This window comes from Phocaeicola fibrisolvens, from assembly GCF_025567125.1.
Classification (GTDB): Bacteria; Bacteroidota; Bacteroidia; order Bacteroidales; family Bacteroidaceae; genus Phocaeicola; species Phocaeicola fibrisolvens.
On the sequence record NZ_JAOQJI010000007.1, the window covers coordinates 57,672 to 115,342 of the forward strand.

The following is a 57,671-nucleotide window of genomic DNA, read 5'->3' on the forward strand; positions in this document are numbered from 1 at the left end:
GCGGCTATCTCACTGTAGAAGCCGGTGGAAGGACCGGGGATGGGCTCTGCCAGGTCGAACAGACCGGTGTCTTCCGTCTGACAGAAATAAGGTGTGTTATGCAGTTCCTGGAGTACAACCAGTTGCGCACCGGCCTGTGCCACGGAGGCAATGTTGCGGTGCAGCTTTTCGAGGTTCTGTTTGAGGTCGGCGGTACAGGACTGCTGTACGAGGCCGACGCGGATGGTTCGTTTCATGATTCTATGTCGTTTTTAACGGATTCGGGATATTGCATGGTGACGCAGTGGAGGGAGCCGTGCTGCTGGATGAGGGCCCGGCAGTCCACGCCCACGATTTCACGTCCGGGGAAGGCTTCGGCCAGCACCTGTGCGGCACGGGCATCGTTTGCCGGCTGGGCGTAGGTAGGGTAGAGCACGGCCTCGTTCATAATCAGGAAGTTGGCGTAGGTGGCCGGGAGCCGCTGTCCGTCTTCGTCGTAGATGGCTTCGGGCATCGGCAACGGCAGCAGGCGGTACGGGTCTCCTTCGAGGGTGCGGAAGGTCTTGAGCTGGTCTTCCATGGAACGGAGGGCGCCGTAGTGCTCGTCGTCCTTGTCCAGACACTGCACGTAGGTGATGGTATGGTCGGGGCAGAGGCGGGCCAGGGTGTCCACGTGGCTGTCGGTGTCGTCGCCGGCCAGGTAGCCGTAGTCGAGCCAGAGCACCTGCCGCAGGTTGAAGCGGTCTATCAGGTAGGCTTCGATGTCCTTTCGTGAGCGCGTGTCGTTGCGGTTGGGAGCCAGCAGGCAAGGCGAGGTGGTGAGCAGGGTGCCCTTTCCGTCGCTTTCGATGGAGCCCCCTTCGAGCACGAAGTCACGGCAGTTGATGTAGTCGCCGTTGAGCACGCCGCTCTTGAACACGCGGCTGTTGATGAGGTTGTCCTTGCAGGCGGCGAACTTCATGCCCCAGCCGTTGAAGCAGAAGTCGAGCAGCAGCGGGTCGGTGTGCCGTTCCAGCAGGGTGATGAAGCCGTGGTCGCGGGCCCAGGTGTCGTTGGTGGGACATTCCACGAAGGTAATCCGGTCGCGGTAGGGAAAGTCGGCCAGGGCTTTCGGAAATTCCGGTGCCACGAGCAGCAGCGGCTGGCGTTTGGCGATTTCAGTGGCCAGGCAGACAAAGCAGTCTTCCACTTCGTCGAGCATGTAGGCCCAGTCGGTGTCGGCATGGGGCCAGGTGAGCTGTATGTAGCTCTGCGGGTGCCATTCGGCAGGAAGGTAATACGTCTTTTCCATATTCTAATGTAATTGTTTTTCGTTGGAGGTTCTTTTCTTCTGTGCAGCCGGAAGGTCGGCGTCTTTCTGGACATATTTGTCGTTGTCGTCCTTCTCTTGCTTGCTGCTGCGCGCTTTCCGGCGGCGGAGGAACCAGTCGACCAGCTCTTTCCAGTTCATGAAGTCCTTCTTGTACATGATGCCGATACCCTGTGTGGTCAGGGTCGACTTGGTGAAGTAGCGGTCGTTGGTCTGGTTGTAGCCACGCAGGCGGAACTCCCCGTTCTTGGTGAGCAGCCAGATGGCCTCGAAGTCGCCCACGAAGTTGGTGTTGCGCAAGGTGTTCTCGCGGTATCCGAAGTTGCCGTTGATGATGAGCCGGTTGTTCAGCAGGCGGCCCGACAGGATGGCTTCGGCTTCCACGTCGCTCCAGCCTTTCTCACCCGTGGTGAGGTTGGTGCCCACGTTCCAGTTCTGGTTGTTGATGACCTGCGAGAGCATGTTGTTCAGCTGTCCGGACAGGGTGCTGAAGGCCAGCGAGCTGGTGGCATCGGTCTGCCCGGTGTTGTTGGCATAGTCGTAGGTGTAGAACTTGCCCACGCCCAGCAGGTAGATAATCTGGGTGTTCATCTGTTCCTCGGTGCTGGTGAGGCTGCGCACCAGTTCCCGGTCTTCGTCGCTCACGGTAGGCAGTTCCAGTCCGAAGCTGAGGTTCGGCGAGGTGAGGTTGCCTGTCAGGTTCAGCAGACAGTTCACCCGCACATTGCCGCGGGAAGAAGACGCATCGGCAATCAGGTCGTTGAGCGAGGCGGAGTTGACCGTATAGACGGCCTGCACGTTCAGGTTCGCTGCCCGCGGGTCGCCGTTGAACGACACCGTGCCGCCGGGCTGGAGGGTGAAATCCTTGCGGATGACGTTCTGCATGCTCATCTTGTAGATTCCCTCGGTGATGTGATAGTTGCCGAACATCTGGAACTCGCCCTGGTTGAAGAAATTGATGCGCAGGTTGCCGGTTCCGTAAGCCGATATGTAGTCGCCGGCCGTGGGGTCCATGATGATTTTCATGTTGGCCCGTTCGGCAGGTTCTATCTGCAGGTTGATATGGATGGCCGTCGGCGTGTCGTCTTCCTCTTCGTCCTCCAGGCGGTTGAGCGGGTGGTAGACCTCGGCCTTGACGGCAGCCTGCTGGCGGCGCGGGGTACGGTCGACGAAGGTCACGAAACCGGAGTTGGTGGCTTCGGCGGCAGTGCCCAGCACGTAGACAAAGGCCGTCTGGTTGTCGGCCCGTACTTCTCCGTCGACGTTCAGCTGCCCGTCGCCTCCCCGGAGCAGGACATCGCCCGTGGCATAGATGCGTCCGTAGAAGGGGAAGTCGGGAGTCTCGTGGTCGGTGTCGTACACCTTCATGCGGTCGGTCTGGAAGCGGAAACGGTAGCTCAGGTCCTTCAGCTTGGTGTGCCGCAGTTCCCCGTCGGCCTGTCCGGTATGTCCTTCAGGGTCCTGGAGGCGGACATTGGGGAAGCGGAACAAGCCGGACGAGATGTGTACGGAGTCGGCCGAGGCGATGAACGTCGTGTTCAGGATGTTGACCTTCGTGCGCATCTGTGCCCTGACTTCGCCTTCCAGGTCGAGCTGGGCGAAGGGGCCGAAGAGGTGCACGTCGCCGTAGGCTTTTCCGTTGACGTTGCTGAAAATATTTTCCACGAAGGGTTGCAGGAAGGCCAGGGGAGTACCTCCGGCCTTGATGTGGAGGTCGAGTCCTTTGAGCTTGGGCGATACGTAGCCCGTGACGCCCGTGGTGCAGTCCGCATCGCGCCGGATGTCCGCGTTCAGGCGGACACCCCCCAGTTCCTTGTCCCACGAGGCAAGGATGTCGGCACGGCCCAGCACCGCCTGGTTCAGCGAGAAGTCTTTCACGTCGAGCCGGGCCTCCATGACCGGGTCTTTGAGCAAGTGGAGCAGGCGGGCCTTTCCGCTGATGCCCCCGTCGAAGCGCACGGCATGAAACTGGATCATGTCCATGATGTAGAGCAGGTTGATGTTCTTCAGGTCTACCAGGCACGAGTCCGTGTCGGCCTTTCCCAGCCGCCCGTGGATTTTCAGGTGCTGGTCGCGGTGCTCGAACAGGAAGTTGTGTATCTCGATGCTGTCTTTGGCAATGTCTACGCTGGCCGGGTGGATGTGCCAGGTGGTATCGTTCAGGATAATCTGGCTGGGCTGGATGTCCACGCGGGTGTGCAGTCCTTTGTGGCGGGGGTCCTGACTGAAGGAAGCCACCGCATCAATCTTGCCGCTGTAGGTGAGCTGGGTGTTGTTGCCCCAGTAGAGCGTGCTGTGCAGCTTGTCGTCCTTGGCCCGGGTGAGGAGCGAGAGGTTGAACATGGCTCCCTTCTTCATCAGGGTACTGGCGCGCACCTGGAACTGGAGTTCCTCGGGATGCGTCTCACACAGCAGGGCCCCCGACTCATAGTGCTTGCCGTTGTAGCTGAACTGCGGGAGGTAGCCGTTGATGCGCATCTGCGAGAGGCTGTCGTTGAACTGGCCATTGAGGACGGCCGGCATCTGCAGGTCGAAAGGTACGTGGAGCACCTTCGACAGGAAGTCGCTGTTTTCCATGCGGAACTGGAAGCGGAACTGGTTGTTCGGTTCGGCGCCCTTCCGGCTTTTTGCTTCCGGGAACAGCGAAGGCAGGTGCTTGCGGATGACTTTCTCGATGCTTTTCAGCAAGGTGTGGTAGGCATATCTCCCCTGGATGCTCCCGTTCAGGAAAGGAGAGGTGATGCGTATTTCTTTCTCGGGCGAGTGTGCCTGCGGTTGCGTGGCGTTGATTTGCAGGTGAGGCAGGAAATAGTTGCCGGCCTCGTCGGGGGTGCGCACCTGCAGGCTGTCGAGGTGGATGCTTCCCCGCATGTCGTCGATGGAATGTCCGGAGAAGTCCGCCGTCAGGTTGAGCGAGAGGTCAGTATCTTCGTATTTTTTGGTAAGGTGCAGGGAGTACGGACGGAAGTCGCGCACTTTCACGCGCAGGTTGAAGTCGGGTACCGCCTGGCTGGTGACAAAGCTCCCGTCCATGGTGATTTTCCCGTTGTGGTCGTCGAGCGAGAGGTGTCCGTTGAACCCGCCCGGCTTGAAGTCGCCGTTCAGCGCGATGTGCTGATACTGGTAATGGTTGTACTCAAGAGACGAAATCTCTCCCTTGATGTGCGATTCCAGCTGGTTGTTGCGGTATTGCAGTCCCTTCAGCTCCAGGTCGAACGAGGTCTTCCCGAGTTCCTCCTTGGCCAGCAGTTTCCCCAGCTCGAACTCTTGGGTCGAGATGCGTCCCGAGTAGCTTTTCTGCAAGGTCAGCGTGTCGGTGTGCATGGTCACGTTGGCGTTGAGCTGTCCCGGACGGCTCTTGACGGTACCGTGGGCGGTGATGCGTGAGGGATAGCCCGACACGTCGCCCTGGAACTGGATGAATCCGAGGCGCTGGATGAGGTCGGGCAGGTTCGTTTCTGCCCCTTTCAGGTTGTGGAACAGCCAGGGAAGGGCTTTCTCGCTGACATCGGCCTGGGTGATTTCGCCGAAGAAATAAGGTGACTTGACAGACTGATTGGCGTCCATCATCCCCTGTGCGCGCAGAATCAGCTCCTTCTGGGGACTGGCCAGGTAGAAGTGGGTGCAGCGGAACTGCCGTCCCTTGCCGCGGAACGTCGCGTCGATGTGGATGGAGTCCTGGAAGTGCGTCAGTGCCGGGACGAAATACGACAGGTCGGCCGGTGTGACAGAGGCCCGCAGGTTGCCCATGTAGTTCACCGGATTCTCCGGCGACGTCAGCAGGTGCGGGTCCTTGAGATTGCCCGTAGCCGACAGCGTGTCGATGCACACGAAGGTAGACGGCAGGTGGAGAGTCAGCTCCTGCAGGTAGATGCCCTGCGGATTGGCCGTCACCTTGAGGGCAAACTTCTTCAGGCGGAAGCCGCTCTGTTCGTTGAAGCTCATGCGCCGGATTTGGGCGTTGAGCGAGTCTTTCTGCAAGGCCTTCAAGGAGAGGGTGGCCGAAAGCTCACTGATGCCGATGTGGCTGGAGTTGAATTTCCGGGGGGTGACCGCTTCCGAGAGGACATCGTAGTGCACCTGTCCGCGGCGAATCAGTACGGAGTTGATGCGCAGGTCGAGGGGGCTTTCCTGCTTCGTGCTGTCTTTGGAAGCAAAGGCGTCGATGAGAAACTGGCAGTTCAGCGGGGCATCCGGAGTGGGACGGCTCAGACGGGCGTCCAGACCGAACAGCTGGATGCTGCTGATGCGAATCTGCTTGCGGAAAAGCGAGGGAATGTCTATCTTGACGGAGAAACGCGAGATGCCCAGCAGGTCTTTTCCCTGCCGGTCCTTGATGCGCACGTTCTGGATGACCACGCGGTTCAACAAGCCCAGGTCGACGTTGCCGATGCGGACCTCGGCCTGCACCAGCCGGGAAAGCTCACGGGCCGCATACGTACTGACACGATGCTGCACCGCCGGAAGGCTGAACAGGGCAATCAGGCCGAAATAAAGAATCAGTGCGGAAATGACCGTGAGGCGTATGGCTTGTTTTATGCGCGTGAATCTACTCATCTATTTTTTCTGCAATTAGTAAACAAAAGTACAAATAACCGACGAAGAAAGTGGACATCGGAAAGGGTTATTAGCAGTTTTTAAGTTTTGCAGAAAGCTTTGTTTGTCTGTTTTTGCGGTAATAAAATTCTATTTTTATTCATTTTTACATTGAAAATGCAAATAAAAATAGAATTTATGCGGATATTTGAAAAAATATTCGGAAATTTGTGCCGTTTTTAGGAAACCATAGATTATTGAACATAGATTGACGAAATGACACAGAAACTGAAAATTCCTTCTCCGCTGGCTTCGTTGTTGCCGGTGCTGGTCCTGGTGGTCCTGCTTTTTTTTACCATTCGCCTGCTGGGAGCCGATGCGCTGGGCGGGGGCAGTCAGATTTGCCTGCTGCTGACGACGGCCTTGTGTGCCGCCATGGGCATGGGGCGTTACGGGGTGGCCTGGAGAGATATTGAGCATGCCATTGTGAACAACATTGCAGGGGTGAGTTCCGCCCTGATTATTCTACTGATTATCGGTGCGCTGTCGGCAGCCTGGATGCTGGGTGGCGTAGTACCTACGCTGATATATTACGGTGTACAGATTATCCATCCGAAATTTTTCCTGGTGTCGTGCTGTGCGATTTGTGCCGTGGTATCGGTCATGACCGGCAGCTCGTGGACCACGATAGCCACCATCGGCATTGCCCTGATGGGCATCGGCAAGGCACAGGGATTCGACGAGGGCTGGATTGCCGGAGCCATCGTGTCGGGAGCGTACTTCGGCGACAAGGTGTCTCCACTTTCGGACACGACCATCCTGGCTTCGTCGGTGACGGACACCCCGCTGTTCACGCACATCCGTTACATGATGTACACCACGGTGCCCTCCATCGTGATTGCCCTGGCGATTTTTACGGTGGCCGGTTTTTCGCACGAGGCCACGGACAGTTCGCAGATGGCGGTGTTTACCACCGGACTGGCCGAGCGTTTCCACATCACCTTCTGGGTCTTGCTGGTGCCGGTAGTGACGGGTATCCTGATTGCCCGGAAGGTGTCGTCCATCATCACGCTGTTTGTGTCGACGGCACTGGCTGTGGTTTGCATGCTGGTGTTTCAGACCGACGTGCTGCGGGAGGTGGCCGGCGAGGGAGTGTCTGGTGCCGAAGCGTTGTATAAAGGAGTGCTGCTGGCTTTGTCGGGCGGCACGTCTGTGCAGGCCTCCAGTCCGGAACTGACGGAACTGATTGCCACCCGCGGCATGGGCGGCATGATGGACACGGTGTGGCTGATTCTCTGTGCCATGTGCCTGGGCGGGGCGATGACGGCCTGCGGCATGCTGGGCAGCATTACGCGGATGTTCGTACACCTGACCCATAAGCTAGCGGGAACGGTGACGGCTACGGTGGCCTCCGGCCTGTTTCTGAACCTGGCCACGGCCGACCAGTATATTTCGATTATCCTCACCGGAAACATGTTTAAGGATATTTACCAGAAGAACGGATACGAGTCGCGTCTGCTGAGCCGTACGACGGAAGATGCCGTGACGGTGACCAGTCCGCTGATTCCCTGGAACACGTGCGGCATGACGCAGGCCACCATCTTGAGCGTGCCTACGCTGGTGTACCTGCCGTACTGCTTCTTCAACCTGCTCAGTCCGCTGATGAGCATCTTCGTGGCGTGCATCGGCTACAAGATTGTGCGTCCGGCCAAGCACAAGGAATGAACTCATTAAAACCATAAAATATAATGAACCAGAAACACGTAACATTGGCTGCCTGCCTGATGGCTTTCGGGCTGACATTGCAGGCACAGAATGGAGGCATCTCTCCGGAAATGCTGAAGGAAATTCAGCGCAGTTATCAGAATACAGCTGCCGACAAGGCGATTCGCAATGCCTTGGGCGGTACCAGCATCAAGCAACTGGCCCTGAACCAGGAAAACCAGCAGGCGGTGGACGCCGATTTCTCCATCAAGGTGGAGTCGAAGGGAATCACCGACCAGCAGTCGTCGGGCCGCTGCTGGCTGTTTACGGGACTGAACGTGATGCGGGCCAAGGCCATTGCCAAATACGACCTGCCGGGACTGGAGTTCTCGCAGGTATACTGTTTCTTCTGGGACCAGCTGGAGAAGTCCAACCTCTTCCTGCAGGGGGTGATTGAAACGGCGGGCAAGCCGATGAGCGACCAGACAGTGGAATGGCTGTTCAAGCATCCGCTGAGCGACGGAGGTACCTTTACGGGGGTGGCCGACATCGTGACGAAGTACGGACTGGTGCCCAAGGAGGCCATGCCGGAAACGTACAGCAGTGAGCATACGTCGTATATGTCGTCATTGATTGGACTGAAACTGAAGGAGTTCGGGCTGGAACTGAGAGACCTGTCGGCCAAAGGTGAAAAGACGGCAGTCATTGAGAAACGGAAGGAAGAGATGCTGGGTACGGTCTACCGGATGCTGGCACTGACCCTGGGCGTGCCGCCGACTTCGTTCGACTACGTGCGCAAGGACAGCAAGGGCAAGGTGGTGGAAACAGAGCATCACACACCGATGTCGTTCCTGGAGAAGTATGGCGACAAGAACCTGCTGACTAACTACGTGATGGTGATGAACGACCCGTCGCGCGAATACTATAAGTGCTACGAGATTGCCTACGACCGTCACTGCTACGACGGGAAGAACTGGACGTACGTGAACCTGCCGGTGGAGGAAATCAAGGAGATGGCCATCGCCTCACTGAAGGACAGCACCCGGATGTATTTCTCCAGCGACGTGACCCAGATGGACAGTAACCGCGGACTGCTGGACGTGCACAATTATGATTTCGATTCGCTGATGGGCACCACTTTCGGCATGGACAAGAAGCAGCGTATCCAGACTTTCGCCAGCATGTCGGCTCATGCCATGACGCTGATGGCTGTCGACCTCGACGAGCACGGAAAGCCGAAAAAATGGATGGTGGAAAACAGCTGGGGCCCTTCTGCCGGCTATCAGGGACACCTGATCATGACCGACGAATGGTTCAATGAATACATGTTCCGCCTGGTACTGGAAACTAAATACGTGCCGAAGAAAGTGCTCGACATTTTCAAGCAGAAGCCGATACAGCTTCCGGCATGGGATCCGATGTTTGCGGAAGAAAAATAAGCGAAGCGGGGGAAATAACCGTCCCCTGGCTTGTTTTATTGCGGAAAAAATCTTTTCTTTGTGAAAAGAGTCATTTTGACGGGGCGAGGAGATACCGGGTATCTTCGCGCCCTTTAACCTTAAATAAGTTTGCTATGAACGAGATACGACCAGTTTCCCGAGCATTGTGCAGTATGCTGTTCCTGGGATGTTTGTGGGGCGGTTTCCCTCTTTGCGTACAGGGACAGAACGGAGAAGACCTGCCGCCTGATTCCATTTATACCATTGGTTATGCCCGTGGAAGTCTGAAAAACATTTCCGGCTCGGTGGAGCAGATTACGGAGAAACAGATGAACCGGGAGCTGATTACCAACCCGCTGGAAGCCATTCAGGGACGAGTGCCCGGCCTTACCATCCTGAAGAGCAACAACGGGATGGCGGCGCTGGAGTCGGTGCGTCTGCGGGGAACGACTTCGCTGACCAGCGGCAATGACCCGCTGATTATCGTGGACGGGGTGTTGGGCGACCTGACGATGCTGGCTTCGGTCTATCCTGCCGACATCGAGACCTTTACCATCCTGAAGGATGCGTCGGAGACGGCGCAGTACGGTTCGCGTGGGGCTTCGGGCGTCATCAACATCGTCACCAAGAAGGGACTGGCGGGGAAGACGCGCGTCAACTACAACGGCAGCTTCGGAATCTCGCATGCCTACCGCAGACTGGATATGCTGTCGGGGGCGGAGTATCGCCGGCTGGCGGCGGAACACGGGTGGAGCATCCTCGACAAGGGGTATGATACGAACTTCCAGAAGGCCATCGAACAGACGGGTTTGCAGCAGAACCACAATATCGCATTTTATGGGGGAGGAGAAGCTTCCAATTACAGGGTGTCGCTGGGCTTCCAGAACCGGGAGGGAGTGATCCAGCACGAAGGCATGAAACTGTTTACGGCCAACATGAATATGTCGCAGAAGATGCTCGACGGACTGATTGACTGCGAGCTGGGGCTGTTCGGCTCCATGCGGCGCGACCGCACGTTGTTCGACCTGCAGAAGACATTCTATTCGGCGGCGGCTTTCAATCCTACCTTCCCTGATTTTCCCAACCCGGAGACAGGAGGATGGGACCAGATTACGACGGCCAGCCAGATTACGAATCCGCTGGCCTGGATGGACGTGGACAACCGGGAGGAGACTTCTTATTTCAGTGCCCATGCCCGCCTGACGTTCCATCTATGGAAGGATTTGAAGATGGTGCTGTTCGGCTCTTATACGTACAGCACGACGGAGAATGCACAGTTTCTGCCGACCACGGTGTGGGGCAACGGACAGGCTTACCGGGGCAACCGCAGGGCGGAGTCCATGCTGGGGAATGCCATGCTGACGTACCAGAAGAAGCTGGGAGCGCATTTCCTGGATGTGCTGGCCCTGGGGGAAGTGGAGAAAGACCGCTTTCAGGGATTTTATACGACCACGACCAATTTCTCATCGAATACGATGGGCTATCACAGCTTGCAGGCGGGGGCCCTGCGTCCCTGGGAGGGGACAGGCTCTTATTACGAAGAGCCGCATCTGGTGTCTTTCCTGGGACGGGTGAACTATACGTACGACGACCGCTATGTGCTGACGGCCAACTTGCGGACGGATGCTTCTTCCAAGTTCGGACGGAACCACAAATGGGGCGTGTTCCCGGCCGTGTCGGTGGCCTGGAACGTGACACAGGAGAAGTTCATGCGGCCGTATCGCTGGATAGACAACCTGAAGCTGAGGATGGGCTACGGACTGGCGGGCAACCAGGGAGGTATTGATTCGTACACCACCCTGTCACTGGTCCGGCCGAACGGGGTGACACCGGTGGGCAACTCGCCGATTGTGACGTATGAAAGCCTGAAGAATGTCAACCCGAACCTGAAATGGGAGGTGAAGTCGACCTTCAATGCGGGGGTGGACATGGGGTTCTACGGCAACCGCGTGCTGCTTTCGGTGAACTATTATCTTTCCAAAACCCGGGATATGCTGTATCAGTATGACGTGAGTGTGCCTCCCTTTGCCTACAACAAACTGCTGGCCAACCTGGGCTCCATGTGGAACAGCGGTACGGAGCTTTCCATCGGTCTGACTCCGCTGCGTACCAAGGATATGGAGCTGAATATCAACGCCAATGTGACGTTCCAGCGCAACAAGCTCCTGTCGCTGAGCGGAATCTATGAAGGGGAACAGGTCAGTGCAGCACAGTATACGGCATTGGCAGGACTCAACGGGGCCGGTCTGCACGGTGGGTACAACCAGATTGTGTATCAGATTGTGGGACAACCGCTGGGAGTTTTCTATTTGCCGCATTGCGAGGGACTTGTGCCGGACGGAAAGGGGGGATACACCTATCAGATTGCCGACCTGAACGGGGGAGGCGTGAACCTGGAGGACGGGGAAGACCGTTATGTGGCCGGACAGGCTACCCCCAAGACGCTGCTGGGTTCGAACATCAGTTTCCGGTACAAGCGTTTCGATGTGTCGCTGCAGATAAACGGGGCATTCGGGCACAAGATTTACAACGGAACGTCTCTGACGTATATGAACATGAACAGTCTGCCTGACTACAATGTGTTGGCGGAGGCTCCGGCACGGAACATACGCGACCTCACGGCTACGGACTACTGGCTGGAAAGCGGCAATTACGTGAACTTTGATTACCTCACCGTGGGATGGAACATTCCGCTCCGGAAAACGCGTTACCTGCACGGGGCCCGACTGGCGCTGACCGTCAACAACCTGGGAACCATTTCCGGATATTCGGGACTGACTCCGCTCATCAATTCCACGCTCGTGGACGAGACTTTCGGGGTGGACGACAAACGGACTTACCCGCTTTCAAGAACCTATATCATCAGTTTAAGTCTTAACTTCTAAACCGCTTGTTATGAAAAGAATATATGTTTTTATATCTGCCGCTTTCAGCCTCCTTGCCGGTGCTTCCTGCAGTGCTTATCTCGATGAAAGTCCCAAGGACCGGCTGGACGAGGAAACGGCCTATTCCACGCTGTCGGACGTGCAGCGCAACGGGGTGCTTTCGCTGTACAACTACGTGGGAGGCTATGTCGACAGTCAGGGACTGCAAGGCACCGGGCGGGGCATATACGACCTGAATACCTTCACCACCGACGAGGCGATGATGCCTACCCGCGGAGGCGACTGGTATGACGGGGGATTCTGGCAGGGTTTGTACCTGCATCGCTGGGGAGTGAACAACGAGGCCATTTATGCCACTTGGGAATACCTGTACCGCACGGTGATTCTGTGCAACGGCTCGCTGGAGAAAATCCAGGCTTTTTCGGCGGCGCATCCCACGGAAGAGGTGGCTCCTTTGGTGGCCGAAGTGCGGGCCTTGCGGGCGATGTTTTATTATTATATCATGGACCTTTTCGGCAGTGTGCCTCTCATTGAGAAGAGCAGTCCGGCACTTGAAGAGATTGTTCAGGAAAAACGGTCTAAGGTGTTCTATTTCATCGTGAAAGAACTGATGGATTCCGAACCTTTCCTGAGCTTGGAACGGAGCAATCAGCCGGGAGTCTATTATGGAAGGGTGACCCGTCCGGTGGTCTGGTTCCTGTTGGCCAAGCTGGCCCTGAATGCCGAAGTCTATGCCGACGACGACTGGACCGACGGAAGCCGTCCGGACGGGAAATCGCTCTTTTTCGAAGTGGACGGACAGTCGTTGAATGCCTGGCAGACGGTGTGCCGTTATGGGGAGAAACTGGCGGCTGCCGGATACAGCCTGGAAGAAGACTATACGGCCAATTTTGCGGTCTTCAACGAGTCTTCGAAAGAGAATATCTTTGTGATTCCCATGGACAAGACACTGTATGCCAACCAGTTTATCTACCTGTTCCGCTCGCGCCACTACAACCATGCCAAAGCTTACGGACTGGGAGGGGAAAACGGAGCGTCGGCCACAAAGGAAGTGCTGGAAGCTTTCGGCTACGACACGCCGCAGGTGGATGCCCGATTTGACTATTGCTATTTTGCCGGTCCGGTGAACGACCTGGAAGGCCGTCAGGTGATGCTCGACGACGGAGTGACCCCGCTGGTGTATGAGCCGTGGAAGGTAGCCCTCGACGTATCGGGACAGCCCTGGGAAAAGACCGCCGGAGCCCGGATGAAGAAATACGAGGTCGACCCGACGGCCCTCAAAGACGGGAAACTGCTGGACAATGACATCGTGCTCTTCCGCTATGCCGACATGCTGCTCATGCAGAGCGAGGCCAAGGTGCGCAACGGAGAGAACGGCGATGCCGAGCTGAACCGGGTGAGAAGCCGGGTGGGGATGCCTCCGCAGACAGCCACCCTCGACTGTCTGCTGGAAGAACGCATGAGGGAGCTGGCCTGGGAAGGATGGAGGCGGCAAGACCTCATCCGCTTCGGCCGTTTTACCCGTGCCTACAGCGACCGTCCGCAGCTTCCCGGGGAAGAAAACGGGTATACGACGGTATTTCCCATCCCCGAAAAGGTGGTCGGCATGAATCCCAATTTATATCAGCATAAGGGATATTAAGGAAATTTTTGCTTTCTCCAGGTGACAGAATCGCTGTTTTGTCATGTAGATTTTACATTTGCCCGCGATATAAAGAAATATTTCTCTAATTCGATGGGCAAATGTTCTTTTTTCACTTCTTTTTTCTTTAATTTTGCACGCAAAATAGAAAACCATTTTTTATAACCTAACATGGCAAATTTAATTAAATTGCGTAAAGGCTTAGACATAAACCTGAAAGGCAAGGCTGCTGCACAAGTGGTGGCTGTAAAGGAGCCGGGATTCTATTCACTGTGTCCCGATGATTTTACAGGCGTGACTCCGAAGGTAGTCGTGAAGGAACAGGAATATGTCATGGCCGGAGGACCCTTGTTTGTAGACAAGAATCATCCTGAAGTGAAATTTGTTTCGCCGGTAAGTGGCGTAGTAACAAGCGTGGAACGTGGAGCAAGACGTAAGGTGATGAGCATTACCGTACAGGCTGCTGCGGAACAGGACTTCGAAGAATTCGGCAAGAAGAGCGTAGCTTCTCTCGACGGGGCTGCCGTAAAGGACGTGTTGCTGAATGCCGGTCTGTTCGCCTTTGTCCGTCAGCGTCCGTATGACGTAGTGGCCGATCCGACTGTAGCACCTCGTGCTATCTTCGTTTCTGCATTCGACACGAACCCGCTGGCTCCAGAATTTGAACTGGCGCTTTCTGGCGAAGAAGCGAATTTCCAGACTGGACTGGATGCGTTGGCTAAGATGGCCAAGACATACCTGAGTATCAGTGTGAACCAGAAGTCACCTGCTTTGACGCAGGCAAAGAATGTGGAAGTCAATGTGTTTGACGGACCTCATCCGGCAGGTAACGTCGGCGTGCAGATTAACCACATTGCTCCGGTAAACAAGGGTGAAACAGTATGGACTATTGATCCGCAGGCTGTCATCTTTATTGGCCGGCTGTTCAATACGGGACGTGTAGACTTTACCCGTACTGTGGCAGTGACTGGTTCGGAAGTGTTGAAACCTGCTTACGTGAAGCTGAAAGTAGGTGCCCTGCTGACAGGTGTATTTGCCAACAATGTAACTACGGACAAGGCTTTGCGTTATATCAGCGGTAACGTATTGACCGGAAAGCAGATTACTGCCAACGGTTATCTGGGAGCCTTCCACAGCCAGTTGACCGTGATTCCGGAAGGAAGCGACGTACACGAAATGCTGGGTTGGATCATGCCGCGTCTGAACGATTTCAGTACCAGCCATTCTTATTTCAGCTGGATGATGGGCAAGAAGAAAGAATATGTGTTGGATGCACGTGTGAAGGGTGGTGAACGCCACATGATCATGTCGAACGAATACGACCACGTACTTCCGATGGATATCCTGCCGGAATACCTGATCAAGGCCATCATTGCGGGCGACATCGACCGTATGGAAGCACTAGGTATTTACGAGGTAGCTCCGGAAGACTTTGCCTTGTGTGAATTTGTCTGCTCTTCAAAGATGGAACTGCAGCGTATTGTTCGCGACGGACTCGACATGCTCCGCCGTGAAATGTGTTAATGCTAACTAAAACGATTATTAATAAATGAACGCGTTAAGAAATTATCTCGATAAGATAAAGCCTAACTTTGAAGAGGGAGGCAAATTTCATGCTTTTCGTTCTGTGTTCGACGGGTTTGAAACATTCCTGTTTGTTCCGAACACTACTTCGAAGACAGGTACGCACATCCACGATGCGATAGACAGCAAACGTATCATGTCGTTCGTGGTGATTGCGCTGATACCGGCCCTGCTGTTCGGTATGTATAATGTGGGTTACCAGCATTTCCATGCTACGAATGTAGAAGGTAGCTTCATCGAAATGTTCGGTTACGGTTTCCTGGCTGTACTGCCGAAAATCATTGTATCCTACGTGGTAGGTCTGGGTATCGAATTTGTGGTAGCCCAGTGGAAGAAGGAAGAAATTCAGGAAGGTTTCCTGGTTTCCGGTATGTTGATTCCGATGATTGTGCCGGTTGAGTGTCCGTTGTGGATGCTGGCCGTGGCTACTGCTTTCTCTGTAATCTTTGCCAAGGAAGTGTTCGGTGGTACAGGTATGAATATCTTCAATCCGGCGTTGATTACTCGTGCCTTCCTGTTCTTTGCTTATCCGACCAAGATGTCCGGTGATACGGTATGGGTGTCCGGTGACAGCATTTTCGGTTTGGGCAAGACTGTGGACGGGTTGACAGCCGCTACTCCGTTAGGTGTGGCAAAGGTTGCCGAGTGCCCTGCTTTCTCGTGGGATATGGTGACCGGTCTGATTCCGGGCTCTATCGGCGAGACGAGCGTAATTGCCATTGCTATCGGTGCCGTTATCCTGTTATGGTCGGGCGTGGCAAGCTGGAGAACGATGCTGTCAGTATTCGTTGGTGGTGCCGTGATGGGTTGGGTGTTCAACCAATGGGGACCGGATACCGCAGTGGCTCACATGCCTTGGTATGAACATCTGTGCCTGGGTGGTTTTTGTTTTGGTGCCGTGTTCATGGCGACCGACCCTGTCACTTCTTCACGTACGGAGAACGGTAAATACGTTTATGGATTCCTGATCGGTGCCATGGCCATCATCATCCGTGTGCTCAATCCGGGTTATCCCGAAGGCATGATGCTGGCTATCCTGCTGATGAATATCTTTGCACCGCTGATTGACTATGTGGTAGTGCAGAACAATATTTCGCGTCGTGCAAAACGTGCTATGTCTAACAAATAAAAACCGAAAATACAATGAATACCAATAGTAACTCTTATACTATCATTTATGCTTCGGTAATGGTTGTTATCGTAGCATTCTTGCTGGCTTTCGTCAACTCTTCTTTGCGCGACCTGCAAGGAAAAAATGTAGAGTTGGATACGAAAAAACAGATTCTTTCGGCTTTGGGTATCCGTGAAGTGGAAGATGCGGAAGCCAAATTTGCCGAAGTGGTGAAAGAAGACATGCTGGTGGCTGAAGACGGTTCGCTGAAGCCATACGAAGGCAGCTTCGTTACCGGATATGAGAAAGCATATAAGGAAAAGGGAGAAGCCCATCTTTTCGTCTGCGAGATAGACGGACAGAAGAAGTATGTTATACCCGTTTATGGTACGGGATTGTGGGGTGCCATCTGGGGCTATGTAGCCTTGAACGAGGATAAGAACACCGTGTATGGCACTTATTTCTCACATGCATCAGAAACTCCGGGCCTGGGTGCGGAAATCGCTACCGAACATTTCCAGAATGAGTTCAAGGACAAGAACGTGCTGGACGGAGATGCCATCGGACTGGATGTCGTAAAGAACGGGAAGATTGACAAGCCTGAGTTCCAGGTGGACGGTATTTCCGGAGGTACGATTACTTCAGTGGCCGTAGGACAGATGCTGAAGAACTGCATGGGAAACTATACCAAGTTTTTAACCGCTAAAGAATAATAGGAGGGGAAATATAATATGGGAAATTTATTTTCAGCCAAGAATAGAGAAGTGTTCTCCACCCCGATTAGCATGAACAATCCGGTCACCGTACAGGTGTTGGGTATTTGTTCGGCACTTGCCGTTACTTCCAAACTGGAACCGGCCATCGTGATGGGACTTTCGGTAACCATTATCACCGCATTCTCGAATGTGGTCATCTCATTAATCCGCAAGACAATTCCGAACCGTATCCGTATTATCGTACAGTTGGTGGTCGTTGCTGCGTTAGTGACTATCGTAAGCGAACTGCTGAAGGCTTTTGCCTACGACGTAAGTGTCCAGCTTTCAGTATATGTAGGTCTGATTATCACCAACTGTATCCTGATGGGACGTCTGGAAGCGTTTGCGATGGCAAACGGCCCGTGGGAATCTTGTCTTGACGGTCTGGGCAACGGACTGGGCTATGCCAAGATTCTGGTCATCGTGGCTTTCATCCGTGAGCTTCTGGGCTCAGGTACGTTGCTGGGTTTCAATGTCCTGAACCATGCAGCTATCCAGGAGTTCGGCTATGTGAACAACGGCTTGATGCTGATGCCGCCGATGGCGTTGATTATCGTGGCTTGCCTGATATGGTACCAGCGTGCGAAGCATCCTGAATTACAAGATAAGGAATAACAAGTAAAGGAAAGACATTATGGAACATTTTTTCAGTTTATTGGTCCGCTCCATCTTTGTGGACAATATGATATTCGCGTTCTTCCTGGGTATGTGTTCATACCTGGCGGTATCGAAGAATGTGAAAACAGCTGTCGGTCTGGGCATTGCTGTAACTTTCGTGCTGGTGGTGACTTTGCCGGTCAACTATTTGCTCCAGACGAAGGTACTGGCTGCCGACGGTATTTTGGGCATTGACCTCAGCTTCTTGAGCTTCATCCTCTTCATTGCCGTTATCGCGGCCATTACACAGTTGGTGGAAATGATTGTGGAGCGTTTCAGCCCTTCGCTGTATGCTTCGCTGGGTATCTTCCTGCCGTTGATTGCCGTGAACTGCGCCATCATGGGTGCCTCTCTGTTCATGCAGCAGCGCATCAACCTGACTCCTTCCGACCCGAAGTTCATCGGTGGCATCGGTGATGCTGTCTCTTACGCACTGGGTTCAGGTATCGGCTGGATGCTGGCCATCGTCGGTCTGGCTGCCATCCGTGAGAAAATGGCTTACTCTGACGTACCTGCTCCGCTGAGAGGACTGGGTATCACTTTCATCACTGTAGGTCTGATGGCAATGGCATTTATGTGTTTCTCTGGTTTGAACATCTAATAGGAAAGGAATAAGACAATGGATATGAATTTTATTTTAGCGAGCATTGGAGTATTCCTGGTGACTATTCTGGTGCTGGTAGTCATCCTGCTGGTAGCGAAGAATTTCCTTGTGGCTTCCGGCAACGTGAAACTGACTATCAACGGCGACAAGGAAATGGAAGTAGAATCCGGCTCTACGTTGCTGAACACATTGGCCGTTAACGGCGTATTCTTGCCTTCAGCTTGTGGTGGTAAGGGTTCTTGCGGACAGTGCAAGTGTCAGGTGATTGAAGGAGGCGGCGAAATCCTGCCTTCTGAAGTGAGCCACTTCAGCCGCAAGCAGCAGAAAGACCACTGGCGTCTGGGTTGCCAGGTGAAGGTGAAAGGTGACCTGTCTATCAAGGTGCCTGAATCTGTAATGGGTGTAAAGGAATACGAATGTACGGTTATCTCCAACAAGAACGTGGCTACTTTCATCAAGGAATTCAAGGTGCAGTTGCCTAAGGGTGCCCACATGGACTTCATCCCGGGTTCTTACGCACAGATCAAGATTCCTAAATATGAAATGGACTACAACAAGGATATCGATAAAGACCTTATCGGTAAGGAATACCTGCCTGCATGGGAAAAGTTCGGTTTGTTTAACCTGAAGTGTAAAAACGAAGAAGAAACCATCCGTGCTTACTCTATGGCCAACTATCCGGCTGAAGGCGACGTATTCATGCTGACCGTACGTATCGCTACTCCGCCGTTCAAACCCGACCGCAGCGGTTTCATGGATGTGATGCCGGGTATCGCTTCTTCTTACATCTTTACCCTGAAACCGGGTGACAAGGTGCTGATGAGTGGTCCTTACGGAGACTTCCATCCGATTTTCAACTCAAAGAAGGAAATGATCTGGGTCGGTGGTGGCGCCGGTATGGCTCCGCTGCGTGCACAGATTATGCACATGACTCGTACGTTGAACACAAGAGACCGCGAACTGCACTACTTCTACGGTGCCCGTGCGTTGAACGAAGTGTTCTACCTGCAAGACTTCCTGCAGCTGGAAAAAGACTTCTCGAACTTCCACTTCCACTTGGCACTCGACCGTCCGGATCCGGCAGCCGATGCAGCGGGCGTGAAGTACACTCCGGGATTTGTTCATCAGGTAATGTACAACACTTACCTGAAAGACCACGAAGCTCCGGAAGACATCGAATACTACATGTGTGGTCCTGGTCCGATGTCAAAAGCTGTGGTTAACATGCTGGATAGCCTGGGCGTTGAAAGCTCTTCTATCATGTATGATAACTTCGGTGGATAATCAAGAAATTATAAGTCTTGAAATAAAGAAAAGCCTCTGCACAGCGCAGGGGCTTTTTTTATGCCATAAAGACTCTTCGTCGGTTGTCGCGTGAGCATACGGACAGGAGGGGCTGGCAGAAGTTCGCATTTGGATAAAGAATACTTACTTGTTGTTACTTTGTGGAGCCTAACCTGTCGAACAGTCTGCAAGTAGTAATGAATATGGAAAGAAATGAGGCGATATATTACAAAATAATGAAGATTTTGTTCATTTTGATATCTGTTTCTTGATGTACGTCAATAAATGATAGGGGAAAGGCAACTTTTCTTCTGCTTTGTTTTTATGTTGTTCAACATATACTTATCTTTGCATCGGTAAAAAGAAATAGCTCGAGCTAAACTAGAGAATTATTTAGGTAACAAAGTTTTTAGGTAAAAGATTTTAAAGGTATGAAAAGATTAGGATTAACATTGGTAGCCGCATTGGCTTTTTCAGTTTCTATGTTTGCAGAAGGTGTGCAGGGCAACAGCAATGCAGAAAAGTGGAACGGTTCAATCAACAAGTCTAAACTGACTAAGTATCTGAATCTGTCATCTACCCAGCACGAGAAAGTAGCTGATATTTGCGACTATTTTGAGCAGGAAATGACCCGTGCCAACTCCTCAAAGACTGACAACAAGGAAAAAGTTCGCAAGGCTGTATACGGCAACCTGAAGCTGATGAAACAGACACTGGACGAAAAGCAGTACTCAAACTACGTACGTCTGATGGCCATGACACTGCGCAACAAAGGTATCGACTTGAACGAAGCAAAATAAATAAAAGATATTTTTGACCTTTTCTGAGAACCCCGGAGACTTGCAAGAGTCCTCGGGGTTTTTTGTGTCTTCAGAAGAAACATACAAAACGTCGAAGCGCTTTTTAGGGGAGCAATTTCTCTGTTTGGGAATCCCAATCCTACTCCTCGTGATAATCATTCAGGCGGTCGTTCCAGAGATACTTCCGGGTTTCGCTGACGATGACGCCCGAGAGCAGAAGCAGGGAGATAAGGTTCGGAATGGCCATGAGGGCATTGACCACATCGGCGAAGTTCCACACGAGGGACAGGTTGACTACGGAACCCACATACACCATCACAATCCACAGCAGACGGTAGGCCCGCATGATTTTCCGGCCTCCCAGGTACTCTACGGCCTTCTGCGAATAATACGTCCAGCCCAGGATGGTACTGAAGGCAAAGGTCACGATGCCGAACGACAGGATGGGAGTGCCGACGTAGGGAATTTTCGCGAAGGCCATCTTGGTCAGGGCCGCGTCGCTCGTGTAGTCGATGTCCGGATAGGCCAGGATGCTGCTCACCAGTACCAGTCCGGTCAGGGCGCAGATAACCACTGTGTCCCAGAAGGTACCTGTGGAAGAAACCAGTGCCTGGCGCACCGGGTTGCGTGTCTGGGCTGCTGCCGCTACGATGGGAGCCGACCCCAGTCCCGATTCATTGGAGAAAAGTCCGCGCGCGATGCCGTAGCGGGCCGCCATCATCACCGTGGTGCCCACAAAACCGCTGCCCGCCGCACGGGCCGAAAAAGCCGATTCCAGAATGAGGCGGATGGAAGCCCCCAAGTAGGCATGGTTCACCATCAGGATGTAGATGCAGCCTCCCACATAGAGCAAGGCCATGAGCGGGACGAGTCCCATGCACACTCTGGCGATGCTTTTGACGCCACCGATGACCACGAGGGCCGTCAGGACGCTCATTGCTATACCTGTCAGGTGAGGTGATACCCCGTAGGATTCATGGAGTAATAAGGAAATGGAATTGGCCTGCACCGTGTTGCCGATGCCGAAAGCCGCCAGTGCGGTGAAGATACAGAACAGGATGCCCAGCCATTTCATGCCCAGTCCGCGTTCCAGGGCGTACATCGGACCGCCAATCATCTCGCCCGACGCATTTTTCACCCGGTATTTTACGGCCAGCAGTCCCTCTGCATATTTGGTCGACATGCCGAACACCCCTGTGAGCCAGCACCAGAACACGGCACCCGGTCCGCCCAGGGCCACAGCCGTCGCCACACCGATGATGTTGCCCGTGCCGATGGTCGCTGCCAGGGAAGTGGCCAACGCCCCGAACTGGCTCACGTCGCCGCCGGCCTCCCGGTCCTTGCTGACGGAGAGGCGCAGGGCCTTGAGAATATGCAGTTGGGGAAATCGCAGCCGGACGGTCAGGTAAAGGTGCGTGCCCAGCAGCAAGACAATCATGGGCCATCCCCATAAGAACGAACTAATCTCCTGTACAATCTTCGTAATCTGTTCCATTTTCTGTTTGTTTTGATTATTTGCGCAAAAGTGTGAATAATAAATCAAAACTCATAAAAATGTGTCAGAAATAACGAAATATCAGTTTTTCTCTTTCAAAAGGTCTTCCAACTTGAGCAGTTCGTCGCGGTATTGTGCCGCTTCGATGAAGTCCAGCTTCTTGGCCGCTTCCTGCATGAGCTTGCGGGTGCGGTCGATGCTCTTCTGCAACTGTTCCTTCGACATGTACTGTACCACCGGGTCGGCTGCCGCATGCAGCTGGGCTTCCGTCTCGGTGTATGCCTTCGGAGCTTTCGGCTTGCTGTCGGCCGTTGCGGCAGAAGAAGACCGTTCGATGTCGAGCAGGGCATTGTTGCGCGAGCGCGTAATCTGTTTCGGCGTGATGCCGTGTGCCTCGTTGTAGGCCAGCTGTTTTTCCCGTCGGCGGTTGGTCTCGTCGATGGTCTGCCGCATGCTGTCCGTGATGTGGTCGGCATACATGATGACCTTTCCGTTCACGTTGCGGGCGGCACGTCCGGCTGTCTGAGTGAGCGAGCGGTGCGACCGGAGGAAGCCCTCCTTGTCGGCATCCAGGATGGCCACCAGCGACACTTCCGGCAGGTCGAGTCCCTCACGCAGCAGGTTTACCCCCACCAGCACGTCGTAGATGCCCTGCCGCAGGTCGTCCATAATCTTGATACGTTCCAGCGTATCCACGTCGCTGTGGATGTAGGCGCAGCGCACGTCGTGGTTGAGCAGGTATTCCGTCAGCTCCTCGGCCATGCGTTTGGTCAGGGTGGTGACGAGCACGCGCTCTTCCTTTTCCACCCGTTGCTGGATTTCCTCCATCAGGTCGTCTATCTGGTTCAGGCTGGGGCGTACCTCGATGACCGGGTCGAGCAGTCCCGTGGGGCGGATGACCTGTTCCACCACGATGCCCTCACTCTGTTGCAGCTCGTATTCGGCCGGAGTCGCACTTACGTAAATCACCTGCTTGGCCATCTGCTGGAACTCCTCAAACGTAAGCGGGCGGTTGTCCATGGCAGCCGGGAGCTGGAAACCGTATTCCACCAGGTTCGTCTTGCGGGCCCGGTCGCCGCCGTACATGGCCCGGATTTGGGGCACGCTGACGTGGCTTTCGTCGATGACAATCAGGAAATCCTCCGGGAAAAAGTCGAGCAGGCAGTAGGGGCGGGTACCCGGTTCGCGTCCGTCGAAGTAGCGCGAATAGTTCTCGATGCCCGAGCAGTGTCCCAGTTCGCGCAGCATCTCCATGTCGTACGTCACCCGTTCATACAGGCGCTTGGCCTCGTAGGGCTTTCCGATTTCTTCAAAGTAGGCCACCTGCTTCGTCAGGTCATCCTCAATCTGGTGGATGGCCCGGAGCGTGCTTTCCTTGGTCGTCATGAAGAGGTTGGCCGGATAAATCTTGTATTCGTCGAACGTGCCGAGGCGATGTCCCGAAATGGGGTCGATTTCCTCGATGCCGTCTATCTCGTCGTCCCAGAACATCACCCGGAGCACACTGTCGGTATAGGCCAGGGAGATGTCCACCGTATCCCCCTTCACGCGGAAGTTGCCACGGTTCAGTTCGATGTCGTTGCGCACGTACAGGCTGTCCACCAGCCGGCGCAGGAACACGTTGCGGTCCAGCAGTTTCCCCTTCTTGATGTCAATGACGTTGTTGTAGAAGTCCGCCGGGTTTCCCATACCGTAGATGCACGACACGGACGACACCACAATGACATCCTTCCGTCCCGAGAGCAGGGCCGAGGTGGCCGCCAACCGCAGCTTGTCGATTTCCTCGTTGATGGCCAAGTCCTTTTCTATATAGGTGTCGGTCGAAGGGATGTATGCCTCCGGCTGGTAATAGTCGTAGTAAGACACGTAGTATTCCACGGCGTTGTGCGGGAAGAAGTTCTTGAACTCCCCGTAGAGCTGTGCGGCCAGCGTCTTGTTGTGGCTCAGGATGAGGGTCGGCTTGTTCACGTTCTTGATGACATTGGCAATGGTGAAAGTCTTTCCGGAGCCGGTGACCCCCAGCAAAGTCTGTGCGGGTACGTGTTGCATGACGCCTTCGGTCAGCTGGGCGATGGCTTCCGGCTGGTCGCCGGTGGGCTGATAGTCGGATATGAGTTCGAAATTCATGAAATCAGGAAATTGGTGAATTGAAAATTGGTGTAAAATTACATATTATTTTACACAACACTTTGCACATCCTGAAAAATTACATTAAAAAACGTCTTGGAGTTGCATTATTCGCTGGAAAAGAGTAATTTTGCGCAACTATCTTGATAAATATGAAGAAATATATTGCAATGGCCCTCCTTTCCGCGGGAATCTTGTCTTCCTGTGGAGAGTATAACAAGGTGCTGAAATGCACTGACTACGAATACAAATACGAAGCGGCAAAAACCTATTTTGCCAAGGGACAGAATTCGCGTGCGGCTACCATTCTGGAGGAGTTGATTCCCATCCTGAAGGGTACGGCCAATGGTGAAGAGTCGTTGTACATGCTGGCAATGACTTACTACAACCAGGGGGACTATGTGACGGCTTCGCATTATTTCAATACCTATTATACGACTTATCCGCGGGGTACCTATACTGAACTGGCCCGTTTCTTCAGTGGAAAGGCACTTTATCTGGATACACCGGAACCGCGTCTGGACCAAAGCAGTACCTACAAGGCCATTCAGGAACTGCAGATGTTCATGGAATATTTCCCGACCAGTTCGCGGAAAGAAATTGCGCAGAACATGATTTTCGAATTGCAGGACAAGCTGGTAGAGAAGGAATATCTTTCGGCAAAACTCTACTACGACCTGGGTTCCTATTCCGGAAACTCGGTGTACAGCAGTACGGGTAACAACTACCTGGCTTCCATCGTGACGGCACAGAACGTGCTGAAGGAATATCCCTACACGCGGTTGCGGGAAGACCTGTATATCCTGATTCTCCGGGCCAAGTATCACATGGCCAAGGAGAGTGTGCTCGAAAAGCGGGAAGACCGTATGCGCGAGACCGTGGACGAATACTACGCCTTCAAGAACGAATTTCCGGAAAGCAAGTACATGAAAGAGGTGGAAGGTATTTTTGCCGACGTGAGCAAGTACATTTCTACCGGTGAAGATGAATAATAAACGTGTATAATTATAAATAAGGACTTATGGATTACAAAAAAACAAACGCTCCTACAACTACCGTTACTCGTAATTTGATGGAACTCTGTGAGGACACAGGCAATATCTATGAAACCGTAGCTATCATCGGCAAACGTGCCAACCAGATTGCTGCAGAGATGAAGAATGACCTTTCCAAGAAATTACAGGAGTTTGCTTCCTATAACGATAACCTGGAAGAGGTGTTTGAAAACAGAGAACAGATTGAGATTTCTCGCTATTACGAAAAGCTCCCGAAACCGACACTGATCGCTACACAGGAGTACATCGAAGGAAAGGTTTATTATAGAAACCCTGCAAAGGAAAAGGAAAAATTGCAGTAATCCTTATTGTAAAGAATTTAGGAATGCATACGTGCATTCGGGCTTGTCATTCTGAGTGCAGCCGGCAAGAACCGTGCCCCTCAGAATGACATTTGCGTTTGAAAACCTTTTATTGACAATTGATATGATACAGAGAATACAGACCGTTTATTTGCTGGTCGTAGCCATCCTGATGGTGGTGATGATGTCTGCTTCCGTGGGAAGCTTTTATACCGACAAGAACATTTGCGAAATGACGAACTTGAGCTATACGCTTCCTGACGGCAACGTGAACTATACACCGTGGGCCTTGTTTGCCGTGCTGGTGGTGGCGGCTGTGGTAGCCCTGGGCACCATCTTCCTCTATCGGAAACGGATGTTACAGATTCGTCTGACCATCTTCAATACCATCGTGCTGATTGGCTATTACCTGGTGCTGGTTTATTTCGTGGTGAACCCCGACAAGGCGTTCGATGACTACAGCTTCATGCCTTCGTGGTCTGTCTGTCTGCCGCTGGTGAGCATCATTCTGAACTGGCTGGCTATCCGCGCCATCGGCAAGGACGAGATGCTGGTCAAGGCATACGAAAGACTGCGCTGATTCATCGGTGAAGATACAGAAAAACGAGTTGCGCCCTTCTTCCTTCTGTGGGAAAAAGGGCGCAACTCGTTTTTTTGTTGTTTCTTGCTGGCGGCTTTAGTCAAAGACGTACATCTCGGAAGGGGTAGTGCGTCGCAGGGGAATCACTTCCACATCCTTTCCCACGGTGATGTTTTTCTGCCGGAAAGCCAGCTCCACCGTCTTGAAAGCCAGTTCCGGGTGGTTGTTGTCCTTGCTCAGGTGGCAGAGCCACAGGTATCTCAGTCCCTCGGGGAAATGGTTGCTCAGGTAGTCGGCCATTTCGTGGTTGCTCATGTGCCCGTTGGGTCCGGCGATGCGTTCCTTCAGGTGCTGTGGATAAGGACCCATTTTCAGCATGGTATCGTCGTAGTTGGCTTCCAGTATCAGGTAGTTGCTCTGCTGGATATAGCGTGCAGCCGTCGGGGTGATGTGGCCGATGTCGGTCAGGAAAGAGAAGGTCTTGTCGCCTGCCGTGATGCAGTAGCCCACGTTGTCGGTCCCATCGTGCGGCACTTCGAAGCAGGTGACGTGGAAGTCGCCCAGCGTGAAGCCTTCTTCTTTCTGGATGAAATGCGTGCGTTCCGGGCTCAGCCGTTCGGTCATGCAGTAACTGCGGCGCATGCCTTCGTGTATCTCGTGGGTAGCATAGACGGGGATGCCGTGCCGTTCTCCCAGGTGGCCGATTGCCTTGATGTGGTCGGCATGGTCGTGGGTGACGAGTACGGCCTGTATGCTTTCCAGGTGGAGCATGCGCTCCTTGAACACTTTCTTGAGGGTACGGATGCCGATGCCGGCATCGATTAATATGGCGGTGTGGTCGGTAGCCAGGTAGTAGCAGTTGCCGCTGCTTCCGCTTGCTAGACTCATGAATTGTACTTTCATCTCTTTTCTTTTTTGCTAAAGGAACGCAAAGATACGGAAAAAAAGACAGAAATCAAACAAGGCCGTTCCGAAAGGAACGGCCTTGCAAAGGGTTTTTATGCGTTTTCTTGCTGAATGTGAAGGCTTAGAACTGGAAGAAGTTCTTGGCGTTGTAGTAGCTGATGTCTTCCACCATCTGCTGTACGCGCGGCATCTCACTGGCCGGAATTTCTCCGTTTTCCACGTCCTTGCCCAGCAGGTTGCAGAGCGTACGGCGGAAATATTCGTGACGCGGATAGGAGAGGAACGAACGGGAGTCGGTGAGCATGCCCACAAAGCGGCTCAACAGTCCCAGCAGAGAGAGGGCGTTCATCTGTTTCTCCATGCCGTCTTTCTGGTCGAGGAACCACCAGCCTGAACCGAACTGAATCTTGCCCGGTATCGTGCCGTCCTGGAAGTTGCCCAGCATGGTGGCAATCACTTCGTTGGCACAGGGGTTCAGGTTGTAGAGGATGGTCTTGGTCAGTTTGCCTTCCGTGTTCAGGCGGTCGAGGAATTTCGACATGGATTTGGCGGTGTTGAATTCACCGATGGAGTCGAAACCGGTGTCGGGACCGAGCAGCTTGAACATCTTCGTGTTGTTGTTGCGGATGGCGCCGTAGTGGTACTGCTGTGTCCAGCCCGTCTCATAGTCCATTTCGCCGAATACCACCAGCATGGCCGACTTGAACTTCAGGATTTCTTCATGGGTCAGTGGAGTGTCGCCATATACCTTGTTGAAGATGGCGCGGATTTCAGCATCCGTATAGTCTTCCGCATAGAACTCTTCGATGCCGTGGTCGGACAGCTTGCAGCCTTGTGCGGCAAAGAATTCATGACGCTTGCGCAGGGCCTCCACCATGTCGTCGAAGCAGGAGATGCTGACACCGCTCACTTCACTCAGTTTTTCCACGTAAGCACGGAAGTCGGCCGGCACTTCCACGGCCATGGCCTTGTCCGGACGCCAGGTAGGCAGCATCTTGATTTCAAAACCGCTTTCACGGGTAGCGATGTGGTATTCCAGTGAATCCACCGGGTCGTCGGTAGTACATACCGTTTCCACGTGGTAACGGCGCATCAGGTTGCGGGCGGAATATTCCGGAGTAGCCAGTTTGGCATTGCATTCGTCAAAGATTTCGCGGGCCGTAGACGGATTCAGAATCTTGTCGATGCCGAAAGCCGTTTTCAGTTCCAGGTGCGTCCAGTGGTACAACGGGTTACGGAGTGTGTAAGGAACCGTCTCGGCCCATTTTTCAAATTTCTCCCAGTCGGATGCATCGCCGGTGCAGTAGCGTTCGGCCACGCCGTTGCTTCGCATGGCACGCCATTTATAATGGTCGCCTCCCAGCCAGATTTCGGTGATAGAATTGAACCGGTAGTCGTCGGCCACCATTTTCGGGCTCAGGTGACAGTGATAGTCGATAATCGGCATTTTGGCCGCATGGTTGTGGTATAGTTCCTGTGCGGTTTCTGTTTGCAGCAGGAAGTTCTCGTCCATAAATTTTTTCATGACAGAATGTGTTTTTAATATTTGTAGAATTGTCTTATACAGTAAGGTTACAATTTATTTATGTTGGGAAATATAAAATATCGATTGTCTTCCCGTTATCGAACACGAAAGTAGAAATTTTCTTTGGAATAACAAAATATTTATTACCTTTGCAACACTCATTTATGAAGATTTATCTCGCGAAAGTAAATGTAATCCTTTGAAAAACACCAGGTTGCCTGTGCGTAGGAAAAACTTTTGCACGACGGATTCCCGTAAATGGGCGACAGAACAACATTTTTGTGATTAAAGAAATAGTATGAAAGCATTGAACAAAGAGACCGCCAGAAAGACGGTCCGTCCGGAAAGAATCATCCAGTTTGGAGAGGGGAATTTCCTCCGTGCGTTCGTGGACTGGATTATTTACAACATGAACGAAAAAGCCGATTTCAACAGCAGTGTAGTAGTGGTACAGCCCATCGAGAAGGGAATGATTGACAAGCTGAACGCCCAGGATTGCCTGTATCATGTCAACCTGCAGGGACTGGAAAAGGGAGAGGCCGTGAACAGTCTGACGATGATTGACGTCATCAGCCGTGCCTTGAATCCGTACCACCAGTTCTCGGATTTCCTGAAACTGGCCGAACAACCCGAGATGCGTTTCGTGATTTCCAATACGACGGAGGCGGGCATTGCTTTCGATCCTTCCTGCAAGCTCGACGACGCGCCGGCTTCATCCTATCCCGGCAAACTGACGCAGCTATTGTATCACCGCTATCAGACTTTCCAGGGCGATATGTCGAAGGGACTGATTATTTTCCCGTGCGAGCTGATTTTCCTGAACGGGCACAAGCTGAAGGAAACCATCTACCAGTACATCGAACTCTGGAACCTGGGCGACGGCTTCAAAAACTGGTTTGAAAAGGCTTGCGGCGTATATGCCACGCTGGTCGACCGTATCGTTCCGGGATTTCCGCGCAAGGACATCGACGCCATCAAGGAAAAGTTGCAGTATGACGACAACATGGTGGTACAAGCCGAAATCTTCCACTTGTGGGTTATCGAGGCGCCGAAGGAAGTGGCTGCCGAATTCCCTGCTGACAAGGCCGGACTGAACGTGCTGTTCGTACCGTCGGAAGCACCGTACCACGAACGGAAGGTAACCTTGCTGAACGGTCTGCATACCGTACTCTCTCCGGTGGCATACCTTTCCGGCATCAACATCGTGCGCGATGCCTGCCAGCATCCGGTGGTCGGCAAGTTCATCCATAAGGTGATGTTCGACGAACTGATGGAAACCTTGAACCTGCCGAAAGAGGAACTGGAGAAATTTGCTCACGACGTGCTGGAACGCTTCAACAATCCGTTTGTAGACCATCAGGTGACTTCCATCATGCTGAACTCCTTCCCGAAATACCAGACCCGTGACCTGCCCGGACTGAAAACGTACTTGCAGCGTAAGGGCAAACTGCCCGAAGGACTGGTACTGGGACTGGCGGCCATCATCACTTACTATAAAGGAGGCGTACGTGCCGACGGGGCTGAAATCGTTCCCAACGACGCACCGGAAATTATGGACTTGCTGAAACAGTTGTGGGCTACGGGCGATACGGCCAAGATTGCGGAAGGTGTGCTGGGGGCCACTTCTATCTGGGGCGAAGACCTGAACCTGATTCCGGGATTGGCAGAAGCCGTGGAGAAAGACCTCGACAGCATTCAGGAAAAGGGTATGCTGGAAACCGTAAAGGCTATTCTTTGACAATTAATTGTTAGAATTCCATATCCATCTGACGGGAGAAAAGCGTTTTTCGGACGTTTTCCTCCCGTTTTGCTTGTATAAACTTGCATTTTTGATTCTTTTTGTTTATCTTGCCTTTCAAAGAGGAGGCAGACATGGAAATTACCGCACAAGTACAAAAGGAATTGGAACTTTTCAACCGTGGGCGCACGCGTGACAATGGAGCCTATCTTATCAGCATGGCGACCGAGTATCGCCCGTATTATGCGCTGTGGCGCGAATTTCTTTCTCCTCCGTCCTATCTCTTTGTCCGTACGCTGGGCGTGACGCTGGATGTCGCTTCGGCCCGTGCCTTCTCGATGTTGCAGAATTGTAATGTGAAGTTGGAGATGGCCGACAATGAACGGTTTGAACCGTATTATGGCAACCTGGACGACCTGATGCCTTTCGGCAAATACAAAGGAAAGCACCTGGCAGAGATTTATTACATCGACCCTTCGTATATGCTTTGGTTGGCCAACAAGTTTGAGCCGCACAATCCGCGGTACGAACGCATGGTGGAGCTGGCCAAACGTTTTGCCGTGGTACATTTTGAACTGACCGTGCGCAAGCCGCGCATTGCTTCCGTCAGTCGGTTTGTGCGGGAGGTGGGCGATACGTTGAAAGATTTGCAGGTGACGGTGCTTCACGTGCGGTTGCAGGTAGATACTTATAAACCTGATTTTTTTGTCGACCAGAACGTGCTGGCGGCCGACCGCGACGGCAACCGTTTCACGTTTCTTGTCAAGGCCCGTGCCCGTAGCTTGAGTCCCAATGTGCTGAGTTGTCGCAGCCGGGCGATTGAGCCGCAACAGTTCCTGCATCTGCTGTCGGCCAAGGTGATGTCGCACTATGAATCACATGGGGTACGCTATACCCGGCTGGGATATGTGAAACTGGCGTGAAGGAAGGCCCGGCGTACGTATTCTTTTTTCAAGTCCAAGGGTTTGAGCACCTGCTGGTCGTAGGTCAGCAAGTCGATGTCGAGAGGGATGCGTCCTTCCTCCTTGCTTTGGGGTGTCCGGCCGTTGGTCTGTTCGATTTCTTTCAGTAAACTCCGTACTTCCGTCATGGCCAGTGAGGTATGAATACGGGCCGCCCGGTTCAGAAACGGTTGCGGGTTGCTTATCCTTTCCGGTTGTGTCTCCACGATTTCCCCCCATTCAATTCCCGGGAAAAGCCGTTGCAGCGACTCTTCCGCATTCTTCAGGTGAAGCCGGGCGTCCAGGTTGGAGCCCATGCAGAGCAGACACGTATGAGATATATTAGTTTCTGGCATGACGGGTAGGTTTAAAAGAAATCCTCATTTTCCCTTTTTTAGAATCGGAGCAAAGGTAGGGAAAAATGAGGGAATATGCGAATGAAAAAGACGTTTACGAATTTTCTTCTGCAGATTGCGCTTGCTGATAGGCTTCCATTTCCTTCCGGCTGCGGCTGGAAGTAACCAGATAAACCCCACCGAAAATCAGTACCACGGCAATGATTTTCGTCAGGTTGAAGGAATCCATGCCCCAGCATACGGCTACGATGCAGGCTACCAGTGGCTGGATGTAGTTGTACATGCCGGCTACCGTCGGACGGAGGTTTTTCTGGCCCACCACAATCAGCATGTAACTGATGAAGGTGGCCCCTACCACGATGAAGATAAGGCTGCCGATTTCAGTGGCCTGCAGTCCGGCCCAGTCGGCATTCATCAGGTCGCGGGCCGAGAAGGGGAGTGTGCAGATGAAGGAATAGGTGAACATCCACTTCATGATGGTGATGAGCGAATATTTGTTTACGAAGTCCTTGAAGCGCACGATGTAGAAGGCATAGCAGAACTGGGCGAACAACACCAGCAAATCTCCCCAGATGGCCGTGTGGCTGGCAGAAGAAGCAGCCGGCTGGTTCTGACTGCTTCCCAGGATAAGCAGCAAGGCACCTCCCGCACCGCAGGCAATACCCAGCACCTTCTTTCCGGTAATCGGTTCTTTCAGGATAAAGGCAGCCAGTACCATGGCCCAGAGCGGCATGCTTGTAGTGATGATGGACGCATCGCCCGGCGAGCTCAGGCTCACGCCGAAAATAAACGAACCCTGATTGAACACGATGGCAAACAGGGAAGCGAAAAACAGCGTAATCAAGTCCTTGTGGTTCACGTGCTCCGGTTTTTGAAACAGGGAGGCAATCCAGAACAATACCATGGCTCCTCCGATACGCAAGTCCGTAACGACCAGCGGTGTGACGGCCCCTCCGGCCATCAGCAGTTTGGACATGGGCGACATCAGCCCCCACATTGTATTGGCTCCCAGCATGGAAGCATGTCCTTTCCAGCTAAATTTTTCCATATAGTCTGTGTCTTAATTATTTTCAAAAAACGCTGCAAAGTTAGGAAGGAGTGAGGGATTAATATTGTATTTTTGTGCTATAATCATGAAGAATACGACTATGTGGAAGGAAAATCTGTATCAGCAGGTGGAGATTCTTTTGAGGGAGCACGATGAATTTCCAATCGGGGAGCACCAGCATTCGTTTTTTGAGATGGCCTATATCCTGGAGGGGAGCGGCACTTTCTGTGCCCATACGGTGGGCAGCGAGCGGGAGTGTCATACCTACGAGGCGGGCGACCTCTTCCTGATTCCACCCAGCCGGATACACGTGTACACCATCCGCACGCACAGCCGTTATGTGTTTATCCGTTTCACGGAGAATTATGTGTTCGACAGCATCGGCCACTACGTGGGGCGCGCGCTCGAGGTGCAGTCGGGGTTCCGGATGCAGCCGGCTCAGGCCGACCGGGAGGCCATCCGTCGGCTCATGGAACTGCTGGTGGAAGAAGCCTCCGGCAAGCGTGCCTTGTCCGAGATGCTGTTGTCGAACTATGTGAACAGCCTTATCCTGCTGGCTGCCAGGGGACTGGATGCCACGGAAACGGGAGTGGGACCCGAAGGTGACAAGGCCCGGAACCTGCTGCTTTACATCGAGCAGCACATCGACCAGCCCGATGAGCTCCGTCTGGAAGCGCTGGCCGCCCGCTTTCAGTTGTCGCCCACCTACATCGGACGTTTCTTCAAGCGGAATTTCGGGGAGGATTTCCGGCTTTATGTTTCCAAAAACCGTCTGAAGCGCGTGGAGGAGTTGCTTACGGGCACCCGCATGAGTGTGAAGGAGATAGCCAGCCGGATGGGATACATCGACTCCTGCTACCTGAACAAGCTTTTCCGGCAGCACCACGGGATGACGCCCATGGACTACCGGAAAGCACATGCCAAGCCGAATCGGGAAGACTTCTGACAGCGGATGAGGCGCGTGACCGCATTGGGGAGGAGAAGAAGCAGATTAGGATACACCGAAATTTTTGTGATAAAATCGAGGCAGATACTTGTTACAATAAAAAATATGCTTATTTTTGCAAATAGATAAAATCTTGTAATGGGGAGATGTGCGATGCAACACTTTTGCAGAAGGCAGCTCACGGGGAACATTATAAGAAGGGGAAGTCCTGAAAGCCGGTCCTTTGGCGACGGGCAAAAAAGACAAACATGCAAGAATGCGTAGATTAACTTTAAAATCATACGTAAATCGCTTATTCTCAATAGAATATCACTGTTGAGAAGAACTAGAGGTATATCCTCTTGACTTTTCAGGCAATTTAATTTATTATGCAACTTTGCAGGCAGGGGAGTGACATGTACTTCCGTGTCGGATAATTATATACGGGGAAGACGTGTACTTTTTTAAAAAGTACCGTTGTAATTTATTGGTTCTCAAAAAGATACTCTGTTTGAGAAGAACTAAGTTTATGCACCTTTGTCCATGTCTGACTATCATCACACAAACAAAAACATACCGTATTGGTATGTGATGAGAGCGTATAAAAATGAAGCCAAGGCCGAAAAAACGCTTTCGGCCAAAGGAGTGGATTTCTTTATAGCCAAAATCTATGCCGTCCGTACCGTCCATGGAAAAACCGAGAAGAAGCGTTGTCTGGTACCAGCCATTCCGGGAATCGTGTTTGTACATGCCAGTCATACGGAGCTTATCCAATTCAAGAAAACACATAATTTTCTGCAATTCGTCACGACCCGGAATTCGGGCATGACCGACTACCTGATTGTGCCGGAAAAGCAGATGAACGATTTTATCAAGGTGGCCGGAAAGTACGAGGAAAAGCTGACGTACTTTTCTCCCGATGAAATCCAGCTGGAGAAAGGGACACGGGTCCGGATTCACGGCGGCGTATTTGATGGCGTGGAAGGCACCCTATTGAAAATCAAAGGGAAACGGAGCCGGCGGATTGTGGTGGCCATCGACAATGTGTCGGCTGTGGCTATCTCCGAAGTCACTCCCGACCTGATTGAAGTGCTTGGATGAAAGAAACGATATTGCACATTGCCGGGCATTATCTCCAGGTCGAGGCAGGAGAGAGGCTGGCAGCCAACTATGATCCGTTTCGGGCGGTGTCTGTCGCAGACGGAGAGGCGGTGATTTGCCGGATTACCTGCGGGGAAATCTCCTTTCCGGAAGGAACTCCATGCGAGACCAGCTGCCTGGACCGTACAGAAAAGTTGTCGGTAGGTCGTACACCCGATGGGGGGTACCTGGTGACGGTCCATGTGTGGCAGGGAGCATGTTACCGGATGTATGCGGCAGCCGACTGGAGTCGGGTGGTGATGGACCTCCGGTGTATGGAACCGGATTGTCCGCTGTCGGTCGTCAACAAGTTTCTGATGCTCTCTTTTATCTATGCTTCGGCGCGGCGGCAGACCGTATTGCTTCATGCTTCCTGCGTCAAGCGGGGAAACGGAGGGGTGGCCTTCATCGGTCATTCGGGAGCCGGAAAAAGCACCCATAGCAGGCTGTGGCTTCAACACATAGCCGGCACCCGTCTGCTGAACGACGACCAGCCGGCTGTACGGGTGGAAGCCGACGGTACAATCAGGGTGTATGGCACCCCTTGGAGTGGGAAAACCCACTGTTACCGGGCCGAGAGTGCCCTGCTGAAAGGCGTGTTCCGGATGGTACAGGCCCCACACAACCGGCTGGTTCCCCTGCAGCCCGTTTATTTGTTCCGGGAGCTGCTTTCCTCCTGTTCCATGATGAAATCAGACCCGGTGACATTCCGCTTGATCACCTCCACGCTGGCAAAGATATCTTCACAGGTTCCGGGATTTCTGTTTGAAAATCTTCCGGAACGCGATGCAGCAATGATGGCATTTTCCAGAATCAAGGAATGAAATAAATCCGATGTTTAATTTAATTTTCTGTTTATTTATGAAGAAAGAATTTGTGAGTTTGAACTTGCAGGTGGTCGACGTACATTTGAGCGACTGCATTGCTGGTTCTGCAGTGAGTGTGCAGACCGGACAGACCATCATCAATGAGATTGACGGTTCTAAATTGGGTTCGGGCGACGGTGTCGTCAGCTTCGATAAGTGGTAATAAATTTATTGTTCAAAAACGTATCAAGAAAAAAAGTATGTGTAAAATTCAAAATCTGATTGGGCTTGCAGCTGTATCGTGTGCGCTTTTTTCCTGTACGGAAAGCGAGGTGACGGACCATTCCGAAGTGAATGAGCATCCGGCTGTCGCATCCGAATGGATAAAGGTGAACATGGGCGTAGGCGTGGAGAAAGGTACTTCCGGCGAAGAAGGGACTGAGTCGCGTACACCTGCTGCGGTGGATGAAACAGACCGGCCCGACTCGCAGTACATGCTGGACTATCTGGGCATGATTTCGGTAAGTCCGCTGACGCAGCCCACTGCCCAGGATGCATCCGCACAACGGGTGATTGACATCAATTACGGACCGAAGTCAACTTACCGGGAGGTACAGTTTAATGCAGATAACGAGTTTGAAGTCTATTTCCAGGTGACAGAAGACGAAAAACAGTATGAGGGTGCTTCTGTCAACGGGACACTGAAGATTTCCGACTCTGCATCGGGCACGGACCCGCTGGAAGTCAGACTGACGCTGGTCGACAAGGACAAGATTGGCAGTCACATCCCGCTGTACGATTTCTATTATTCCAGTGAGTCGACGGCGCCGCTGGGCGATTCGTTCTATTATTTGTCGTATAATCCGGAAGTACAGACAACCGGAACGGCCAACTTCAAGCCGGAGCTGCCTCAGCTGACACGGGAAGACGTGCACATGAGTGAGTCTATCTGGCAGACAGTGACCGGCGGACAGCCTCTTTACGACGAGTATGGCGATCGTCTTTTCCAGAGCGACCAGCTGATTGCCATAGCCGACGAGGAGTATATTTATTTCTACGATGTACTTCTGGTAAACGGGGAGAACGGTGGATACAACCTTCTTTCCAAGTTGAAACGTGACAACTCCAACAACCTGACAGAGCTGAGCCTCAAGCGTCTGACCACCATTGTGAATGCTTCTTTTATCCTGATCGACAATCAGGTGTGGGATGAAAGTTCGTATCTGACAATGGTAGGAGGACGGGTAGACCAGGCACAGTCTGAACAGAAGTTCAAGGAGCGCTTCGGGATAGACGTGAGCGACATGACCTGTCCTTATGCTACCATGGACGGTATCAACCGGGTGTATGACATCATCGACAGAGTATCGGGCGACAATACGGACGAGCCTGTCAGACTGCTGTTGTGGGCCGACGGATACGATACCCCGGCACCCGACGGAAGAGGGTATGGCAAGCGGGGAGAATACTCCTTCGACAAGTCGTTCCAGCTGCAGGAAGGAGTGGCCCGTGGAATTGGTATTGCAGGAAAAAGCTATTCAGTTGTGTTCAAGGGAAATGCGGATGACAACAGATATCAGAACGTCTGCTTCTACGTGAATGTGGACGGGGTGAATATCAAAATCAAGGCTTACAGCCAGAACGGATTTGCCTTTGAACAGAACAAGACCCACAACGTGATTGTAATGGTCAATGCCAAGGATTTTGCCGATACGGTGAAGTCCTATAAGGCTTCTTCCAGTTCGTTGTCGCGTGCGGAAGCCGGGAAATACATTGAACTGGAGGTTCCTGCAGAAAATGTGAGAATGGAATAATTTTTTTTCTTCATTCTGAAAGATGCCTTGTTACGCCGGCCGTGACACAAACTGGCACGGCCGGTCATTTACCTTCACAATATGGAACAAAAAATGTATCGGGTAAAGCCCGGCTATACCCTGGAAGACATTGCCGGACAAAAGGTTCTTATGGCACCGGCCATAGGCACCGTCGACTACACCAAGATGCTTGTATTGAGCGAATCGGCAGCTTTGGTGGTAAACTGTCTGAGGGAGAAAGCGCTCTCCTTCGACGAATTGGTGCGTGTGTTGCTGGAAGAATATGAAATAGATGAAGCGACGGTGAGCGGAGAACTTGCCGTGCTTCTGGAACAACTGGACGACTTGAAGATACTTCTGTAGAGTATCGTTTGCGGCTTTTGGGCCGCCATATTAGCATATCGGGGAAAATATAAAAATTCATGCGATTGATTCAATGTTTGAAGGTATTTGTCACACGTGCGCGACTGCTCAGCCCATGGATTGTCTATCTGGCCGACCTGTTCTGGGCGATAGTGTCTTCTTTTGTGGCGCTGCTTTACGTGGCCTACATGACCGGTCTCACGGTGACTGTACCGCTTGTCTATCAGATATTTGCGATGTCTGCCGTGTGCAGCGCGTTTAGTATCTTTATTTTCAAGACCTATACCGGCATCATCCGCCACTCTACCCTTGTGGAAACCGGGCGTATCGTGCTGACTTCCGGGGTGAAGTCGGTCTGCATGTTTCTGCTGGCCCGGCTTCTTCTGCACGGCTTTACGTTGCGGATGCTGATTCTGGGAGCCGTGACAGACCTGCTGCTGACTTTTCTGGTGTATACCATGTTCAGGGTGGTACTGATTCTGGTCTACCGGCTGGTGTCGAGCAGTCAGGGCATTCACCGGGAGCGGATGCTCATCTATATGGGCGAAGACCGTTCCTTGTCGTTGTCGGGAGCTTTGTTCGGCAAGCTGGAAGCCTATTCCGTGGCAGGTTACCTGCGTATCGGCCGACAGAGTGTGATGCGTTCGGGGCTATATACGGAATATTCTGTCCGGAACTTTGAGGACCTGTCGCGGCTGGTGGCCACCAAGCGGGTGAACTGCCTGCTGTTTGTCAGCCGCTACGATTTGGAAAGGGAACAGGAACGTCTGGTACGTTTCTGCGAGAAACTGAAACTGCGCATGCTGCTTCTTCCGTCGGTCGACGAGGTGAAGGAGGGACATGCCACCTACCGTCATCTGCCGGAGGTACGGATTGAAGACCTGCTGGGCCGTGACGAAATCAAAATCAACATGGGCGAGATTGCCTCCCAGCTGAAAGGGAAGGTGGTCATGGTGACCGGTGCGGCCGGTTCCATCGGCAGCGAGCTGTGCCGTCAGCTCTGCACGTTCGACCTGCAGGAACTCATTCTGCTCGATTCGGCAGAAACGCCGATGCACCACATCCGTCTGGAGCTGGAAGACAAGTTTCCGGAGAAGCATTTCATTCCCGTAATCGGCGACATCCGTTCGAAAGAGCGGCTGGAGTTTACACTGGAGAAATGCCGTCCGCAGATAATCTTCCATGCCGCGGCCTACAAGCACGTGCCGCTGATGGAAGAAAATCCCTGTGAGGCCGTGCGGACCAATGTCTACGGTACCCGCCTGTTGGCCGACCTGGCGGTGAAGTACGGAGTGGAACGTTTTGTCATGATATCTACCGACAAGGCCGTGAATCCGACCAACGTGATGGGTGCGTCGAAGCGTCTGGCCGAGATTTACGTACAGAGCCTGAGCATTGCCCTCAGTCACGGCGAAGTGGCCGGGAAGACCCGTTTCATCACGACCCGTTTCGGCAACGTGCTGGGAAGCAACGGATCGGTCATTCCGCGTTTCCGTGAGCAACTGGAAAAGGGAGGGCCGCTGACGGTGACACATCCCGATATCATCCGTTATTTCATGACCATCCCGGAGGCCTGCCGGCTGGTACTGGAAGCTTCCGTAATGGGACAGGGCAACGAGATATTCGTGTTCGACATGGGCAAGCCGGTGAAGATTGCCGACCTGGCCCGCCGCATGATTGAGCTGGCAGGGCTGGTTCCGGGAAAAGACATCCAGATTACGTATACGGGACTCCGTCCGGGCGAGAAACTCTATGAGGAATTGCTGGCCACGAAGGAGAACACGCTTCCCACTCCCAACGAAAAGATTTTCCGGGCGCACGTGCGGGAATATGCCTATGCCGACATCGCTGCAGCCATCAGCCGGCTGTCGGACATTGCGGCTACGGTCGACCGGGTGGCTACGGTGCGCGAGATGAAGCGCCTCGTCCCGGAGTTCAAGAGTAAGAACTCTTTGTATGAAAAGCTGGACAAATTTCAAATAATACCTAAACACGATAGTAATGAAAGTTTTAGTCACCGGAGGAGCCGGGTTCATAGGCTCCAATCTTTGTGAGCATTTATTGAAGGAAGGACATACCGTCCGCTGTCTGGACAATTTCTCGACAGGAAAAATAGAAAACCTGCTTCCCTTGCTGGAGGCTTATCCCGACCGTTTCAAGCTCGTGGTGGGCGACATACGGAACCTGGAAGACTGCCGGAAGGCGGTGGAAGGTATGGAGTATGTGCTTCATGAAGCCGCGCTGGGCTCGGTGCCGCGCAGCATCAAGGACCCGGTTACGACCAATGAGGTCAACATCAGCGGATTTCTGCACATGCTGGTCGCTGCCCGCGATGCAGGCGTCCGGCGTTTTGTCTTTGCCGCCAGTTCTTCGACATACGGCGACAGTACCTCCCTGCCGAAAGTGGAGGAGGTGATAGGCCGTCCGCTTTCGCCGTATGCAGTGACCAAATACGTGAATGAGTTGTATGCCGACGTGTTTGCCCGCACCTATGGGATGGAATACATCGGCTTGCGCTATTTCAACGTGTTCGGACGTCGTCAGGACCCCTTTGGCGCTTATGCGGCCGTGATTCCTCTCTTTGTGAAGAAACTGATGGCCCACGAGTCGCCCACTATCAACGGCGACGGCGAATACAGCCGCGACTTCACGTATATCGACAACGTCATCCAGATGAACATGCGGGCCTTGACGACGACCTGTCCGGAGGCCGTGAACCAGATTTACAATACGGCCTTCGGGGAACGTACGACACTGAATCAGCTGGTGGACTTCCTGAAAGAGGCACTGGCTGCCTACGACCCGGCCATCGCTCTGATAGAGCCAGTCTATGGTCCCAACCGTGCCGGCGACATCCCTCACTCGCTGGCTTGTGTGGACAAGGCCAGACGTCTGTTGGGCTATGCCCCGGAATTCAGCATGAAAGACGGCTTGAAAGAAGCCGTGAAATGGTATTGGGAACATATTTAAAGGGAAGAAGATGGAACTGAAAGATATAAAAATCTGTGTAATCGGACTGGGCTACGTAGGCTTGCCGCTGGCACGTCTCTTTTCCACGAAATACGATACGGTAGGTTTCGACCGGAGCCAGCGGCGGGTGGATGCGCTGATGGCCGGACACGATGCCACGCTGGAGGTGTCCGATGAACTCCTGCAGGGGGCCTTGTCGCGCGGGCTGGTGTGTACCACGGACCTGGAAGCCATACGTGGCTGCAATTTTTATGTAGTGGCAGTGCCTACTCCCGTAGACTGTCACAACAATCCCGACCTGACACCGCTGTACGGGGCCAGTACGACGGTGGGACAAGTGATTTCAAAAGGCGATATCGTGGTCTATGAATCGACGGTGTATCCCGGTGTGACCGAAGAAGAATGCATCCCGGTGGTCGAAAGAGTGTCGGGCCTGAAATTCAACGAAGATTTTTTTGCCGGGTACAGTCCGGAGCGCATCAATCCGGGTGACAAACTGCATACGGTGGAGAAAATCAAGAAGGTGACTTCCGGCTCTACTCCTGAAATCGGCAAGCTGGTGAACGACGTATATGCCTCTGTCATTACCGCGGGAACTCACCTGGCCCCCAGCATCAGGGTGGCTGAGGCTGCGAAAGTGATTGAGAACTCCCAGCGGGACATCAACATTGCGTTTGTCAACGAGCTGTCGAAGATTTTTACAAAGATGGGTATCGACACCCTCGACGTGCTGGAGGCGGCTTCCACGAAATGGAACTTCCTGCCTTTCAAGCCGGGACTGGTGGGCGGCCACTGCATCGGGGTAGACCCGTATTACCTGGCTCAGTGTGCGCAGCGCTACGGTTACAATCCGGAAATCATTCTGGCCGGCCGGCGCATGAACGACGGGATGGGGGAATACGTAGCCAACGAGGTGGTGAAACTGATGTTGAAGAAAGGCATTCAGGTGCTCGGTTCGCAGGTGCTGATTCTCGGATTCACATTCAAGGAAAACTGTCCGGACGTGCGCAACACGAAGGTGGTGGACATTTACCGTGCCTTGGCGGAATATAACGTGAACCTCACGGTGTACGACCCGTGGGCAGATCCGCAGGTGGCCCGGCAGGAGTATGGAGTCGATATCTGCCACACTCTGCCGGAGGGACGGTTTGACGCCGCCATCATGGCCGTGGCCCACGACAAGCTGAAGGAGCTTGACGTACAGCCCCTGCTGAAAGAGCCGCATGTGCTGTTCGACGTGAAAGGAATGATGAAGAAAGAACTGGTGGATGGGAGGTTGTAGAATGAATCAGGGTATAAAAAAGACATTTATAGCAGGAGTTTTCTGGGGAGTTCTCGAGAAGTTCTCCGTGCTGTTTGTGGGTTTTTTTATCACGATTCTTCTGGCAAGAAAGTTAACTCCGGCCGATTACGGACTGGTCAATATGCTGTATATATTTACGTTATTGGCCAATGTGATTCTAGACGCAGGATTCGGGCAGGCTCTCATTCAGAAAAAAACGGTGACCGATCAAGACACGAGTACGGTTTTTTATTTTAATGTTGTTTTCAGCTTGTTCCTATACGGTTTGTTGTATGCACTGGCACCGTACATCGCACAGTTTTACAGGCAACCCCTGCTGACGGATATCGCACGGGTGTCATTTTTGATGATTCCTGTCAATTCGTTGTGCATCATTCAGCATGTCTTGTTGACAAAGAACCTAAAGGTCAAGGAACTGACGATTGTTTCTGTAAGTGCTTCCTTCGTCTCGGGAGTGATCGGAGTTTTTCTGGCATATACGGGGCATGGAGTATGGGCCTTGGTATTCCAGGGGCTGACCTTGCAAGTGGTCCGTGCAATGATTTTATGGACGGTCGGGGGCTGGACGCCTCGTTGGGTTTTTCAACTGGAAAGCATCCGGTCCATCTGGAATTTTAGCCTGAATATATTAGGTGTGGGGTTTCTGAGTGCCATCTTCCAGAACATATACACCGTAATCATAGGACGGTTTTACAACGTGAATGAAGTGGGTTTCTACAACCAGGCACAGCGTCTGGAAAGCGTGGCCAGTACGGCCATCACCAGTTCCATCCAGCGGGTGAGTTTTCCGGCCTTTGCCGCCCTTCAGGACAACAAAGAGCGTTTGAGAGAGGCTTTTAAGAAAGTCATGGACCTGGCCATGTATGTGCATTTGCCGGTTATGATTGGTGTCATAGCGGTGGCCCATGATTTGTTTCTGCTGCTCTTAGGCGAGAAATGGTTGCCGTCTGTTCCCTATTTTGAGTTGTTGTGCATAGCAAGTGCGATGTATCCGTTGCACATGATCAATGTGAGCGTCCTTAAAGGGGTGGGCTTGGGAAAGCTTTACTTTCGGTTGGAGGCTGTCAAGAGGGGACTGATTGTGGCGTTTATTTTCCTTACGGTCAGGTACTCCATCTACATTTTGCTGGTAGGCTATGTGATAGCTACCGTGTCGAGCACATTCCTCAATATGTATTGTTGTGGAAAGGCGGTGGAATACAAACTGATTGATCAGTTGAAGGATTTGCTGCCCACATTGGGATGCAACCTGTTGATGTATTGCAGCATACAACTTTTCCATCTGTGCGCATTTTCTCCGATGTATAGGTTGAGCTTGGATATAATCGGGGGTATATTGATTTATGTCCTGGCCTCGTATCTTCTGCGGGTCAAGCCTTTTTTCCATTTGTTGAACATTATCTTAAAAAGATGTTGACTGTCATTTATAATCTCATAAATCGAATCCTTACCATAAGGAATAGACGCCTAGTTTTAAAAAGTGCCGTTTTTCGCGGCAAAGCCCAAATCTTGCGAAGGGCCCATATCCGGCTGTTGTGCGATTCTGTGCCGGATGACATTGAAATAGGCGATAATTTCCGTTTTTTTGGAGGTAGCATCACCTCTCAGAATCACGGAAAGATAAAAATCGGGAAGAATGTAAAATTGGGTTTCGATATACGAATCGGTGCCGTTCAATCCATCGAAATTGGAGATGGTTCGATTCTTGCCGATTCCATTACAATTATGGACAATAACAACCATCCGGTAAACCCGCTGGATAGGGCGTTGGTCTATCAGACGGCCTGGGATTCAGAATACAGGCGATGGAAATATAGCGAATCGAAGCCTGTGGTCATAGGCCGGAATGTATGGATTGGGTCGGGTGTCAGAATCTGCAAAGGAGTTACGATTGGGGACGGGGCTGTAGTTGCTGCGTGTGCTGTCGTGACGAAGGATGTGCCGGTCAACAGCATTGCCGCCGGAAACCCTGCAAGGATTGTAAAAACAGACATCGATAAACTGCCAAGATTAATTCCAGACGATATTCTATGCAAGTAGTGTTTGAGATAATAGGGATGGGAGCGAAGAAATATGGAGGTTTCGAGCGCTATATTTTGGAGGAAGCAAGGCAATTGAAGGAAAGGGGATACAAGCTGGTGGTGGTTTTTGATACCCAGCCGTTGGCGGACCGATACATTGAAGACTTGCTGCACGTCGGCGCCTCTTACTATGTGATTCCCTATCAAAACAAATTGCGGTTTACCTCCGCTATTTTCAAGCTGATGCGGAAGTATCGGCCCGAGGTGGTACATTCGAATTTTTCGTCCAACATCTTTCTGGTGCAAATCATGGCCTGTCTGATGCACGTGCCTGTACGCATAAGTACGGAGCATTGTTTGCCGGTACTGTCCACGTGTAAACGTCGTTTCCTGTATACCTTCCTGTCGATACTGACCAATTACATCCTTCCCGTTTCTGCACAGTCGGCACAAGCCGTACAGAAAGGGTTGTGGTTGAATAAGAGTAAAGTGAAGACGTTGTATCTCGGAGTAAACGATTTTGCCTACGAGAAGTCGGAGATGAAGAAGAAGTACGGTCTGCCTATGGATAAGCTGCTGATAATGAATGTGGCGTACCATCATCCGGTAAAAGGGGTGGATGTCTTGTTGAGAGCTTTTGCCCTGTTGCTGAAGTATCCGGGAGTGAAAGATGTGGTGCTGTGTCAGATTGGCGGCGGACAAACGGGGCATGACACGTCTGCTCTGAAGTCGCTGGCCCGGTCGCTGGGCATAGAAGACCGTGTGATTTGGATGGGGCTGCAAAACAATGTGCCGGAAATTTTGAGTTGTGGAGACATCTATTGTCAACCGTCACGGTCTGAAGGCATAGGCTTGGCGATTATGGAAGCCTCACTGGCCAGGTTACCGGTTGTGGCCACCCGCGTGGGAGGCATTCCCGAGGTGGCGGTGGACAAGGTAAATGCTTATCTAGTAGAGAGTGAAGATGTAGACGGGCTGGCCGGGAGCATGTATATGCTGTATAAAGACAAGGCACAGAGAGAGCGGATGGGATATTACGGAAGGTTGCAGGCATTGGATAAATTCTGCTTGTCGAATCAGGTGACAAAACTCATCGAGTGTTTCTATAAGATATAAGAGATGGATCGGCTGACCTACATTTTGTCATTGATAGTGGTTGGATTGACGCCTTTGGATGCCGTTACAGTGGCAGACGACCTGAGCATCGGACGTGTTTTCTACTTGTTGTTGCTCTTTTCCGCGTTCTTTTCCAAAAGTGTGCTGAAGGTACCTCAAGGGGGGTATCTGAAAATCCTGTTTGTTTTTTCGTTATGGGCTTTTCTCACTTCCTACTGGAGTTTTAAGCCGGACGAAACGATGTACCGCTGTTTGTATCTGGTCCAATACTTCGTACTGGCTGTCATATTGCAGAATGTAATAGACACGCCCCAGAAATTCCATTGGCTTTGCGGGGCCTGGTTCTTGGGGGCTATGTATATTGCCACAGAAACGATTTTCAATTACCTGGTCTATGGCATTACGTCGGCAAGTCTGTATCGTGTCGATGAGTTTGGAAATGCCAACGAGAACTCTTTCATGCTGTGCTTTGGGGTGATTTTATTTCTGGTGAATGCAGAGCGAATCAAATATAAGATTCTCATTTATGCGGTACTGCTGTATTCGTTCCTGGCGATTCTGGCAAATGGTTCACGCACGGGATTTATCATGTACCTGCTGGTGATTTTTATCTATCTCTTGTCGGAACTCAAGCGTGGAAGCAAGTCCATATATTATATTTTTCCTGTTTTTCTGTGGTTGGCTGTCTATTACTTCAACCATGTCCTGTCGGAGGGGAGTTATGAACGGTTCATGCATATTTCAGATGATATCAAGAGCAGTGATTTGGCCAACAGGCAGTGGATTTGGAGAATGGCCTTGGAAATCATGTCGGAAAAAGATGTATCCCTCCTGTGGGGGACTGGCTGGTCTACTTTTCCTTATGTCCTTCAGTCTCATACCTCCGTGTTTTATGATTCGCACAATTTTTACCTGAATATCTTGTTTACTACGGGCATAATTGGTTTCTGCATACTGGGGTATTATCTGTTTACTTTGGTGAGGTATATTTCTTTCATTCCACACCACAGGATGCGGTACTCTTTGCTGTTGATTATTCCTATGATTTCCATGCTGACCACCAACTGGGAATATCGGAGGTGGTGGTTCTTGCTGGGGGTGTTTGTCTATAAATTGTATCAAAATTCATTAACCTATGACGGGGAAGAAGAATAAAAACAGAAAGGTGCTGTTTGTCACGGCCTCCACGCAAGGCGGGGGAGCAGAAAGGATGCTTTTCAATATTATTAGTTCGCTGGATTGTCACATTGAAAAGGAACTGGTCATTACGTCCTGTGATACGCCTCCACAAAACCGTTGCATCGATTATCCGACCGTGTCACTGCGGAAGAAACATGCCCTTTCGTCTTTTGGGGCAATCGTAAGACACATCAACGCTTTCCAGCCGGATTATGTCTTTACCACCAGTTCCACGATTGGGTATCTGCTGGTCTTGTCGAAGCTGTTCACCTCATGTGCGTATAAGGTGATTATAAGATGTGCCGTATCTCCTTCTGAAATTTATGATTCCGGCCTCAAGGACCGGTTGCTGAAACAGGTGATAAGGCTGACGTATAACTGGTGTGACAAAATCATCGCCCAAACCGATTACATGAAAGAGGACATCCTAAAATCGTATCACGTGCCGGCTGGGAAAGTGATTACAATCCGGAACATCATCAACACCCGTTTCCTGGACACGGAATCGGCTTATGACCGACCGGCTGAATTCACGGAAGGACAATATAAGGTAGTGGCAGCAGGTGCCCTCTATTCCGTGAAAGGTTTCGACCTTTTGATTCAGGCAATGACTCCCCTCATAGAAAAAGACAAAACCATCCGTCTCTATATTTTGGGGGAGGAACGGTACGAAGCAGGATATAAGAAATACCTGCAGGACCTTATCGACAAGAACCACATGGAGAATTATATCTATCTTTTGGGATATAAATCGAATCCGTATCCTTATCTGAAAAATGCGGATTTGTTTGTGATGTCTTCCCGAAAAGAAGGGTTTCCCAATGTCGTACTGGAGGCTTTGTATCTTAAGACTCCGGTTGTAGCCTCCAATTGTGTCGATTTTTCTCGGGTGATAGAGTCGGGTGTCAATGGATATATCGTTGAAAAAGGGAATATCCTTTCGCTTCGGGAAGGAATCAACAGGGCACTGTCCACGACATTCGACCTGGACAGGCTGCCCATCAGGAATTTTGATTATAATACGTTATTTGTATAAAAAAGATGAAAATAAGCGTCATTATCCCGTCGTATAAACCTCAGGACTGGATTTATGAATGCCTTTCCAGCCTGGCCGGGCAAACATTTGAAAAAGCGGAATTTGAGGTAATCATTGTGCTTAATGGATGCTGCGAGCCTTATAAAAGCGAACTCTTGAATTACATCTGTACCGGCATGCGGGGTGTGAATGTGAATTTGATTCAAACCGATCAGGCTGGCGTGTCGAATGCACGGAATATCGGAATCGGCCGTTCCAGAGGGGAATATATTGCATTTATCGATGACGACGATTTTGTGTCGGACTCGTATCTGGCAGATTTATACGCCATCGCTTCTACGGGACACATCCCTTTGTCCAATTTCTTGGCGTTCGAGGAGGATGCGGATACGCGGAAATACACTTCCTACTATATCACGGATATATATAACCGTCTGGGCCGGAAGGGACATCCATACCAGATACTTCCAGTAAGAAGTTATTTGTCGGTTCCATGTGCGAAGCTGATTCCCAGAAAGGTGATTGCAGACCGTAGATTTTATTTGGACTTCAAGAACGGAGAGGATAGCATTTTTATGTTTCTGATATCAGACGAGATGAAGACGTTCGAGTTTACGGAAGCGCGTGCCATTTATTATCGACGAATCAGGGAGGGCTCTGCGGTGACGAGGAAAAAGAAGCGAAAAGAGGTGCTCGCCAATTCCTGTAAGATGATTTATGCTTATACCAGAATATACATTGCGCATGCACGTCGGTATCATGCGCTCTTTTTCGTGACCCGAGTTCTCGCGGCTGTAAAGAAAATAGTTGAAAGGTAATTTTCAATCTGTGTTGGCTTATGAATGATTGGGGGTTGGTCTCCATCATTACTCCGACCTGGAATTGTGCGGAGTATATTGAAGAGACGGTTCGGTCGGTGTTGGCCCAGACGTATGTACACTGGGAACTGATTATTTACGATGACTGCTCGACCGATGGTACGGAGGCGGTGGTCCGTCCTTTTGTGGAGGCGGATTCCAGAATAAAATATTTCTGTAACAGACAGAACAGCGGGGCGGCGGTCACACGTAACCATGCGTTGAGAGTGGCTGGCGGGAGATGGGTCGCATTCTTAGACAGTGACGATTTGTGGATGCCGCAGAAGTTGGAAAGGCAGCTCCGTTTCATGGTGGACAACCAGTATGCGTTTACCTACCATAAATATGTGGAAATCAACGAGAGTTCCGAAGAAACCGGGGTCCTGGTGGGCGGGAAAAAGGTGGTGTCGAAGTTGGACATGTTTGCCTGCTGCTGGCCGGGATGCCTGTCGGTGATGTATGAGGCTGAAAAAATCGGACTCGTTCAGATTCTCGACGTGAAGAAAAACAACGATACGGCGATGTGGCTGAAAATTATCCGGAAGTCCAGGTGTTATCTGCTGGACGAGTGCCTCGGCATGTATCGCCGGCGGCAGGGGTCGATTACTCCTCCGGATATTCGTACGAAGATAAAATGGCATTACACCCTGTTTCATGAAGCGGAACGACAGAATCCGGTGGTAGCCGTTTTCTGGATGTGCGTGAACATCATAGGGAATTCATACAAGAAACTTTTTTATGTCAAGAAATACAATGTAAAGAAATAAAGACAGATGAATACGAAGAAAAACATTCCGTTTTCTCCACCGGATATCAGCGAAAGTGAAGTGGAGATGGTGGCCGGGGCACTGCGTTCCGGATGGATTACGACCGGACCGAGAACCAAGGAGTTTGAACACGAGATTGCCACGTTTTGCCGTACTTCCCGGGCGGTCTGCCTGAATTCGGCAACTGCGTGCATGGAATTAATCTTGAGGGTGCTGGGAGTCGGACCAGGCGACGAAGTGATTGTACCGGCCTATACGTATACGGCTACGGCGAGTGTGGTATGCCATGTGGGCGCAAAAGTGGTGATGGTTGATACGGCTCCCGACTCGTTCGAGATGGATTACGACCAGCTGGAAGAGGCCATTACACCGGCCACGAAGGTCGTCATACCGGTCGACCTGGGGGGAGTGATGTGTGATTATGACCGTGTGTTTGCCGCAGTGGAACGCAAGCGGTCTCTTTTCCGTCCGGCAGGCAAACTGCAGGAGGCCATAGGCAGGGTCACGGTGATGGCGGATGCGGCACATGCTTTCGGGGCCCGATGGCACGGAAAGAGGTGTGGCGAGGTGGCCGATTTTACTTCTTTCTCTTTTCATGCCGTGAAGAACCTGACCACGGCCGAAGGGGGAGCACTCACCTGGAAAGACCTGCCGGGGATAGACAATGACGAGCTGTACACGCAGTTTCAGTGGCTGTCCTTGCACGGGCAAAGCAAGGATGCCCTGGCCAAGACCAGGCTGGGGGCCTGGGAGTACGACATCCTTTCGCCGGCCTACAAGTGCAACATGACAGACATCATGGCGGCCATCGGACTGGCGCAGCTCAAGCGTTACAGGGGCATGCTGGACAGACGCAAGCAGATTATTGAAAGGTATCAGCAGGCACTTGAAGGGCTGAATGTGCAGACTCTGTGTCATTATGGAGAGGATCATGCATCGAGCGGACACTTGTTTCTGTTGAGGCTGAAAGACAAGTCGCTGGAAGAGCGCAACGAACTGATTGTGCGCATGGCAGAAAGGGGAATCGCCTGTAACGTGCACTATAAACCCTTGCCCATGATGACGGCCTATAAGTCGATGGGGTTTGACATCAAGGATTTTCCGAATGCCTATGCTCAGTATCACAATGAAATCACCTTGCCTTTGCATACCCGGCTGTCGGATGAGGAGGTGGATTTCGTGGTAGCGAATTTACGGGAACTTCTGACGGAATAATTGCTAGAAAGGTGTTGAAACGTGTGTTCGATGTGGTGGCCAGCGGTTGCGGGCTGCTGTTGCTGAGTCCGGTTTTTCTGTGGCTGGCCGGTTGGGTGAAACTGGATTCCAGGGGGCCGGTCTTCTACAGGCAGGTGCGTGTGGGAAAACACAACAAGGATTTCAAGTTGTATAAATTCCGTTCCATGCGTGTGGGGGCAGACAAGGCCGGACTGATTACCGTGGGAGGAAGAGACCCTCGGGTGACGCGCTCCGGATATTATATCAGGAAGTACAAGCTGGATGAGTTGCCGCAGCTGATCAATGTGTTCCTGGGAGACATGAGCCTGGTGGGACCCCGTCCGGAAGTAAGGAAATATGTGGACTTGTACACTCCTGAACAGATGCATGTATTGGATGTGCGTCCCGGCATTACAGACAAGGCTTCCATTCTGTATTGCCACGAGAATGAACTGCTGGCCGGTGCAGACGACCCCGAAGCGTTCTACCGGGAGGTGGTCATGCAGGACAAGCTGAAGATAAACCTGGAGTACGTGAGAAACCGCTCGTTCTGGGGGGATATCAAACTGATTTTTAATACTATATTCAAGATTCTATGAGAAAACGATTGATAAGATTACGGCTCCTGGGATACCTGGCAGTCATTGTATGTATGTGTGTGGCTTGTACCTCCTCCCGTAAGGTGCTGTATTTGCAGGATGTGAAGCCCATGGTGAAACAGCAGATTGATGAGGCCTACGAAGTGAAAATCCACAAGGACGACATGCTGGCCATCATGATCAACAGCAAGAACCCGGAACTGGCTTTGCCGTTCAATATGCCGCTGGTAAGCTATCAGGTGGGTTATCAGAGCACCTACAACCAGCGTATCCTCGGCTATCTGGTCGACTCGGACGGTTGCATTGATTTCCCTATCTTCGGACGGCTGCATGTGGCGGGAATGACCCGGAAGGAGCTGACGAAGTACATCAAGCAGCGGCTGGTGGAGGAAGATTACATCAAGGACCCGGTGGTGACCGTACAGTTCCTGAATTTCAAGATTTCGGTCATCGGTGAAGTCAACCGTCCGGGAAGCTTCGACATCACCAGTGACAGGATTACTTTGCTGGAGGCCATCAGCAAGGCGGGCGACCTGACCATCTTCGGTCGCCGGGACCGTGTGGCGGTTATCCGGGAAGTGGACGGCGAACGTACCATCGTGTACCATGACCTGCGTTCTTCCGATATTTTCCAGTCGCCTTATTATTACTTGCAGCAGAACGACATTGTGTACGTGGAGCCCAACCGGACGAAAGCGGCACAGAGTCGCATCAACCAGAACAACACGGTGGGGGTATGGACCTCCGTGATTTCGGTTTTAACTTCAATTGTCACCTTAATATTGGTTGCGAAATGACGAACAGAAAGAATACTCAGTCGGACCATACACTGCATGTCGGTGATTGGTTGCATATTGCGCTGGCAAACTGGAAGTGGTTTGTTCTGTCGCTCGTGGTATGTATGGGGGCGTCTTTTTGGTATATCAAGCGCTCGCCGGATATTTACAGCCGCTCGGCTTCCGTGCTGATTAAGGACGAGACCCGGGGGGCGCAACTGCCCAATGCCGCTTCTGCCTTTTCTGAAATGGATTTGTTGAACATCCAGAGTACGGTGGACAATGAGGTGCTGATTTTCAAGTCGAAGCGTCTGATGATAGAGGTCGCCCGGAAACTGAAGCTGGACATTTTTTATTCGGTCAAAGGCAAGTTCCGTGACTGGGACCTGTATACCACCAGTCCGGTGACGCTGACGTTCCCGGAGGCGCTGGAGACGTCTTCCTTTTCTTTCAAGGTGACACCGCTGAACGACAAGGAGGTGCTGCTGTCGGACTTCCCGGAAATGGAGGGAGTGAAACCGGTGGAGCAGATGAAGGTCCATTTGAACGATACGGTCGCAACTCCCGTAGGAAAACTGGTGGTGACGCCTACTCTCTATTACACACAGGACTATTATCAGGTGCCTGTCACTGTGAATAAGATGAACCTGGAGAAGGTGGGGATGGCCTACAATGCGGCCCTGCAGTCGATGGTGGCCAGCAAGACTTCCAGCATCATTCATCTGAGCATTTCCGACGTGTCGCCGCGAAGGGCGGAAGACATTCTCAACACACTGATAGATGTGTACAACCAGGATGCCATCGACGACAAGAACCGGATTGCGGTGAATACGGCCAATTTCATCAACGAACGGCTGATTGTCATCGAACAGGAGCTGGGCGGGGTGGAATCGCAGATTGCCGATTACAAGAGCCAGCATAACCTGGCCGATATTTCCACGCAGACCGGCAGTTTCATGGAACGGTCCAACCGCTACCAGCAGGAAGGGGTGACGTTGGAGAACCAGCGTACGCTGGCCCTGTACATCCGCGACTACCTGGCCGACCCGGCCAAGTCGGGCGAGTTGATTCCTTCGAACACCGGTATCTCGGACGGTACCATCGAGCGGCAGATTATGGAGTACAATGAACTGATGTTGCAACGGGACAAGCTGATTGGAAACAGCAGCAACAAGAATCCGGTGGTGATGGATATGAATAATTCACTGGCTTCCATGAAGCAAACAATTGTGCGTACGGTAGACAATCTGATTGCGGGCCTGGACATGAAAATCCAGAACATCCGCGGCGAAGAGGAACGGGCGATGAAGCGCATTGCCGCCGTGCCCAGCCAGCAGAAGTATGTGCTGTCGGTGGAACGCCAGCAGAAAATCAAGGAGTCGCTGTATATCTATCTGCTCAACAAGCGGGAGGAAAATGCGCTGACCAAATCCATTACGGAGAGCAATGCGCGCATCATCGATCCGGCCATGGGAAGCAGCGTGCCCGTATCGCCGAAGACACACCTCATCATGCTGGCCGGTTTTATGCTCGGCCTCTTGCTGCCTGCCTGTGTGCTGTTTGTGCTTCGTACCTCCGATACGAAGGTGAGGGGCAAGAAAGACCTGACCGATGTCCTTTCCATTCCTTTCCTGGGCGAGATTCCACGGCGTGAGAGAGAGAAAGGCGAAGGAAACCGGTCGGTGGTGGTCACGGAAGAGGGCAAGGATGCCGTATCGGAAGCGTTCCGCATCTTGCGTACGAACATGGCATTTATGAGCGGGGCGGCGGATGGAAAGCTGCAGACGCTGATGGTTACCTCGTTTCATGTGGGCGACGGAAAAACGTTTGTCTCTTCCAACCTTGCCATGACGCTGGCACTGGCCGGATACAAGGTGGTGCTGGTGGACCTGGATATCCGGAAGGGGACGTTGAGCAAGCACATGGGAGGCTCTCAGCAAGTGGGAGTCACGAACTTCCTGGCCGGGACGGTAGACCGGGTGGACGACTTGCTGATGCCTTCGGGCTGCCACGAGAACCTGAGTCTGGTATGCAAGGGACCCGTACCGCCGAATCCGTCGGAACTGTTGCTGAATGCGCGGCTGAACGTCCTGATACGTCACCTCAAGGAGAGGTTTGACTACGTGATTCTGGACAATGTGCCGTCTCACATGGTGGCCGATGCTCTGATTGTCAACCGTGTGGCCGACCTGACTCTTTATGTCATCAGGGCGGGAGGTATGGACCGGAGGCAACTGCCCGAAATAGAGTTGCTGCACACCGAACACAAGTTGAAGAACATGGCACTGGTGCTCAATGGAGTGAACCGACAGCGGGACAGTTACGGTTATTACGGTTATTACGGGTATTACCAGTATGGCTACAAGGAAGAGAAATAGATAGGAAGAGGAACTGGATATGGAGGAAAGCATCAGGGAGGCTTTTCTGGAATTGCTGCGGTCTGGTTTGTGGGGACACGAGCCGGACTTCCGCTGTTTGGAAGGGCTGGGTGAAGCAGACTGGCAGCAGATTTTCAGAATGGCCGGCAAACAGACCGTCATCGGGGTCTGCATACAGGCTGTGTTCCGTCTGCCGGAGGCGGACAGACCCCCGCAGGCCGTGCTGTGGAAATGGATAGGGCAGAACCTCTATGTAGAAGCCAGAAGCCGGAAAATGCTGGAAGTATGGAGGGAGATTGATGCGCTGTTTGTCCGCGAGGGCATTCAACCCGTTCTGATGAAAGGCTTGTCGGTGGGATGCTGTTATGCAAAGCCCCTGTCACGGCAGGCAGGTGACATCGACCTCTTTATTCCCGAAGGTTTTGACAAGGCTTTGGAACTGGTGAGAAGATGGGGATGTCCGATTGACCACAAGACGCACCATGACAGTTTCGACTATCAGGGGGTACATATCGAGTTGCACCCGCGCATGGTGGTTACCTCCAACCGGGTGGGGATGGAATGCATGGCGATGGTCGAAACGCTGGACGGGGTCACGCTCAGGGTACCGGATGCTCAAATGGGAAGTCTGCTGCTGTTGTCGCATGCCGCCCGGCATTTTCTGATTGGAGGAATCGGCTACCGTTATTTGTGCGACTGGGCAGCCTATTTGAATCACTACCATGCATATATCGACACGGACAGGGTGTGTCGCGAGCTTCGGAAGATGGGACTGGCTCATTTCGTGGCCGACTTCACCGAAGTGGCACACCGGGAACTGGGGCTTTCGTTCGACGGAATCGACCGGTGGCGGAAGGGAGCCAGAGAAAAGTATGTCCGGAGGATGTCGGCAGAACTGACAGCACACGGCGATTTTGGTGCCGTAAATTTCAAGAAGACAACCGGCCGGGGAACGAAAGACCGGCTGCAGTTGGTGTGGAGCATCGTCCGGCGGAGGCACTATTGGCCGAGGATGTTCTGGAAGAAATTCCCGCTGTTTCTATACAGCCGGATAAAGGTCCGCCTCAAGGGACTGAAGGACTGACAGACGAAAATGACGTGTGGCTATCGGAAAAGGATTGCCACACGTCATTTTTGTTTGGAGGAAACTTATGCCTCGGGAGGTTATTCAATTTCGTCCGGCCAAGGGCAGGGCTTTCCCGTCTTTTTGAACGACGGACGCTGGGCACCCGAACTGCGGAGGAACTCTCCGAGGTTGGCCGAGAGGGCTTTCACTACCTCCGGATGCTGCTGGGCCAGGTTGTGCTGTTCGCTGATGTCGGCCGGGATGTCATAGAGTTCCTTCTTCCCCGTTTCGTAGAAATAAATCAGTTTCCATTTTCCCTGACGCACGGTGCAGGTGGCGCCGATGCCCGGGCCTTGTTCGCCCCACAGGTTCGGACAGTTCCAGTAGAGGCTTCTGCCTTCCGACGGGTCGCCGGTCTGCTTGAGCAGGGGTACGAAGCTCACGCCGTCCACGGTCTGCGGCACTTTCCAGTCGGTGATGCCGGCCATTTCGAGGATGGTAGGATAGTAGTCTTCGATGATGACGTACTTGTCGCAGCGGGTATTGGGTTTCGTCACGCCCGGCCAGCTCACAATCATCGGTTCGCGAATACCGCCCTCGTAGGCCGAGCCTTTTCCGCAGGTGAGGGGCGCATTCTGCGTGTAGAGCGGTTCGTCTCTCCATTCCTTGCCGGTAGCATATCCGCCGTTGTCACCGCAGAACAGGATGATGGTGTTATCCGCCTCACCGTTCTTCTCCAGCCAGTCCATGATGTCGCCCAGGCTCTTATCCATGCCTTCGATGAGGGACGCATAAGCCGCCTCCTTGTCCGACATGCCTTTCTTCTTGTACTTGTCGAAGAAGCGCACGTCCTTGTCAATTGGGATGTGGATGGCATAGTGCGACATATAGAGGTAGAACGGCTGGTTGTAAGCCTTGGCCTTGTCGAGGGCCTTCAGGGCTTCCTGCGTCAAGGCCTCGGTAATGAACGTGCCCGTCTTCCAGTAGTGCTCCAGTCCCGGCACCGACATGAGCGAGGTGGGGTTTCCCTTGTCGTCGTGTCCGTAGCTCAGTTCGCTCAGGTACGTGGCCAGTCCCCCCGCCGCATGTCCGGCGATGTTCGTCTCGAAGCCGAAGTGGCAGGGATTCTCTCCCGGGGTGTCGATGGCCCCCCAGTGCGCCTTTCCGCAGTGGATGGTGTGGTAGCCGCTGTCTTTGAGGAACTGCACGAACGACTTGGCCACGAAGGTGTGGTTCGTGCCTTCCACCTGCGCGATGCCGTTGTAGTTCCAGTCGGGCAGTTGCAGCACGTCGCTCTGGGCGTCAGTAGTCTTGTCCTTCTGCAAGGTCCAGTTGGTCACCCGGTGACGGGCGGCGTTGGCTCCGGTCATCAGGCTGCAGCGTGTGGGCGAGCTGATGCTGGAGGCGTAGGCCTGGGTGAACATCATTCCCTGGCGGGCCAGACGTTCCATGTTGGGAGTTTCGTAACGCTCGTTGTACATGGTCTTCTGTGTCCAGAAAGGCAGGGAAGTGTCCTGCCATCCCATGTCGTCCACTAGGAAGAAGATGATGTTCGGGCGCGGGTCGGGACGGTCGTTGGCCATGGCATTCAGCGGGGAAAGAATGGGAGCCAGTCCCAGGAGTGCGAGTAGATTTTTGTTCATAATATGTTTTTTTAGATTAATCAGTTACGTGATACACACTAAAGTTTCGGATGAGAGGTTCTGCGGTACATTCCTCCACCACCAGCCGGAAGGATTGGGCTTCGACGGCAGGGAAGGATTCGATGCGCTTGTGTCCCACGGAAGAGCCTTTGGCCACGGTGGTCCACTTGCCGTTCACCTTTGCTTCCACCCGGTAGGCCCGGATGCGTTCGCCGCCGTTCAGGTCTTCCTGAATCTGGTAGTAGTTCACGGGTTGCGCCTTGTCGAGCGAGAGCGACAACCGCTTCTTTCCAGTGGCCGAAGTGGCTGCCAGCGGCTGGCCGAAACGGCGGTTGATTTCCGCGCCCCATTCCTTCAGACGGCGTACGTCGCCCTCCGGAATCAGACCGTCGGGGTTGGGAGTGAGTCCCACCATCAGCGTGGCGTTGCGGCCCACCGATTTCTCGTACATCTCCATCAGGTTTTCCAGCGGATAGACTGCCTTGTCGTCATCGCCCGGTTCCCAGAACCATTCGTGGCGTCCGTTGTAGCCGCGCAGGGGCGTGTCGGCCATGGCTGGCACCCAGTACTTGCCGTCGGGGTCGCCGTGGGCCAGCAGTTTGTTGTGGTCGGCCACGCCGTCGGTGGCGTTGCTGTGGCTGTACGGGTAGGGGAAGCTCGACCAGCAGGGATAGCCTACGGTACCGCTTTCCGAACCACCCCAGCGCAGGTCGGCCCGGTTCACGTTATGATAGAACAGGCAGTCGGGCTGGTATTCGTTCACGATGGGTTCCACGTCGGGGCCCAAGCCTTTCGGGTCGTCGGCACCCCCGTCGAACCAAATCATGAAGAGGTCGCCGTAGCGGGTGCAGAGTTCCTTCACCATCTTTTCGCACAGTCGCTTGTACCATGCCTGACGGTTGCGGGCAAACTCGCCTTCGCCCTCCGCCTTGAAGTTGTGGATGCCCAGCAGGGAGTTCCAGCGGATGCCGATGTAGATGCCCGGCTGCAAGCCGTACTTGCGGCAGGAGTTCACGAAGTCGCGCACGATGTCGCCTTTTCCGTCGCGCCATTTCACGGCCTTCAGGCAGTAGGGGTTCACGTCGCTCTGCCACAGTCCGAAGCCCGTCTCGTGGGTGGCGGTCAGGATGGCAAACTTGGCGCCGGCCGCCTTGGCCGACTGAATCCACTGGTCGGTGTCGAGGTGGTCGGGATGGAAGATGTTGTAGTCTTCAATCGGGTTGATACGGTTGTTGCCTTGTCCGTACACCTGTCCGTCGAACACGTGCAGGTCGTAGTGGAATACCACGCCCAGTTCAGCCTCGTGCCATTTCATCTGGCGGGGAGCTGGTTTCG

49 protein-coding genes (2 of these 49 cut by a window edge) are annotated in these 57,671 nt (G+C 52.6%); 37 read left to right on the forward strand and 12 right to left on the reverse strand.

What is annotated here, in order from left to right; all coding sequences use genetic code 11:
- The 3 genes in view from OCV81_RS04695 to OCV81_RS04705 are tightly spaced (at most 3 nt apart) and all read right to left on the reverse strand, a layout consistent with a single transcriptional unit that may run on beyond the window.
- Window positions 1-236, reverse strand: the start of a protein-coding gene (locus OCV81_RS04695; RefSeq protein ID WP_148328834.1) for a carbon-nitrogen hydrolase. 652 nt of this gene lie to the left of the window's left edge; only the first 236 of its 888 coding nucleotides appear in the window; its start codon is at window positions 234-236; the stop codon falls past the left edge of the window.
- The gene (locus OCV81_RS04700) at window positions 233-1,270 is read right to left on the reverse strand and encodes an agmatine deiminase family protein (protein WP_148328836.1); all 1,038 of its coding nucleotides are present in this window, start codon (window positions 1,268-1,270) and stop codon (window positions 233-235) included. The genes OCV81_RS04695 and OCV81_RS04700 overlap by 4 nt, the downstream gene beginning before the upstream one ends.
- A gap of 3 nt (window positions 1,271-1,273) precedes the next feature.
- Complete coding sequence (locus OCV81_RS04705; protein ID WP_148328838.1) at window positions 1,274-5,845, reverse strand: translocation/assembly module TamB domain-containing protein; 4,572 nt, start codon at window positions 5,843-5,845, stop codon at window positions 1,274-1,276.
- A gap of 255 nt (window positions 5,846-6,100) precedes the next feature.
- Between OCV81_RS04705 and OCV81_RS04710 the strand changes: the two genes are divergently transcribed.
- The 4 genes from OCV81_RS04710 to OCV81_RS04725 all read left to right on the forward strand — a co-directional run bounded on the left by OCV81_RS04710 (window position 6,101) and on the right by OCV81_RS04725 (window position 13,494).
- The gene (locus OCV81_RS04710; protein ID WP_148328840.1) at window positions 6,101-7,549 is read left to right on the forward strand and encodes a Na+/H+ antiporter NhaC family protein; all 1,449 of its coding nucleotides are present in this window, start codon (window positions 6,101-6,103) and stop codon (window positions 7,547-7,549) included.
- Between the two features lie 23 nt (window positions 7,550-7,572).
- On the forward strand, window positions 7,573-8,967 hold the full coding sequence (locus tag OCV81_RS04715; RefSeq protein WP_148328842.1) for a C1 family peptidase: 1,395 nt from the start codon (window positions 7,573-7,575) through the stop codon (window positions 8,965-8,967).
- A gap of 134 nt (window positions 8,968-9,101) precedes the next feature.
- On the forward strand, window positions 9,102-11,852 hold the full coding sequence (locus OCV81_RS04720) for a SusC/RagA family TonB-linked outer membrane protein (RefSeq protein ID WP_148328844.1): 2,751 nt from the start codon (window positions 9,102-9,104) through the stop codon (window positions 11,850-11,852).
- Between the two features lie 10 nt (window positions 11,853-11,862).
- Window positions 11,863-13,494 carry a RagB/SusD family nutrient uptake outer membrane protein gene (locus OCV81_RS04725; RefSeq protein WP_148328847.1) on the forward strand — a complete coding sequence of 544 codons (1,632 nt, stop codon included), beginning with the start codon at window positions 11,863-11,865 and terminating at the stop codon, window positions 13,492-13,494.
- A 41-nt stretch (window positions 13,495-13,535) separates the two neighbouring features.
- Here OCV81_RS04725 and OCV81_RS04730 read toward each other — a convergent pair whose 3' ends face one another.
- Entirely contained in the window at window positions 13,536-13,667 is a 132-nt protein-coding gene (locus tag OCV81_RS04730; protein WP_262640124.1) for a hypothetical protein, read from the reverse strand.
- Here OCV81_RS04730 and OCV81_RS04735 point away from each other — a divergent pair.
- From OCV81_RS04735 to OCV81_RS04765, 7 genes are all read left to right on the forward strand, one after another.
- Window positions 13,666-15,018, forward strand: coding sequence for a Na(+)-translocating NADH-quinone reductase subunit A (locus OCV81_RS04735; protein ID WP_148328849.1), 1,353 nt, complete (start codon window positions 13,666-13,668; stop codon window positions 15,016-15,018). The two genes, OCV81_RS04730 and OCV81_RS04735, sit on opposite strands and share 2 nt — an antisense overlap.
- 25 nt (window positions 15,019-15,043) lie before the next feature.
- The gene (locus OCV81_RS04740; RefSeq protein ID WP_148328851.1) at window positions 15,044-16,207 is read left to right on the forward strand and encodes an NADH:ubiquinone reductase (Na(+)-transporting) subunit B; all 1,164 of its coding nucleotides are present in this window, start codon (window positions 15,044-15,046) and stop codon (window positions 16,205-16,207) included.
- A 14-nt stretch (window positions 16,208-16,221) separates the two neighbouring features.
- A complete protein-coding gene (gene nqrC / locus OCV81_RS04745) occupies window positions 16,222-16,902 on the forward strand; it encodes an NADH:ubiquinone reductase (Na(+)-transporting) subunit C (RefSeq protein ID WP_148328853.1) in 681 nt (226 codons plus the stop codon).
- 18 nt (window positions 16,903-16,920) lie between these two features.
- Complete coding sequence (locus OCV81_RS04750; protein ID WP_018711169.1) at window positions 16,921-17,559, forward strand: NADH:ubiquinone reductase (Na(+)-transporting) subunit D; 639 nt, start codon at window positions 16,921-16,923, stop codon at window positions 17,557-17,559.
- A gap of 19 nt (window positions 17,560-17,578) precedes the next feature.
- The gene (gene nqrE, locus OCV81_RS04755) at window positions 17,579-18,202 is read left to right on the forward strand and encodes an NADH:ubiquinone reductase (Na(+)-transporting) subunit E (protein WP_148328855.1); all 624 of its coding nucleotides are present in this window, start codon (window positions 17,579-17,581) and stop codon (window positions 18,200-18,202) included.
- Between the two features lie 18 nt (window positions 18,203-18,220).
- A complete protein-coding gene (gene nqrF, locus OCV81_RS04760) occupies window positions 18,221-19,489 on the forward strand; it encodes an NADH:ubiquinone reductase (Na(+)-transporting) subunit F (RefSeq protein WP_022354362.1) in 1,269 nt (422 codons plus the stop codon).
- Between the two features lie 431 nt (window positions 19,490-19,920).
- Window positions 19,921-20,289, forward strand: a complete 369-nt coding sequence (locus OCV81_RS04765; protein ID WP_022354361.1) for a hypothetical protein — start codon at window positions 19,921-19,923, stop codon at window positions 20,287-20,289.
- Between the two features lie 139 nt (window positions 20,290-20,428).
- Here the strand turns inward: OCV81_RS04765 and OCV81_RS04770 are convergent, their stop codons facing one another.
- Entirely contained in the window at window positions 20,429-21,784 is a 1,356-nt protein-coding gene (locus OCV81_RS04770; protein ID WP_148328857.1) for an alanine/glycine:cation symporter family protein, read from the reverse strand.
- Between the two features lie 81 nt (window positions 21,785-21,865).
- A complete protein-coding gene (gene uvrB, locus OCV81_RS04775) occupies window positions 21,866-23,911 on the reverse strand; it encodes an excinuclease ABC subunit UvrB (RefSeq protein WP_148328859.1) in 2,046 nt (681 codons plus the stop codon).
- Between the two features lie 152 nt (window positions 23,912-24,063).
- Here uvrB and OCV81_RS04780 point away from each other — a divergent pair, with 152 nt between their 5' ends.
- The 3 genes from OCV81_RS04780 (at window position 24,064) to OCV81_RS04790 (ending at window position 25,848) form a co-directional block, all read left to right on the forward strand.
- The gene (locus OCV81_RS04780) at window positions 24,064-24,903 is read left to right on the forward strand and encodes an outer membrane protein assembly factor BamD (protein ID WP_148328861.1); all 840 of its coding nucleotides are present in this window, start codon (window positions 24,064-24,066) and stop codon (window positions 24,901-24,903) included.
- Window positions 24,904-24,932: 29 nt separating this feature from the next.
- Complete coding sequence (locus OCV81_RS04785) at window positions 24,933-25,268, forward strand: DNA-directed RNA polymerase subunit omega (RefSeq protein ID WP_022353325.1); 336 nt, start codon at window positions 24,933-24,935, stop codon at window positions 25,266-25,268.
- Window positions 25,269-25,392: 124 nt separating this feature from the next.
- Window positions 25,393-25,848 carry a DUF4293 domain-containing protein gene (locus OCV81_RS04790; RefSeq protein ID WP_022353324.1) on the forward strand — a complete coding sequence of 152 codons (456 nt, stop codon included), beginning with the start codon at window positions 25,393-25,395 and terminating at the stop codon, window positions 25,846-25,848.
- Window positions 25,849-25,944: 96 nt separating this feature from the next.
- Here OCV81_RS04790 and OCV81_RS04795 read toward each other — a convergent pair whose 3' ends face one another.
- The gene (locus OCV81_RS04795) at window positions 25,945-26,751 is read right to left on the reverse strand and encodes an MBL fold metallo-hydrolase (RefSeq protein ID WP_148328863.1); all 807 of its coding nucleotides are present in this window, start codon (window positions 26,749-26,751) and stop codon (window positions 25,945-25,947) included.
- 124 nt (window positions 26,752-26,875) lie between these two features.
- Window positions 26,876-28,279: a glucuronate isomerase gene (uxaC, locus tag OCV81_RS04800; RefSeq protein WP_148328865.1), complete on the reverse strand. Its 1,404-nt coding sequence runs from the start codon at window positions 28,277-28,279 to the stop codon at window positions 26,876-26,878.
- Between the two features lie 298 nt (window positions 28,280-28,577).
- Here uxaC and OCV81_RS04805 point away from each other — a divergent pair, with 298 nt between their 5' ends.
- Together OCV81_RS04805 and OCV81_RS04810 are read left to right on the forward strand one after the other, a co-directional pair.
- Complete coding sequence (locus OCV81_RS04805; RefSeq protein ID WP_148328868.1) at window positions 28,578-30,017, forward strand: tagaturonate reductase; 1,440 nt, start codon at window positions 28,578-28,580, stop codon at window positions 30,015-30,017.
- 134 nt (window positions 30,018-30,151) lie between these two features.
- Window positions 30,152-30,940 (forward strand): exodeoxyribonuclease X C-terminal domain-containing protein, encoded by a 789-nt coding sequence (locus OCV81_RS04810; protein WP_148328870.1) that lies wholly within the window; start codon window positions 30,152-30,154, stop codon window positions 30,938-30,940.
- On the opposite strand, the gene OCV81_RS04815 is transcribed toward OCV81_RS04810, so the two are convergent.
- Window positions 30,907-31,314: a 2-amino-4-hydroxy-6-hydroxymethyldihydropteridine diphosphokinase gene (locus OCV81_RS04815; RefSeq protein ID WP_148328872.1), complete on the reverse strand. Its 408-nt coding sequence runs from the start codon at window positions 31,312-31,314 to the stop codon at window positions 30,907-30,909. The two genes, OCV81_RS04810 and OCV81_RS04815, sit on opposite strands and share 34 nt — an antisense overlap.
- Window positions 31,315-31,408: 94 nt before the next feature.
- On the reverse strand, window positions 31,409-32,362 hold the full coding sequence (locus OCV81_RS04820; RefSeq protein ID WP_022353318.1) for a DMT family transporter: 954 nt from the start codon (window positions 32,360-32,362) through the stop codon (window positions 31,409-31,411).
- Window positions 32,363-32,447: 85 nt separating this feature from the next.
- Here OCV81_RS04820 and OCV81_RS04825 point away from each other — a divergent pair, with 85 nt between their 5' ends.
- The 21 genes from OCV81_RS04825 (at window position 32,448) to OCV81_RS04925 (ending at window position 54,711) form a co-directional block, all read left to right on the forward strand.
- The gene (locus tag OCV81_RS04825) at window positions 32,448-33,308 is read left to right on the forward strand and encodes a helix-turn-helix domain-containing protein (protein ID WP_239464644.1); all 861 of its coding nucleotides are present in this window, start codon (window positions 32,448-32,450) and stop codon (window positions 33,306-33,308) included.
- Window positions 33,309-33,878: 570 nt separating this feature from the next.
- A complete protein-coding gene (locus tag OCV81_RS04830) occupies window positions 33,879-34,388 on the forward strand; it encodes a UpxY family transcription antiterminator (protein WP_239464645.1) in 510 nt (169 codons plus the stop codon).
- Entirely contained in the window at window positions 34,385-35,251 is an 867-nt protein-coding gene (locus OCV81_RS04835) for a phosphoenolpyruvate carboxykinase (ATP) (RefSeq protein WP_148328877.1), read from the forward strand. The genes OCV81_RS04830 and OCV81_RS04835 overlap by 4 nt, the downstream gene beginning before the upstream one ends.
- 37 nt (window positions 35,252-35,288) lie before the next feature.
- Complete coding sequence (locus OCV81_RS04840; protein ID WP_262640127.1) at window positions 35,289-35,456, forward strand: hypothetical protein; 168 nt, start codon at window positions 35,289-35,291, stop codon at window positions 35,454-35,456.
- Window positions 35,457-35,493: 37 nt separating this feature from the next.
- The gene (locus tag OCV81_RS04845; RefSeq protein ID WP_148328879.1) at window positions 35,494-37,047 is read left to right on the forward strand and encodes a hypothetical protein; all 1,554 of its coding nucleotides are present in this window, start codon (window positions 35,494-35,496) and stop codon (window positions 37,045-37,047) included.
- Between the two features lie 81 nt (window positions 37,048-37,128).
- Entirely contained in the window at window positions 37,129-37,410 is a 282-nt protein-coding gene (locus OCV81_RS04850; protein ID WP_148328881.1) for a PqqD family protein, read from the forward strand.
- 59 nt (window positions 37,411-37,469) lie between these two features.
- Window positions 37,470-39,464: a UDP-N-acetylglucosamine 4,6-dehydratase family protein gene (locus OCV81_RS04855; protein ID WP_148328883.1), complete on the forward strand. Its 1,995-nt coding sequence runs from the start codon at window positions 37,470-37,472 to the stop codon at window positions 39,462-39,464.
- Window positions 39,412-40,380 carry an SDR family oxidoreductase gene (locus tag OCV81_RS04860; protein WP_148328885.1) on the forward strand — a complete coding sequence of 323 codons (969 nt, stop codon included), beginning with the start codon at window positions 39,412-39,414 and terminating at the stop codon, window positions 40,378-40,380. The genes OCV81_RS04855 and OCV81_RS04860 overlap by 53 nt, the downstream gene beginning before the upstream one ends.
- A 16-nt stretch (window positions 40,381-40,396) precedes the next feature.
- Window positions 40,397-41,662: a nucleotide sugar dehydrogenase gene (locus tag OCV81_RS04865; RefSeq protein ID WP_148328939.1), complete on the forward strand. Its 1,266-nt coding sequence runs from the start codon at window positions 40,397-40,399 to the stop codon at window positions 41,660-41,662.
- The gene (locus OCV81_RS04870; RefSeq protein WP_148328887.1) at window positions 41,649-43,100 is read left to right on the forward strand and encodes a lipopolysaccharide biosynthesis protein; all 1,452 of its coding nucleotides are present in this window, start codon (window positions 41,649-41,651) and stop codon (window positions 43,098-43,100) included. Before OCV81_RS04865 ends, OCV81_RS04870 begins: the two co-directional genes overlap by 14 nt.
- 92 nt (window positions 43,101-43,192) lie before the next feature.
- The gene (locus OCV81_RS17755) at window positions 43,193-43,723 is read left to right on the forward strand and encodes an acyltransferase (protein ID WP_275552718.1); all 531 of its coding nucleotides are present in this window, start codon (window positions 43,193-43,195) and stop codon (window positions 43,721-43,723) included.
- A complete protein-coding gene (locus OCV81_RS04880) occupies window positions 43,714-44,820 on the forward strand; it encodes a glycosyltransferase family 4 protein (protein ID WP_148328889.1) in 1,107 nt (368 codons plus the stop codon). The genes OCV81_RS17755 and OCV81_RS04880 overlap by 10 nt, the downstream gene beginning before the upstream one ends.
- A gap of 3 nt (window positions 44,821-44,823) precedes the next feature.
- Window positions 44,824-45,975: an O-antigen ligase family protein gene (locus tag OCV81_RS04885; protein WP_148328891.1), complete on the forward strand. Its 1,152-nt coding sequence runs from the start codon at window positions 44,824-44,826 to the stop codon at window positions 45,973-45,975.
- Window positions 45,956-47,035 carry a glycosyltransferase gene (locus OCV81_RS04890; protein WP_148328893.1) on the forward strand — a complete coding sequence of 360 codons (1,080 nt, stop codon included), beginning with the start codon at window positions 45,956-45,958 and terminating at the stop codon, window positions 47,033-47,035. Before OCV81_RS04885 ends, OCV81_RS04890 begins: the two co-directional genes overlap by 20 nt.
- A 5-nt stretch (window positions 47,036-47,040) precedes the next feature.
- A complete protein-coding gene (locus OCV81_RS04895) occupies window positions 47,041-47,853 on the forward strand; it encodes a glycosyltransferase family 2 protein (RefSeq protein ID WP_148328895.1) in 813 nt (270 codons plus the stop codon).
- A 20-nt stretch (window positions 47,854-47,873) separates the two neighbouring features.
- Window positions 47,874-48,659 carry a glycosyltransferase family 2 protein gene (locus tag OCV81_RS04900; protein ID WP_148328897.1) on the forward strand — a complete coding sequence of 262 codons (786 nt, stop codon included), beginning with the start codon at window positions 47,874-47,876 and terminating at the stop codon, window positions 48,657-48,659.
- Between the two features lie 6 nt (window positions 48,660-48,665).
- Window positions 48,666-49,874 (forward strand): DegT/DnrJ/EryC1/StrS family aminotransferase, encoded by a 1,209-nt coding sequence (locus tag OCV81_RS04905; RefSeq protein WP_148328899.1) that lies wholly within the window; start codon window positions 48,666-48,668, stop codon window positions 49,872-49,874.
- A gap of 14 nt (window positions 49,875-49,888) precedes the next feature.
- Entirely contained in the window at window positions 49,889-50,473 is a 585-nt protein-coding gene (locus OCV81_RS04910) for a sugar transferase (RefSeq protein WP_148328943.1), read from the forward strand.
- Between the two features lie 53 nt (window positions 50,474-50,526).
- Complete coding sequence (locus tag OCV81_RS04915) at window positions 50,527-51,270, forward strand: polysaccharide biosynthesis/export family protein (protein WP_394802517.1); 744 nt, start codon at window positions 50,527-50,529, stop codon at window positions 51,268-51,270.
- Complete coding sequence (locus OCV81_RS04920) at window positions 51,267-53,627, forward strand: GumC family protein (protein WP_148328904.1); 2,361 nt, start codon at window positions 51,267-51,269, stop codon at window positions 53,625-53,627. Before OCV81_RS04915 ends, OCV81_RS04920 begins: the two co-directional genes overlap by 4 nt.
- A gap of 19 nt (window positions 53,628-53,646) precedes the next feature.
- Window positions 53,647-54,711, forward strand: a complete 1,065-nt coding sequence (locus OCV81_RS04925; protein ID WP_148328906.1) for a nucleotidyltransferase domain-containing protein — start codon at window positions 53,647-53,649, stop codon at window positions 54,709-54,711.
- Window positions 54,712-54,791: 80 nt separating this feature from the next.
- On the opposite strand, the gene OCV81_RS04930 is transcribed toward OCV81_RS04925, so the two are convergent.
- Window positions 54,792-56,336 (reverse strand): sulfatase, encoded by a 1,545-nt coding sequence (locus tag OCV81_RS04930; protein WP_148328908.1) that lies wholly within the window; start codon window positions 56,334-56,336, stop codon window positions 54,792-54,794.
- 16 nt (window positions 56,337-56,352) lie between these two features.
- Window positions 56,353-57,671, reverse strand: partial view of an alpha-L-fucosidase gene (locus OCV81_RS04935; RefSeq protein ID WP_148328910.1) — the 3' portion only. The gene runs 85 nt beyond the window's last position; the window shows 1,319 of its 1,404 coding nt (coding positions 86-1,404); its start codon lies off the right edge, out of view — the gene reads right to left on this strand; it ends in the stop codon at window positions 56,353-56,355.

Coding starts and splice junctions, on each gene's coding strand:
- OCV81_RS04700 (WP_148328836.1), bottom strand. CDS start 1,270: ATGGAAAAGACGTATTACCTTCCTGCCGAATGGCACCCGCAGAGCTAC.
- OCV81_RS04705 (WP_148328838.1), bottom strand. CDS start 5,845: ATGAGTAGATTCACGCGCATAAAACAAGCCATACGCCTCACGGTCATT.
- OCV81_RS04710 (WP_148328840.1), top strand. CDS start 6,101: ATGACACAGAAACTGAAAATTCCTTCTCCGCTGGCTTCGTTGTTGCCG.
- OCV81_RS04715 (WP_148328842.1), top strand. CDS start 7,573: ATGAACCAGAAACACGTAACATTGGCTGCCTGCCTGATGGCTTTCGGG.
- OCV81_RS04720 (WP_148328844.1), top strand. CDS start 9,102: ATGAACGAGATACGACCAGTTTCCCGAGCATTGTGCAGTATGCTGTTC.
- OCV81_RS04725 (WP_148328847.1), top strand. CDS start 11,863: ATGAAAAGAATATATGTTTTTATATCTGCCGCTTTCAGCCTCCTTGCC.
- OCV81_RS04735 (WP_148328849.1), top strand. CDS start 13,666: ATGGCAAATTTAATTAAATTGCGTAAAGGCTTAGACATAAACCTGAAA.
- OCV81_RS04730 (WP_262640124.1), bottom strand. CDS start 13,667: ATGTTAGGTTATAAAAAATGGTTTTCTATTTTGCGTGCAAAATTAAAG.
- OCV81_RS04740 (WP_148328851.1), top strand. CDS start 15,044: ATGAACGCGTTAAGAAATTATCTCGATAAGATAAAGCCTAACTTTGAA.
- nqrC (WP_148328853.1), top strand. CDS start 16,222: ATGAATACCAATAGTAACTCTTATACTATCATTTATGCTTCGGTAATG.
- OCV81_RS04750 (WP_018711169.1), top strand. CDS start 16,921: ATGGGAAATTTATTTTCAGCCAAGAATAGAGAAGTGTTCTCCACCCCG.
- nqrE (WP_148328855.1), top strand. CDS start 17,579: ATGGAACATTTTTTCAGTTTATTGGTCCGCTCCATCTTTGTGGACAAT.
- nqrF (WP_022354362.1), top strand. CDS start 18,221: ATGGATATGAATTTTATTTTAGCGAGCATTGGAGTATTCCTGGTGACT.
- OCV81_RS04765 (WP_022354361.1), top strand. CDS start 19,921: ATGAAAAGATTAGGATTAACATTGGTAGCCGCATTGGCTTTTTCAGTT.
- OCV81_RS04770 (WP_148328857.1), bottom strand. CDS start 21,784: ATGGAACAGATTACGAAGATTGTACAGGAGATTAGTTCGTTCTTATGG.
- uvrB (WP_148328859.1), bottom strand. CDS start 23,911: ATGAATTTCGAACTCATATCCGACTATCAGCCCACCGGCGACCAGCCG.
- OCV81_RS04780 (WP_148328861.1), top strand. CDS start 24,064: ATGAAGAAATATATTGCAATGGCCCTCCTTTCCGCGGGAATCTTGTCT.
- OCV81_RS04785 (WP_022353325.1), top strand. CDS start 24,933: ATGGATTACAAAAAAACAAACGCTCCTACAACTACCGTTACTCGTAAT.
- OCV81_RS04790 (WP_022353324.1), top strand. CDS start 25,393: ATGATACAGAGAATACAGACCGTTTATTTGCTGGTCGTAGCCATCCTG.
- OCV81_RS04795 (WP_148328863.1), bottom strand. CDS start 26,751: ATGAAAGTACAATTCATGAGTCTAGCAAGCGGAAGCAGCGGCAACTGC.
- uxaC (WP_148328865.1), bottom strand. CDS start 28,279: ATGAAAAAATTTATGGACGAGAACTTCCTGCTGCAAACAGAAACCGCA.
- OCV81_RS04805 (WP_148328868.1), top strand. CDS start 28,578: ATGAAAGCATTGAACAAAGAGACCGCCAGAAAGACGGTCCGTCCGGAA.
- OCV81_RS04810 (WP_148328870.1), top strand. CDS start 30,152: ATGGAAATTACCGCACAAGTACAAAAGGAATTGGAACTTTTCAACCGT.
- OCV81_RS04815 (WP_148328872.1), bottom strand. CDS start 31,314: ATGCCAGAAACTAATATATCTCATACGTGTCTGCTCTGCATGGGCTCC.
- OCV81_RS04820 (WP_022353318.1), bottom strand. CDS start 32,362: ATGGAAAAATTTAGCTGGAAAGGACATGCTTCCATGCTGGGAGCCAAT.
- OCV81_RS04825 (WP_239464644.1), top strand. CDS start 32,448: ATGAAGAATACGACTATGTGGAAGGAAAATCTGTATCAGCAGGTGGAG.
- OCV81_RS04830 (WP_239464645.1), top strand. CDS start 33,879: ATGAGAGCGTATAAAAATGAAGCCAAGGCCGAAAAAACGCTTTCGGCC.
- OCV81_RS04835 (WP_148328877.1), top strand. CDS start 34,385: ATGAAAGAAACGATATTGCACATTGCCGGGCATTATCTCCAGGTCGAG.
- OCV81_RS04840 (WP_262640127.1), top strand. CDS start 35,289: ATGAAGAAAGAATTTGTGAGTTTGAACTTGCAGGTGGTCGACGTACAT.
- OCV81_RS04845 (WP_148328879.1), top strand. CDS start 35,494: ATGTGTAAAATTCAAAATCTGATTGGGCTTGCAGCTGTATCGTGTGCG.
- OCV81_RS04850 (WP_148328881.1), top strand. CDS start 37,129: ATGGAACAAAAAATGTATCGGGTAAAGCCCGGCTATACCCTGGAAGAC.
- OCV81_RS04855 (WP_148328883.1), top strand. CDS start 37,470: ATGCGATTGATTCAATGTTTGAAGGTATTTGTCACACGTGCGCGACTG.
- OCV81_RS04860 (WP_148328885.1), top strand. CDS start 39,412: ATGAAAGTTTTAGTCACCGGAGGAGCCGGGTTCATAGGCTCCAATCTT.
- OCV81_RS04870 (WP_148328887.1), top strand. CDS start 41,649: ATGGGAGGTTGTAGAATGAATCAGGGTATAAAAAAGACATTTATAGCA.
- OCV81_RS04880 (WP_148328889.1), top strand. CDS start 43,714: ATGCAAGTAGTGTTTGAGATAATAGGGATGGGAGCGAAGAAATATGGA.
- OCV81_RS04885 (WP_148328891.1), top strand. CDS start 44,824: ATGGATCGGCTGACCTACATTTTGTCATTGATAGTGGTTGGATTGACG.
- OCV81_RS04890 (WP_148328893.1), top strand. CDS start 45,956: ATGACGGGGAAGAAGAATAAAAACAGAAAGGTGCTGTTTGTCACGGCC.
- OCV81_RS04895 (WP_148328895.1), top strand. CDS start 47,041: ATGAAAATAAGCGTCATTATCCCGTCGTATAAACCTCAGGACTGGATT.
- OCV81_RS04900 (WP_148328897.1), top strand. CDS start 47,874: ATGAATGATTGGGGGTTGGTCTCCATCATTACTCCGACCTGGAATTGT.
- OCV81_RS04905 (WP_148328899.1), top strand. CDS start 48,666: ATGAATACGAAGAAAAACATTCCGTTTTCTCCACCGGATATCAGCGAA.
- OCV81_RS04915 (WP_394802517.1), top strand. CDS start 50,527: ATGTGTGTGGCTTGTACCTCCTCCCGTAAGGTGCTGTATTTGCAGGAT.
- OCV81_RS04920 (WP_148328904.1), top strand. CDS start 51,267: ATGACGAACAGAAAGAATACTCAGTCGGACCATACACTGCATGTCGGT.
- OCV81_RS04925 (WP_148328906.1), top strand. CDS start 53,647: ATGGAGGAAAGCATCAGGGAGGCTTTTCTGGAATTGCTGCGGTCTGGT.
- OCV81_RS04930 (WP_148328908.1), bottom strand. CDS start 56,336: ATGAACAAAAATCTACTCGCACTCCTGGGACTGGCTCCCATTCTTTCC.